Annotated in this window: 42 protein-coding genes (1 of these 42 running past the window's edge); 27 read left to right on the forward strand and 15 right to left on the reverse strand. The window is 65.6% G+C overall.

The window, feature by feature from the left end; all coding sequences use genetic code 11:
* Positions 1 to 51 precede the first annotated feature (51 nt).
* From rpmE to ACSX1D_RS01580, 4 genes are all read left to right on the forward strand, one after another.
* A complete protein-coding gene (gene rpmE / locus ACSX1D_RS01565; RefSeq protein WP_208708062.1) occupies positions 52 to 267 on the forward strand; it encodes a 50S ribosomal protein L31 in 216 nt (71 codons plus the stop codon).
* Positions 268 to 293: 26 nt separating this feature from the next.
* Positions 294 to 1,094, forward strand: a complete 801-nt coding sequence (locus ACSX1D_RS01570; RefSeq protein WP_439860682.1) for a thermonuclease family protein — start codon at positions 294 to 296, stop codon at positions 1,092 to 1,094.
* Positions 1,091 to 2,530, forward strand: coding sequence for a M48 family metalloprotease (locus tag ACSX1D_RS01575; protein ID WP_439860683.1), 1,440 nt, complete (start codon positions 1,091 to 1,093; stop codon positions 2,528 to 2,530). The genes ACSX1D_RS01570 and ACSX1D_RS01575 overlap by 4 nt, the downstream gene beginning before the upstream one ends.
* 102 nt (positions 2,531 to 2,632) lie before the next feature.
* The gene (locus ACSX1D_RS01580) at positions 2,633 to 3,901 is read left to right on the forward strand and encodes a malic enzyme-like NAD(P)-binding protein (RefSeq protein ID WP_439860684.1); all 1,269 of its coding nucleotides are present in this window, start codon (positions 2,633 to 2,635) and stop codon (positions 3,899 to 3,901) included.
* Between the two features lie 94 nt (positions 3,902 to 3,995).
* Here ACSX1D_RS01580 and ACSX1D_RS01585 read toward each other — a convergent pair whose 3' ends face one another.
* A complete protein-coding gene (locus tag ACSX1D_RS01585) occupies positions 3,996 to 6,422 on the reverse strand; it encodes a penicillin-binding protein 1A (protein WP_439860685.1) in 2,427 nt (808 codons plus the stop codon).
* A 184-nt stretch (positions 6,423 to 6,606) separates the two neighbouring features.
* Between ACSX1D_RS01585 and ACSX1D_RS01590 the strand changes: the two genes are divergently transcribed.
* The 11 genes from ACSX1D_RS01590 to hemE all read left to right on the forward strand — a co-directional run bounded on the left by ACSX1D_RS01590 (position 6,607) and on the right by hemE (position 22,133).
* Positions 6,607 to 7,671, forward strand: coding sequence for a pilus assembly protein PilM (locus tag ACSX1D_RS01590; RefSeq protein WP_439860686.1), 1,065 nt, complete (start codon positions 6,607 to 6,609; stop codon positions 7,669 to 7,671).
* Complete coding sequence (gene pilN, locus ACSX1D_RS01595) at positions 7,671 to 8,240, forward strand: type 4a pilus biogenesis protein PilN (protein ID WP_439860687.1); 570 nt, start codon at positions 7,671 to 7,673, stop codon at positions 8,238 to 8,240. The genes ACSX1D_RS01590 and pilN overlap by 1 nt, the downstream gene beginning before the upstream one ends.
* Positions 8,237 to 8,860 (forward strand): type 4a pilus biogenesis protein PilO, encoded by a 624-nt coding sequence (pilO, locus tag ACSX1D_RS01600; RefSeq protein WP_439860688.1) that lies wholly within the window; start codon positions 8,237 to 8,239, stop codon positions 8,858 to 8,860. The genes pilN and pilO overlap by 4 nt, the downstream gene beginning before the upstream one ends.
* Positions 8,857 to 9,381, forward strand: coding sequence for a type 4a pilus biogenesis lipoprotein PilP (gene pilP / locus ACSX1D_RS01605; RefSeq protein WP_439860689.1), 525 nt, complete (start codon positions 8,857 to 8,859; stop codon positions 9,379 to 9,381). Before pilO ends, pilP begins: the two co-directional genes overlap by 4 nt.
* A gap of 54 nt (positions 9,382 to 9,435) precedes the next feature.
* Positions 9,436 to 11,529: a type IV pilus secretin PilQ gene (gene pilQ, locus ACSX1D_RS01610; protein ID WP_439860690.1), complete on the forward strand. Its 2,094-nt coding sequence runs from the start codon at positions 9,436 to 9,438 to the stop codon at positions 11,527 to 11,529.
* Between the two features lie 4 nt (positions 11,530 to 11,533).
* Positions 11,534 to 12,052: a shikimate kinase AroK gene (aroK, locus tag ACSX1D_RS01615; RefSeq protein WP_439860691.1), complete on the forward strand. Its 519-nt coding sequence runs from the start codon at positions 11,534 to 11,536 to the stop codon at positions 12,050 to 12,052.
* 51 nt (positions 12,053 to 12,103) lie between these two features.
* Positions 12,104 to 13,210, forward strand: coding sequence for a 3-dehydroquinate synthase (gene aroB, locus ACSX1D_RS01620; protein ID WP_439860692.1), 1,107 nt, complete (start codon positions 12,104 to 12,106; stop codon positions 13,208 to 13,210).
* Between the two features lie 7 nt (positions 13,211 to 13,217).
* Positions 13,218 to 14,807, forward strand: coding sequence for an SPOR domain-containing protein (locus tag ACSX1D_RS01625; protein WP_439860693.1), 1,590 nt, complete (start codon positions 13,218 to 13,220; stop codon positions 14,805 to 14,807).
* Positions 14,808 to 15,042: 235 nt separating this feature from the next.
* On the forward strand, positions 15,043 to 19,491 hold the full coding sequence (gltB, locus tag ACSX1D_RS01630) for a glutamate synthase large subunit (protein ID WP_439860694.1): 4,449 nt from the start codon (positions 15,043 to 15,045) through the stop codon (positions 19,489 to 19,491).
* Between the two features lie 33 nt (positions 19,492 to 19,524).
* Complete coding sequence (locus ACSX1D_RS01635; protein WP_439860695.1) at positions 19,525 to 20,943, forward strand: FAD-dependent oxidoreductase; 1,419 nt, start codon at positions 19,525 to 19,527, stop codon at positions 20,941 to 20,943.
* Positions 20,944 to 21,065: 122 nt separating this feature from the next.
* Positions 21,066 to 22,133: a uroporphyrinogen decarboxylase gene (hemE, locus tag ACSX1D_RS01640; RefSeq protein WP_439860696.1), complete on the forward strand. Its 1,068-nt coding sequence runs from the start codon at positions 21,066 to 21,068 to the stop codon at positions 22,131 to 22,133.
* Between the two features lie 261 nt (positions 22,134 to 22,394).
* Here the strand turns inward: hemE and ACSX1D_RS01645 are convergent, their stop codons facing one another.
* Positions 22,395 to 22,823: a hypothetical protein gene (locus ACSX1D_RS01645; protein WP_208708076.1), complete on the reverse strand. Its 429-nt coding sequence runs from the start codon at positions 22,821 to 22,823 to the stop codon at positions 22,395 to 22,397.
* 265 nt (positions 22,824 to 23,088) lie between these two features.
* Here ACSX1D_RS01645 and ACSX1D_RS01650 point away from each other — a divergent pair, with 265 nt between their 5' ends.
* A complete protein-coding gene (locus ACSX1D_RS01650) occupies positions 23,089 to 23,865 on the forward strand; it encodes a ParA family protein (protein ID WP_439860697.1) in 777 nt (258 codons plus the stop codon).
* A gap of 64 nt (positions 23,866 to 23,929) precedes the next feature.
* On the opposite strand, the gene ACSX1D_RS01655 is transcribed toward ACSX1D_RS01650, so the two are convergent.
* From ACSX1D_RS01655 to ACSX1D_RS01695, 9 genes are all read right to left on the reverse strand, one after another.
* The gene (locus ACSX1D_RS01655) at positions 23,930 to 24,727 is read right to left on the reverse strand and encodes a universal stress protein (protein ID WP_439860698.1); all 798 of its coding nucleotides are present in this window, start codon (positions 24,725 to 24,727) and stop codon (positions 23,930 to 23,932) included.
* Between the two features lie 182 nt (positions 24,728 to 24,909).
* Positions 24,910 to 25,344 carry a thioredoxin TrxC gene (gene trxC, locus ACSX1D_RS01660; protein WP_439860699.1) on the reverse strand — a complete coding sequence of 145 codons (435 nt, stop codon included), beginning with the start codon at positions 25,342 to 25,344 and terminating at the stop codon, positions 24,910 to 24,912.
* A gap of 55 nt (positions 25,345 to 25,399) precedes the next feature.
* Positions 25,400 to 26,674, reverse strand: coding sequence for a bifunctional O-acetylhomoserine aminocarboxypropyltransferase/cysteine synthase (locus ACSX1D_RS01665; protein ID WP_439860700.1), 1,275 nt, complete (start codon positions 26,672 to 26,674; stop codon positions 25,400 to 25,402).
* 92 nt (positions 26,675 to 26,766) lie between these two features.
* Positions 26,767 to 28,557, reverse strand: a complete 1,791-nt coding sequence (locus ACSX1D_RS01670) for an SLC13 family permease (protein WP_439860701.1) — start codon at positions 28,555 to 28,557, stop codon at positions 26,767 to 26,769.
* Positions 28,558 to 28,785: 228 nt separating this feature from the next.
* A complete protein-coding gene (gene selO, locus ACSX1D_RS01675) occupies positions 28,786 to 30,246 on the reverse strand; it encodes a protein adenylyltransferase SelO (protein ID WP_439860702.1) in 1,461 nt (486 codons plus the stop codon).
* Positions 30,247 to 30,302: 56 nt separating this feature from the next.
* A complete protein-coding gene (gene mscK, locus ACSX1D_RS01680) occupies positions 30,303 to 33,653 on the reverse strand; it encodes a mechanosensitive channel MscK (RefSeq protein WP_439860703.1) in 3,351 nt (1,116 codons plus the stop codon).
* Positions 33,654 to 33,689: 36 nt separating this feature from the next.
* Positions 33,690 to 35,435 (reverse strand): potassium/proton antiporter, encoded by a 1,746-nt coding sequence (locus ACSX1D_RS01685; RefSeq protein WP_439860704.1) that lies wholly within the window; start codon positions 35,433 to 35,435, stop codon positions 33,690 to 33,692.
* Positions 35,436 to 35,569: 134 nt separating this feature from the next.
* Positions 35,570 to 37,387 carry an acyl-CoA dehydrogenase gene (locus tag ACSX1D_RS01690; RefSeq protein WP_439860705.1) on the reverse strand — a complete coding sequence of 606 codons (1,818 nt, stop codon included), beginning with the start codon at positions 37,385 to 37,387 and terminating at the stop codon, positions 35,570 to 35,572.
* Between the two features lie 82 nt (positions 37,388 to 37,469).
* Positions 37,470 to 38,513: an NAD(P)H-dependent flavin oxidoreductase gene (locus tag ACSX1D_RS01695; RefSeq protein WP_439860706.1), complete on the reverse strand. Its 1,044-nt coding sequence runs from the start codon at positions 38,511 to 38,513 to the stop codon at positions 37,470 to 37,472.
* 114 nt (positions 38,514 to 38,627) lie between these two features.
* Here ACSX1D_RS01695 and ACSX1D_RS01700 point away from each other — a divergent pair, with 114 nt between their 5' ends.
* Positions 38,628 to 39,476, forward strand: coding sequence for a 23S rRNA (adenine(2030)-N(6))-methyltransferase RlmJ (locus ACSX1D_RS01700; protein ID WP_439860707.1), 849 nt, complete (start codon positions 38,628 to 38,630; stop codon positions 39,474 to 39,476).
* A gap of 18 nt (positions 39,477 to 39,494) precedes the next feature.
* Here ACSX1D_RS01700 and msrA read toward each other — a convergent pair whose 3' ends face one another.
* Positions 39,495 to 40,142 carry a peptide-methionine (S)-S-oxide reductase MsrA gene (gene msrA, locus ACSX1D_RS01705; RefSeq protein WP_439860708.1) on the reverse strand — a complete coding sequence of 216 codons (648 nt, stop codon included), beginning with the start codon at positions 40,140 to 40,142 and terminating at the stop codon, positions 39,495 to 39,497.
* 68 nt (positions 40,143 to 40,210) lie between these two features.
* Complete coding sequence (locus ACSX1D_RS01710) at positions 40,211 to 42,901, reverse strand: putative bifunctional diguanylate cyclase/phosphodiesterase (RefSeq protein WP_439860709.1); 2,691 nt, start codon at positions 42,899 to 42,901, stop codon at positions 40,211 to 40,213.
* A 77-nt stretch (positions 42,902 to 42,978) separates the two neighbouring features.
* On the opposite strand from ACSX1D_RS01710, the gene ACSX1D_RS01715 reads away from it, so the two are divergent.
* Positions 42,979 to 43,509: a hypothetical protein gene (locus ACSX1D_RS01715; RefSeq protein WP_439860710.1), complete on the forward strand. Its 531-nt coding sequence runs from the start codon at positions 42,979 to 42,981 to the stop codon at positions 43,507 to 43,509.
* A gap of 84 nt (positions 43,510 to 43,593) precedes the next feature.
* Here the strand turns inward: ACSX1D_RS01715 and aceF are convergent, their stop codons facing one another.
* Both aceF and aceE read right to left on the reverse strand, forming a co-directional pair.
* On the reverse strand, positions 43,594 to 45,246 hold the full coding sequence (gene aceF, locus ACSX1D_RS01720; protein WP_439860711.1) for a dihydrolipoyllysine-residue acetyltransferase: 1,653 nt from the start codon (positions 45,244 to 45,246) through the stop codon (positions 43,594 to 43,596).
* 11 nt (positions 45,247 to 45,257) lie between these two features.
* Complete coding sequence (gene aceE, locus ACSX1D_RS01725) at positions 45,258 to 47,903, reverse strand: pyruvate dehydrogenase (acetyl-transferring), homodimeric type (RefSeq protein ID WP_439860712.1); 2,646 nt, start codon at positions 47,901 to 47,903, stop codon at positions 45,258 to 45,260.
* Between the two features lie 270 nt (positions 47,904 to 48,173).
* On the opposite strand from aceE, the gene glnE reads away from it, so the two are divergent.
* The 9 genes from glnE to ACSX1D_RS01770 form a co-directional block, all read left to right on the forward strand.
* Positions 48,174 to 51,119: a bifunctional [glutamate--ammonia ligase]-adenylyl-L-tyrosine phosphorylase/[glutamate--ammonia-ligase] adenylyltransferase gene (gene glnE, locus ACSX1D_RS01730; protein WP_439860713.1), complete on the forward strand. Its 2,946-nt coding sequence runs from the start codon at positions 48,174 to 48,176 to the stop codon at positions 51,117 to 51,119.
* A gap of 71 nt (positions 51,120 to 51,190) precedes the next feature.
* Positions 51,191 to 52,114, forward strand: coding sequence for a branched-chain amino acid transaminase (locus tag ACSX1D_RS01735; RefSeq protein WP_208708095.1), 924 nt, complete (start codon positions 51,191 to 51,193; stop codon positions 52,112 to 52,114).
* Positions 52,115 to 52,223: 109 nt separating this feature from the next.
* A complete protein-coding gene (gene waaF / locus ACSX1D_RS01740; RefSeq protein WP_439860714.1) occupies positions 52,224 to 53,267 on the forward strand; it encodes a lipopolysaccharide heptosyltransferase II in 1,044 nt (347 codons plus the stop codon).
* Entirely contained in the window at positions 53,267 to 54,268 is a 1,002-nt protein-coding gene (waaC, locus tag ACSX1D_RS01745) for a lipopolysaccharide heptosyltransferase I (protein WP_208708097.1), read from the forward strand. The genes waaF and waaC overlap by 1 nt, the downstream gene beginning before the upstream one ends.
* Positions 54,268 to 55,389: a glycosyltransferase family 4 protein gene (locus ACSX1D_RS01750; RefSeq protein WP_439860715.1), complete on the forward strand. Its 1,122-nt coding sequence runs from the start codon at positions 54,268 to 54,270 to the stop codon at positions 55,387 to 55,389. Before waaC ends, ACSX1D_RS01750 begins: the two co-directional genes overlap by 1 nt.
* Positions 55,386 to 56,192: a lipopolysaccharide core heptose(I) kinase RfaP gene (gene rfaP / locus ACSX1D_RS01755; protein WP_439860716.1), complete on the forward strand. Its 807-nt coding sequence runs from the start codon at positions 55,386 to 55,388 to the stop codon at positions 56,190 to 56,192. The genes ACSX1D_RS01750 and rfaP overlap by 4 nt, the downstream gene beginning before the upstream one ends.
* The gene (locus tag ACSX1D_RS01760) at positions 56,192 to 56,926 is read left to right on the forward strand and encodes a lipopolysaccharide kinase InaA family protein (protein WP_439860717.1); all 735 of its coding nucleotides are present in this window, start codon (positions 56,192 to 56,194) and stop codon (positions 56,924 to 56,926) included. The genes rfaP and ACSX1D_RS01760 overlap by 1 nt, the downstream gene beginning before the upstream one ends.
* The gene (locus ACSX1D_RS01765) at positions 56,923 to 57,669 is read left to right on the forward strand and encodes a lipopolysaccharide kinase InaA family protein (RefSeq protein WP_439860718.1); all 747 of its coding nucleotides are present in this window, start codon (positions 56,923 to 56,925) and stop codon (positions 57,667 to 57,669) included. The genes ACSX1D_RS01760 and ACSX1D_RS01765 overlap by 4 nt, the downstream gene beginning before the upstream one ends.
* Positions 57,666 to 57,671: the start of a lipopolysaccharide kinase InaA family protein gene (locus ACSX1D_RS01770; protein ID WP_439860719.1), read on the forward strand. It continues 1,470 nt past the right edge of the window; the window shows 6 of its 1,476 coding nt (coding positions 1-6); the start codon lies at positions 57,666 to 57,668; its stop codon lies beyond the right edge, outside the window. The genes ACSX1D_RS01765 and ACSX1D_RS01770 overlap by 4 nt, the downstream gene beginning before the upstream one ends.

Consider the following 57,671-nt stretch of genomic DNA (forward strand, 5'->3'; position numbering starts at 1 on the left):
GTATCCAACAATAGTGTTGGGTGGCGGCACGTCAGCCCCGAGGAATGCACCATGAAAGCCGATATCCACCCGAACTACGAAGCAATCACCGCTACCTGCAGCTGTGGCAACGTAATCGAAACTCGCTCCACCCTGGCCAAGCCGCTGAGCCTGGACGTGTGCAACGAGTGCCACCCGTTCTACACCGGCAAGCAGAAGATGCTGGATACCGGCGGCCGTGTTGACCGCTTCAAGCAGCGCTTCGGCATGTTCGGCGCCAGCAAGTAAGCAGGCGACCCGCGAGGAAGAGCCGCTTGGCTGGTTCCGTGCTACTGAGAAAGGCGTCCCTTGTGGGCGCCTTTTTCGTTTGTGCAGTGTTCCAGGCCCCAGCGCAGGCGTTGTGTCCGCCGGCGGGGCCGTTGCAGGTCGCCGAGGTGCAGCGGGTGGTGGATGGCGACACCCTGCGCCTGCTGGACGGCCGCAGCGTGCGCCTGATCGGCCTGAACAGCCCCGAGCTGGGGCGCCAGGGGCGTTCCGCCGAGGCTTTCGCCGAGGCGGCCCGGCGTCGCCTCGCCGAACTGGTGGCGGCCAGCGGCGGGCGCGTCGGCCTGCATCTTGGGCGCGAAGCCCGGGACCGCTATGGACGCGTGCTCGCCCATGCCTACGACGGTCGGGGGCATAATCTTGAGGCGCAGTTGTTGGCCGAGGGGCTCGGTTACCTGGTGGCGATTCCGCCCAACCTGGCGCTGCTGGAGTGCCAGCGTGCCGCCGAGCGTGCCGCGCGCGGCGCCCGTGCCGGATTGTGGCGGCGCGAGCCGCTGCTGTCGCCGCAGCAGCTCGCGCGCAGCGGCTTTGCCTTGGTGCGCGGGCGAGTCGAGCGCGTCGAACGCAACGGCGGTGGCGTCTGGCTGGAGCTGGACGGTCCCCTGGTGCTGCGCGTGGCGCCCTCGGCCCTGCGCCATTTCGACTCGCAGCGCCTGCAAGGCCTTGTCGGGCAGCGGGTCGAGGCCCGCGGCTGGGTGGTTGACCGCCAACGGCGCGGCGGCGTAAAACCAGGACAGGCCCGTTGGCTGTTGCCGCTGAGCCATGAGGCGATGCTGGAGGTGGTGCGATGAAGCTGCGTTGCGTGCTTGTGCTGCTGGGGCTGCTGCAGCTCGTGGGGTGTGCGGTCAATCCCGCGACCGGGCGCAGTGACTTCGTGATGATGAGCGAGGCTCAGGAGCTGGAACTGGGTCGGCGCTACAATCAGCAGATTCTCAAGCAGTATCCGCGCTACGCCGACGAGCGGCTGCAAGCTTACGTCCAGCAGGTCGGCGAGCGTGTCGCCCGGCACAGCCATCGCAGCCAGCTCAACTACCAGTTCACCGTGGTGGACAGCCCCGACATCAATGCCTTCGCCGTGCCGGGCGGCTACATCTATATACACCGTGGGCTGCTGGCCTATCTCAACTCGGAAGCCGAGCTGGCAGCCGTGCTGGGGCATGAGGTGGGGCACGTCACCGCGCGCCACAGCGTGCAGCAGCAGAGTCAGTCGAGCGCCTGGAACATCCTCGGCCAGGCGGTGGCGATCGGCACCGGCATCGGCGCCGCCGGCGACCTGGCCAATGTCCTCGGCGGGGCCTTCGTCCGCGGTTACGGCCGCGACATGGAGCTCGAGGCCGATGGCCTCGGGGCGCAGTATCTGGCGCGCAGCGGCTACGATCCGCAGGCGATGATCGAGGTGGTCAAGGTGCTCAAGGCGCAGGAGGACTTCGCCCGCGATCAGGCCGCCCAACGTGGCCAGTCCAGTCCGCCGAGCGGCTACCACGGGGTGTTCGACACCCACCCGGACAATGACCGGCGCCTGCGGCAGGTGCTGGGCCCGGCCCGGGCGCTGGCGACGGGGCAGCAGGAGGTCAATCGCGAGACTTTTCTCAAGCGCCTCGACGGTCTGCCGTTCGGTGATTCGGCGGCCACTGGGGTGCGCCGGGGGCAGCGTTTCTACCATGGCGAACTGGGCATCACCCTGGGCTTTCCCGATGGCTGGAGCCTCATCAATCGCGCGGATGCGCTGATCGGCCACTCCGCCGACCAGCAGGCATTCATCGCCATGACGCTGGAAGGCAATCCCAGGGGCCTGAGTGCCAGGCAGCTGCTGCGTCAGCGCGTCGGCGGCCAGCCCCTCGCGGCGGAGCGCGAGCTGCGGCAGACCGGCTTGTCGGGATACAGCGCGATCATTCCCGGCAGTGCCCCGCGGCGCGTCGCGGCACTGCTGCACGGCGAGCGAGCCTACCTGTTCGTCGCCGCCGTGCGCGGGAGTGCCTCGCTGGAAAGCCAGGATGCCCGCTTTCTCGAGGTGATCGGCAGCTTTCGGCCGATCACGGTCGCCGAACGCAAGCTGGCCGAGCCGCTGCGCCTGGATATCGTCACGGTGAAACAAGGACAGACCATGGCCGAGCTGGCCAGGCGCAGCAAGCTGCCGGGGGATGCCGAGGCCAGCCTTCGTTTGCTCAACAACCTCTACCCGGTGGGCGAGCCGCGCCCCGGTGATCGCGTCAAGGTCGTGCATTAGCGGACTGTCGTCAGGCTGACCTGACGGTCTTGTGCCCTTGTATACAAGTTGCGTATCCTCGCACGCCAGCCTGTTCAACAGCCAAAAAGCGGAAATGCCACTATGTCTGATCTGAAAACTGCCGCTCTCGAGTATCACGCCCAGCCCCGCCCCGGGAAACTGAGTGTCGAGCTGACCAAGCCCACCGCTACCGCCCGCGACCTGTCGCTGGCCTACAGCCCGGGCGTCGCCGAGCCGGTGCGCGAGATCGCCCGAGATCCCGAGCTTGCCTACCGCTACACCGGCAAGGGCAACCTGGTGGCGGTCATTTCCGACGGTACCGCGATCCTCGGCCTGGGCGATCTCGGCCCGCTGGCGTCCAAGCCGGTCATGGAAGGCAAGGGTGTGCTGTTCAAGCGTTTTGCCGGCATTGACGTGTTCGACATCGAGGTCGACTCGGAAAGCCCGCAGGCCTTCATCGATACCGTCAAGCGCATTTCCATCACTTTCGGCGGCATCAACCTGGAGGACATCAAGGCGCCCGAGTGCTTCGAGATCGAGCGCGCCTTGATCGAGCAGTGCGACATTCCGGTGTTCCACGATGACCAGCACGGCACCGCGATCGTTACCGCGGCCGGCATGCTCAACGCCCTGGAGATTGCCGGCAAGAGCCTGGAGCAGGCGAAGATCGTCTGCCTCGGTGCCGGTGCCGCGGCGGTCTCCTGCATGAAGCTGCTGGTGAGCATGGGGGCCAAGGTCGAGAACATCTACATGATCGACCGCAAGGGCGTGATCCACGCCGGTCGCGACGACCTGAACCAGTACAAGGCCGTGTTCGCCACCGAAACCGCCAAGCGCACCCTGGCCGACGCCCTGGAGGGTGCCGATGTGTTCGTCGGCCTGTCCGGCGCCAACCTGCTGAGCCAGGAAGATCTCAAGCGCATGGCGGCCAACCCCATCGTGTTCGCCTGCTCCAACCCCGATCCGGAGATCAAGCCTGAGCTGGCCCACGAGGTGCGCAACGACGTGATCATGGCCACCGGTCGCTCGGACTATCCGAACCAGGTCAACAACGTGCTGGGCTTCCCCTTCATCTTCCGTGGTGCTCTGGACGTTCGCGCCACCCGCATCAACGAGGAAATGAAGATCGCCGCCGCCCTCGCCCTGCGTGACCTGGCCAAGCTGCCGGTGCCGCAGGAAGTCTGTGACGCCTACGGCGGTATCAGTCTGGAGTTCGGCCGCGAGTACATCATTCCGAAACCGATGGACCCGCGCCTGATCACCCTGGTGTGCGACGCGGTGGCCAAGGCCGCCATTGAGAGCGGCGTGGCGACCCTGCCCTATCCGAAGCACTACCCGCTGAAGTCGGTGGATGACGTGTTCAACGGCTAAGGCCGGCGCAATAAAAAACCCGCTTCGGCGGGTTTTTTGTTTTCTGCTTCAGCGCGGCGGGCGCCTCGAGCCGAAGCGCGCCACCTCCGTGGCTCTAGAACAGGTCCAGCGGCGCCACTTCGTCTGCTGGCAGCGGGCTGCCGGGAATGCCCAGGCCCGGATCGAGCTCGCTCATCGGCGGCGGCGAGTCCTCGCTCTTGAAGACCTCGAAATAGGCATCCGGCGTGCCGGGCAGGGCTGTGCGACCGCTGTGTGGATCGATGCGCAGGGTCAGCAGTCCGCTGGGCTCTGCCGGTGGGTGGTTGGGCTTGTCCTTGAGGGCTTCGCCCATGTAGCTCATCCAGATCGGCAGGGCGACGGTGCCGCCGTATTCGTGGCGCCCGAGGCTTTCCGGCTGGTCGAAACCAGTCCAGACCGTGGTCACATAGTCGGCGTTGTAACCGGAGAACCAGCTGTCCTTGGATTCGTTGGTGGTGCCGGTCTTGCCGGCCAGGTCGTCGCGCCCCAGGGCCATGGCCCGCCGCCCGGTGCCGCGCCGGATCACGTCCTGCAGCATGCTGGTCATGATGTAGGCGGTGCGTTCGTCGATGATCCGCTCGGCGGCCACGGGCCCGGTGGGGCTGGACGGCGCGCTGTCCGCGTGGGCGGTGGTGATCAGGCCGTCCTCGCTCGGCTTCACCTCGCCTAACTGCCCGCTTGGCACTCTCGGCGGGTTGGCGATGAACAGCGTCTGGCCCTGGCGGTCCTCGATCCGCTCGATCAGGTAGGGCTGGATCTTGTAGCCGCCGTTGGCGAAGGCCGTCCAGCCTGTGGCCACCTCGAGGGGCGTCAGGTTCGCCGTGCCCAGGGCCAGCGACAGGTTGCGCGGCAGATCCTGCTTGTTGAAACCGAAGCGACTGACGTAGTCCAGGGCGTGCTCGATGCCGATGGCCTGCAGCAGGCGGATCGACACTAGGTTGCGCGACTTGTACAGGGCCTCGCGCAGGCGGATCGGGCCGAGGAAGGTGTTGTTGTCGTTCTTCGGCCGCCACACCTGATCCAGGTAGTCGTCGACGAACACGATCGGGGCATCGTTGACCAGGCTGGCGGCGGTGTAGCCACTGTCCAGTGCGGCGCTGTAGATGAACGGCTTGAAGCTCGACCCCGGCTGGCGCTTGGCCTGTGCCGCGCGGTTGTAGTTGCTTTGTTCGAAGGAGAAGCCGCCGACCAGGGCGCGAATGGCGCCATTGCGCGGGTCGAGCGAGACCAGCGCGCCCTGCGCCGCGGGGAGCTGGACGAAGCGCAGGCTGCCGTCCTCCTGGCGCTGTACGCGCACCAGGTCGCCGACCTGGACCACGTCTGCCGGCTGCTTCGGTCGAGGGCCGAGGCTGTTGGTGTTGAGGAACGGGCGGGCCCATTTCATGCTGTCCCAGGCTACCGCTTCCTCCGCTCCGCTGCGGCTGAGGACGAGGATGCCGCTGGCTTCGACCTGGGTGACGATCACCGGTTCGAGGCCGCCGAGGGAGCTCTGTTTGGCCAGTTCGCTCAGCCAGGTCTGCCGGGTCATCCCGGGCAGGCGGCTCTCCGGTCCGCGATAGCCATGGCGCTGGTCGTAGTCGATCAGGCCCTCGCGCACCGCCCGATTGGCCGTGGCCTGCAGGTCGCTCGGCACCGTGGTGGTGACATTGAAGCCCTCGGTATAGGCGTCACTGCCGAAGCGCCCGACCATCTCCGCGCGGGCCATTTCCGCCACATAGGGGGCGGCGACTTCCGGGGTGGGGACGTGGTGACTGGCGTCGATCGGCTCGGCCAGCGCCTGTTCATAGCGCTGCTGATCGATCCGGCCGAGCCGGCGCATGCGGCCGAGAATCCAGTCGCGACGCTCTTGGGCGCGGGTCGGGTTGACCAGCGGGTTGAAGCGCGAAGGGGCCTTCGGCAGGCCGGCGATCATCGCCATCTGCGCCAGGCTCAGGTCGCGAATCGATTTGCCGTAGTAGACCTGGGCCGCGGCCTCGATGCCATATGCCCGGTTGCCGAGGTAGATCTTGTTGACGTAGAGCTCGAGGATCTCGTCCTTGCTCAGCTCGCGCTCGATCTGCAGGGCCAGGAGGATCTCGTTGATCTTGCGCGAGAAGCTCCGCTCGCTGGTGAGGAAGAAGTTCTTCGCCACCTGCATGGTGATGGTGCTGCCACCGGACTGGATCTGCCCGCTCTTCAATATTTGCGTGGCAGCGCGCAACAGGCTGGTCACGTCGACGCCATAATGATTTGCAAAGTTGTCGTCTTCGGCGGCGAGCAAGGCGTTGGTGAAATCCGCCGGGATGTCCGCGAAGGCTATGGGTGAGCGGCGCATCTCGCCGAACTCTGCGATCAGCTTGGCGTCGCTGCTGTAGACGCGCAGAGGGATCTGCAGCTGAATGCTGCGCAGCGATTCGACGGACGGAAGGCTGGGGCTAAGATAGAGGAACGCGCCGCTCAAACTGAGTAACAGCCCGCAAAAGACGGCGACACAAGACCAGCAGAAAAACTTCAGCAGACGCATCAAGATTCTTGGATTTCCAGATAAAAGAACGAGTTAAGCGGAAGGCGGAGTCAAAAGGGGAAAACTGTTCACATTATAAGCGTTTTTTTTCCTGGGGAGCCATTTGCGCTTCTGTCAAGACTGTTATTTAATGTGAAAAAACATAAATAGTCCGTAAGTCGCGGATGCCAATAGGAAATCGGTCGTGCTAGGGCTCTTCAATAAGAATGCGAATACGCTGCTGGGGATCGATATCAGTTCGACCTCGGTAAAGCTCCTCGAATTGAGTCGCTCCGGAAGCCGCTACAAGGTAGAGGCTTACGCAGTCGAGCCGCTCCCGCCAAATGCTGTGGTCGAGAAGAATATCGCCGAGTTGGAAGGTGTCGGCCAGGCGCTTTCCCGCGTGCTGAGCAAGGCTAAGACCGGAGTGAAGTCGGTTGCCGTCGCGGTGGCCGGCTCGGCGGTGATCACCAAGACCATCGAAATGGAGGCGGGGCTCTCCGACGATGAGCTGGAGAATCAGCTGAAGATCGAGGCTGATCAGTACATCCCTTATCCGCTTGAGGAAGTGGCCATCGACTTCGAGGTGCAGGGCGTTTCGTCAAGAAATCCAGAGCGTGTCGAAGTGCTGCTGGCGGCTTGCCGCAAGGAGAACGTCGAAGTTCGCGAGGCAGCATTGGCCCTGTCTGGCCTGACGGCCAAGGTCGTCGACGTCGAAGCCTATGCGCTGGAGCGGGCTTACGGCTTGCTAGCCGAGCAGCTGGGCAGCGGCCAGGAGGAGCTGACCGTGGCCGTGGTCGATATCGGTGCGACGATGACGACCCTGAGCGTGCTGCACAACGGTCGTACCATCTACACCCGCGAGCAGTTGTTCGGGGGCAAGCAGCTGACCGAGGAGATCCAACGGCGCTACGGGCTTTCCGTGGAAGAGGCGGGGCTCGCGAAGAAGCAGGGCGGCCTGCCTGACGATTATGACAGCGAGGTGTTGCAGCCGTTCAAAGAAGCGGTCGTGCAGCAGGTGTCGCGCTCCCTGCAGTTCTTCTTCGCGGCGGGTCAGTTCAACGATGTCGATTACATCCTGCTTGCGGGTGGTACGGCTTCCATTCCGGATCTGGATCGCCTGATTCAGCAGAAGATCGGCACGCAAACGCTTGTGGCCAACCCGTTCGCCGACATGGCACTGGGCAGCAGGGTCAATGCCGGGGCGCTGGCCAGTGATGCCCCATCGTTGATGATTGCCTGTGGTTTGGCCATGAGGAGTTTTGACTAATGGCACGGATTAACCTGCTTCCATGGCGCGAGCAACTGCGCGAGGAACGCAAGCAGCGCTTCCTGGTCACGCTCGGCGGAGTCCTGGCGGTTGCGGCCGGTATTGTGTTTCTCGGCGATCAGTATTTGAACGGGGCAATCGAGCAGCAGAACGCGCGTAATGAATTCGTGCGCAAGGAAATCGCCGTACTGGATGCCCGCATCAAGGAGATCAGCGAACTGAAAACCCGGCGCCAGCAACTGTTGGAGCGGATGAAGATCATTCAGGACCTGCAGGGTAACCGGCCGATCATTGGTCGCGTGTTCGATCAGCTGGTTCGGACCTTGCCGGATGGCGTGTATTTTACGGGCCTTAAGCTGACTGGAAAAAATATCGCCATTGTCGGGGCCGCGGAGTCGAACAACCGGGTGTCCAACTTGATGCGTAACTTGGACTCTTCCGAATGGCTAGAGTCTCCAAATTTGACGGAGGTCAAGGCGGTCACGGCTGGAGCTGTCGATCAAGCTAACGTGTTTCAGTTGACCGTGCAGCAAACGCAGCCGGGCCTGGCAGAGGAGGCCAAGCAATGAGCCTGAGTGAGACGCTAGACAGCTTGCGTAAGGTCGATATTAGCGATCTCGATTTTAATAATGTTGGCTCATGGCCGGCAGCGGTAAAATTCATCGCTGGGAGCTTGTTGTTAGTGGTTGTCCTGGCTCTTGGCTATAACTTCCATCTTAAGGATTTGCAGGCGCAGCTGGAAGTGCAGCAAAGTGAAGAGGTCGCGCTCAAGGAGCAGTTCGCGACCAAGGCCTTTCAAGCTGCCAATCTTGAGGCATATAAAGAGCAGATGAAGGAAATGGAAGTGTCTTTTGGCGCCCTCTTGAGGCAGCTGCCAAGTGATACGGAAGTGCCTGGGCTGCTTGAGGATATTACGCGTACCGGGCTTGGCAGTGGTTTGGAGTTTGAAGAAATTAGGCTGCTGCCAGAGGTTACTCAGCAGTTCTACATTGAGCTACCAATCCAGATAAAGGTGGTCGGCGCCTATCATGATCTCGCGACCTTTGTCAGCGGTGTTGCCAGCTTGCCGCGGATTGTGACGCTGCATGACTTTGAGCTCGTGCCGGCGACCAAGGACAGTACCTCGAAACTTAGAATGGATATTCTGGCAAAGACCTATCGCTATAACGATAAGGGGGTGCAGCAATGATTCGCTCCCACGTGCTGGTGCTGGCTATTGCTGTTGGCCTGACTGGATGCAATTCTGGCGGTGACTTCGGCGATTTGCAGGCATATATGGACGAAGTTCGCGCTCGTCCGAAAGGGGCCGTCGAGCCTCTGCCGAAATTCCAGCCCTACGAGAGCTTCACCTACAGTGCGGCAGCATTGCGCAGTCCGTTCCAGCCTCCGATCAAGATTGATATGGCTCAACGCCAGAAGGGCTCCCAGGAAGTCCGGCCTGATGAAGCTCGCGTCAGGCAATTTCTAGAGGGTTTCAATATCGAAATTTTCGAGATGGTCGGTACGCTTGCTAAGGAGGAAGACGTCTTTGCCTTGGTGAGTGGCGCTGGTGGCGTTCATCGGGTCAAGGTGGGCGATTATCTCGGGCGTAATCATGGGCGCATTCTCGCAATTGATGAATCCAAAATCGATGTAATCGAAATCGTTCCAGATGGTGAGGGTGGTTGGCTCGAGCGGCCGCGCAGTCTTGCCCTTAAGGAGCGCTCTTGAGGGAGCTAAATTAATATGAAGAAAAATAATCGGTCTGCTCAACGGAACCTGAGAATGAATAGCTCCCTTTCTTATCTGGGCGTATCTCTGTTGGCGGTGCTGTTCTCGCCGACTTTGCTTGCTGCGAACCTTCAGACTCTAGATGTCGCGGCGCTGCCGGGGGATCGGGTGGAGTTGAAGCTTTCGTTCGATGAGCCGGTTTCCGCACCTCGTGGCTATACGATTGAACAACCAGCGCGAATCGCATTGGACCTGCCCGGAGTTTCTAATAAGTTGGGCGCTAAAAATCGCGAGCTAGGAGTTGGCAACGCCCGTAGTGTGACCGTGGTTGAAGCCAAGGACCGGACTCGCTTGATCATCAATCTGACAAGCCTGTCGCCATATAGCACCCGAGTTGAGGGTAATGACCTGTATGTGCTGGTGGGTGAGGGCGGCAGCCGAAGCGCGTTGTCCCTCCAGTCCACTGTCGCCGCCCCGGCGCCCGCAACGGTGCCTGCGCCCAAGGTCTATGCAGCGCAGAGTAAGGCTATCAGCAATATCGACTTTCAACGTGGTGAGCAGGGAGAGGGTAATGTGGTAATTACCCTGTCGGATGCATCTGTGAGTCCGGATATTCAGGAACAGGGCGGTAAGATACGACTCGATTTCGCGAAAACCCAGTTGCCCGATGCATTGCGAGTTCGCTTGGATGTCAAGGACTTCGCCACCCCGGTACAGTTCGTTAGCGCGACGGGGTCAGCTGAGAAAGCGAGCATCGTCATAGAGCCGACAGGCGTCTATGACTACTTGGCGTATCAGACAGACAATAAGCTCACGCTCAGTATCAAACCGCTGACTCAGGATGAGGTCGATAAGCGCAAGAGCGAGCGCTTTGCGTATAGCGGTGAAAAGCTTTCTTTGAATTTCCAGGATATTGACGTCCGCTCGGTGCTTCAGTTGATTGCTGACTTCACGGATTTGAATCTGGTTGCCAGTGATACCGTCGAGGGTAACATCACGTTACGCCTGCAGAATGTGCCGTGGGATCAGGCGCTGGATCTGGTTCTTAAAACCAAGGGTTTAGACAAGCGCCAGGTTGGTAATGTGCTCTTGGTTGCACCTGCCGATGAGATCGCAGCGCGCGAGCGTCAGGAGCTTGAGGCGCAGAAACAAATCGCAGAGCTGGCGCCTTTGCGTCGCGAGCTGATTCAGGTTAACTACGCTAAAGCGGCTGATATGGCTAAGCTGTTCCAGTCGGTCACAAGTGCAGATGGTGCTAGTGATGAGCGTGGCTCCATCACCGTTGATGATAGGACTAATAGTATTATTGCCTATCAGACGCAGGATAGGCTTGATGAGTTGCGCCGCATTGTGGCTCAGCTCGATGTGGCTGTTCGGCAGGTCATGATTGAGGCCCGCATTGTTGAGGCAAATGTCGATTATGACAAGAGTCTTGGGGTCCGATGGGGTGGGGCTTCGCTGGGTGACAATAATTGGAATGTCTTTGGGCGTGGTCAGCGTCTTTCGCTGGAGGAGGCGGAGGACGGTCCCAGTACGATTAAAGTGCCGTTCAACGCGCCTTTCGTTGATATAGGTGCATCCAACGCTACCTCTGGTATTGGTATCGGCTTCATTACCAACAATACAGTCCTCGATCTCGAACTGTCCGCCATGGAGAAGACTGGCAATGGCGAGATAGTATCGCAGCCTAAGGTGGTCACCTCGGATAAGGAAACTGCGAAGATTCTCAAGGGCTCTGAGGTTCCATATCAGGAAGCTAGTTCAAGTGGCGCTACTAGTACTTCCTTTAAGGAGGCGGCCCTGGCGCTGGAGGTTACGCCCCAAATTACGCCGGATAATCGTATTATCATTGAGGTCAAAGTCACCAAGGATGAGCCCGATTTCGCCAATGCGTTGAATGGTGTACCCCCGATTAAGAAAAACGAGGTTAATGCGAAGGTATTGGTGTCTGATGGCGAGACGATTGTCATTGGTGGTGTGTTCAGCAATACGCAAACAAAGTCGGTAGACAAGGTTCCGCTTCTGGGAGACCTGCCATTCCTTGGGCGTCTGTTCAGGCGTGATACTGTCACTGATCAAAAGTCAGAGTTGCTGATCTTCCTTACGCCTCGCATTCTCAATAATCAGGCCATTGCTGTGAGTCGTTGATATAGTGCGAAATCTGATCCTCATTGGCCCGATGGGTGCTGGCAAAAGCACCATCGGGCGTCTGCTTGCCAAGGAACTGCGCTTGCCGTTCAAGGACTCGGATAAGGAAGTCGAGCAGCGAACGGGTGCCGATATTCCGTGGATTTTCGATGTTGAGGGCGAGCAAGGGTTTCGCGAGCGCGAGCAGGCGGTGATTGCCGAGTTGTGCGAGGTCGATGGCATGGTGCTGGCGACCGGGGGCGGGGCGGTGTTGCGTCCGGAGAATCGCGCGGCGCTGAGGCGGGGTGGGCGAGTCGTCTACCTGCATGCCTCGGTTGTGCAGCAGCTCGACCGCACCTCGCGTGATCGCAATCGGCCTTTGTTGCGTACCGCAGATCCGGCCAAGGTGCTCAGTGATTTGCTGGCGATACGCGACCCGCTGTATCGGGAAATTGCCGATGTAGTCGTGGAAACCGACGAGCGCCCGCCGCGTATGGTCGTGCAGGAAATACTGGAGCGTCTGGAGGCGTTGCCGCCCCGTTAAAGCGCGGCCTGAACTGCGCTATCCTAGGGCCCTTTTCAACTCGGGGGCTCCATGCAAACTCTTCAGGTCGATCTCGGTGAGCGCAGCTATCCCATCTATATCGGTGCCGACTTGCTGGGTCGCCCCGATTTGTTGGCGCCACACATAGTCGGGCGGCAGGTCGCCATTGTCACTAATGAGACGGTGGCGCCGCTCTATCTCAAAGCTCTCGAATCTGCCTTGAGTGGCTATGCGGTGACCTCCATCATCCTGCCTGATGGCGAGGTCTACAAGACTTGGGAGACCTTGCAGAAGATCTTCGACGGCCTGCTGGCTGCCCGGCATGACCGGCGTACCACGGTGATCGCCCTGGGGGGCGGGGTGATCGGCGATATGGCCGGCTTTGCCGCGGCCTGTTATCAGCGAGGGGTCAATTTCATTCAGGTGCCGACCACGCTGTTGTCGCAGGTGGATTCCTCGGTTGGCGGGAAGACGGGCATCAATCATCCGCTTGGCAAGAACATGGTGGGAGCCTTCTATCAGCCTCAGGCCGTAGTGATCGATACGGCCAGCCTAGCCACCCTGCCGGCCCGTGAGCTCTCCGCGGGGCTGGCGGAAGTGATCAAGTACGGGCTCATTTGCGACGAGCCGTTTCTTTCCTGGCTCGAGGACAATATGGCGGCGCTGAGGGCGTTGAACCAGGCGGCGCTGACCACGGCCATCGAGCGCTCCTGTGCCGCCAAGGCGCGGGTGGTGGGGGCCGACGAGCGCGAATCGGGCGTGCGCGCCACGCTCAATCTGGGGCATACCTTCGGCCATGCCATCGAGACCCATCAAGGCTATGGCGTCTGGCTGCATGGTGAGGCTGTTGCGGCGGGCACTGTCATGGCCCTGGAGATGTCCAGGCGCCTGGGCTGGATTAGCGTCGCGGATCGGGATAGGGCGGTTCGGCTGTTTCAGGCCGCCGGGTTGCCGGTGGTTCCGCCGAGTAATATGCAGCCCGACGACTTTATCGAGCACATGGCGGTGGACAAGAAGGTCCTCGACGGCCGCCTGCGGTTGGTCCTGCTGCGTAGCCTGGGCGAGGCGGTGGTGACCGCCGATTTTTCGCGCGAGATTTTGCATGCCACCCTCTGCGCGGATTACGCGGCGCTGGTGGATCAGTTAAAAAACCAATGAGTGCCCAATGACCAGTCTGCACGCTGACGAGGCCTTCCTCGATCATTACCATTTCAGCCATGACCCATTCGCGGCCAGGGTGCCGGGCTTCAAGTTCTTCCCGGCCCAGCGCAAGCCCGTGCTCGGTCAGCTGCATCACCTCGCGCGCTACAGCCAGCTATTGCTGGTGGTGACGGGGCCGCTGGGCAGTGGCAAGACCCTGCTGCGCCAGGCGCTGGTGGCCAGCACCAACAAACAGGCGGTGCACAGCGTCGTGCTTTCTGCCCGTGGGGCGGCGGAGCCGGGGGCGGTGCTGCGTCAGGTTGCCCAGGGTTTGCACATTCAGCAGGCCGATCACTCGGCAATCCTGGCGCAGGTCGGGCAGTTGGCGCTGACCGGTCAGGAAGTCTATGTGCTGGTCGATGATGCGGAGCAACTCAGTGACGCAGCCCTGGCCAGTCTGTTGGCGCTGGCCGAGGGCAATGCCGAAGGGCGTGCGCATGTCTTTCTGTTCGCCGAGCCGCAATTGGTCGCCAGGCTGGAGGCGCTGGTCGAAGGTGAGGAGTGTTTCCATGCGCTGGCGCTGCAACCCTACAGCGAAGATGAGACGCGCGACTATCTGGCGCAGCGCCTAGAGGGTGCGGGTCAGGGAATCGAGTTGCTGTCGGATCAGCAGGTGGCGCAGATCCATGAGCATTCCGTGGGTTGGCCGGGCGGTATCAACGAGTCCGCGCGGGAGGCGCTGATCGAGGCGATGCTGGCTCAGAAGGGGGCGGCGCGACGTGCGGGGATGGGCTTGAGTTTGCCGCGCAAGCACCTGCTCGCGCTGGTGGTGGTGGCGCTTGGCGTGCTGGCTGCCTGGCTGATGCAGGGCCAGTCTGGTGGCGACCTGTTGGCGCCGGCGACGGCGCAGTTGCCGCTGGGGCAGGGGGCGCAGCCCGCGGTGTCAGCCGATCCGGCACCCGCCGTTGCGCCGGTAGAAGCGCCGGCCATCGAATTCGCCGGTGCCAGTCAACCGTTACCGCTGCCACTGGTTGGGGAGGCGCAGCCGGTGATTCGTCAGCCGTTGGCGCAGGCCGCGGGGTTGAGCTCGGCGGAGGAAGTGGAGGGGGCGGTGGATGAGATCCCCGTCAGTGTCGAGGTCGATCCGGTTCCGGTTCCGGTTCCGGTTCCGGTGGCGCCTGCTGCGCCAGTTACGCCGAAGCCCGTAGCTGCAGCGCCTGTGGTTGCCGCGGCGCCTGCTGCGCCGGTGGTAAAGCCCGTAGCGCCGCCTGCGCCGGCTCCGGTAGAGCGTAAAGTCTCCGCCGCGGCGCCGGTTCAGGCGCCGGCAGTTGTCGGATGGTATGCCGCGCAGGCGCCGTCTCGTTACACCTTGCAAGTGCTTGGGGCGCGCGCGGAGAGCAGTGCCCAGGCCTTTGTGCGCGAGCATGGCGGTGAGTACCACTACTTCAAGAAGCTGCATCAGGGGCAGCCGCTGTACGTGGTGACCTATGGCAGCTTCGCCACCCGCGAGGCGGCGCAGGCGGCGCTCAGGGGATTGCCGGCCAAGGTGCGGGCGGGCAAGCCCTGGCCGCGTACGTTCGCCAGTATCAAGCAGGAGATCGCTTCCGCGCGCTAGGGCGGGGCGTTGCCTGGCAGACCGCTCAGTCGTTAGCACGACCGGGCGGTCTATTCCTTCGATTTCGCGACATAAGTTTTCATCGGTCCGTCACGAGGATTTGTGACGAGCCGGGTGGATATGTACAATGACCTCCCTTTTGCCTGCGCAAAGCCGGGGCTCTGTCCTGCGCGCATGGTAAGTGGTTGAATTAGAAAGCAATTGCCTTGCAAAAGGCAGTCTGGTGAGAGTCCCTATGAAAGCAGGTTTGTACCGTCCTGATGAGTTCAAGGATAACTGCGGCTTCGGCCTGATCGCCCATATGCAGGGCGAGGCGAGCCATCACCTGCTGCAGACCGCGATCGAAGCGCTGACATGCATGACCCACCGCGGCGGAATCAACGCCGACGGCAAGACTGGCGATGGTTGCGGCCTGCTGATCCAGAAGCCGGATGCCTTCCTGCGCGCCATGGCCCGGGAGCATTTCGCCGCCGATCTGCCGCAGCAGTATGCCGTCGGCATGGTCTTCTTCAATCAGGACCCGGAGAAGGCCGAGCGAGCGCGGGAGAACATGAACCGCGAAATCCTCGCCGCCGGCCTGAGCCTGGTCGGCTGGCGCAAGGTGCCAGTGGATACCAGCGTGCTCGGCCGCCTGGCCCTGGAGCGCCTGCCACAAATCGAGCAGGTGTTCATCGGTGGCGAGGGCCTGAGCGACCAGGAGTTCGCCATCAAGCTGTTCAGTGCGCGGCGCCGCTCCTCGGTGAGCAATGCCGAGGACAGCGATCACTACATCTGCAGCTTCTCGCACAAGACCATCATCTACAAAGGCCTGATGATGCCGGCCGACCTGCAGCAGTTCTACCCGGACCTGGGTGACGAGCGCCTGCAGACCGCCATCTGCGTGTTCCACCAGCGCTTCTCCACCAACACCCTGCCGAAGTGGCCGCTGGCGCAACCGTTCCGCTTCCTCGCCCACAACGGCGAGATCAACACCATCACCGGCAACCGCAACTGGGCCCAGGCCCGTCGCACCAAGTTCGCCAACGAGTTGATCGGCGACCTGGATGAGCTGGGCCCGCTGGTCAACCGCGTCGGTTCGGACTCCTCGAGCATGGACAACATGCTCGAGCTGATGGTCACCGGTGGCATCGACCTGTTCCGCGGCGTGCGCATGATCATTCCGCCGGCCTGGCAGAACGTCGAGACCATGGACGCCGACCTGCGCGCGTTCTACGAGTACAACTCGATGCATATGGAGCCATGGGACGGCCCCGCCGGCGTGGTGCTGACCGACGGTCGCCATGCGGTCTGTCTGCTCGACCGCAACGGCCTGCGCCCGGCGCGCTGGGTCACCACGACCAACGGCTATATCACCCTGGCCTCGGAAATCGGCGTTTGGAACTACGCGCCGGAAGACGTGATCGCCAAGGGCCGCGTCGGCCCGGGGCAGATCCTCGCGGTGGATACCGAGACCGGCCAGGTGCTCGGCACCGACGACATCGACAACCGCCTGAAGTCGCGCCATCCCTACAAGCAGTGGCTGCGCAAGCATGCCCAGCGCATCCAGGCGACCCTGGAAGACCGTGACCACGGTTCGGCCTTCTACGACGTCGACCAGCTCAAGCAGTACATGAAGATGTACCAGGTCACCTTCGAGGAGCGTGACCAGGTGCTGCGCCCGCTCGGCGAGCAGGGTCAGGAGGCGGTCGGCTCCATGGGTGACGACACGCCGATGGCCGTACTGAGCCAGCGCGTGCGTTCACCCTACGACTATTTCCGCCAGCAGTTCGCCCAGGTCACCAACCCGCCGATCGATCCGCTGCGCGAAGCCATCGTCATGTCCCTGGAAGTCTGCCTGGGCGCCGAGTGCAACATCTTCGCCGAGTCGCCGGAGCACGCGGCGCGGGTGATTCTCAGCAGCCCGGTGATCTCGCCGGCCAAGTGGCGTGCCTTGATGACCCTGGAGCGCCAGGGCTTCGAGCGCCAGCTGATCGACATGAACTACGACGAGTCCGTCGGGCTCGAGGCGGCCGTGCGCAACATGGCCGACCAGGCCGAGGAAGCGGTGCGCGGCGGCAAGGTGCTGCTGGTGCTGACCGACCGGCATATCGCCCCGGGCAAGCTGCCGGCGCACGCGGCGCTGGTCACCGGCGCGGTGCACCACCGCCTGGTCGAGAAGGGCCTGCGTTGCGACTGCAACATCCTGGTGGAAACCGCCACCGCCCGCGACCCGCACCACTATGCGGTGCTGCTCGGCTTCGGCGCCTCGGCGGTCTACCCGTTCCTGGCCTACGAAGTGCTCGGCGACCTGATCCGCACCGGCGAGGTGCTGGGCGACCTCTACGAGGTGTTCAAGCACTACCGCAAGGGCATCTCCAAGGGCCTGCTGAAGATCCTGTCGAAGATGGGCATCTCGACCATGGCCTCCTACCGCGGTGCCCAGCTGTTCGAGGCCGTCGGCCTGGCCGACGAGGTCACCGAGCTGTGCTTCCGTGGCGTCGCCAGCCGCATCAAGGGTGCGCGCTTCGTCGACCTCGAGGCCGAGCAGAAGCTGCTGGCGGGCGAGGCCTGGAACAACCGCAAGGCGATCCAGCAGGGCGGCTTGCTCAAGTTCGTCTACGGCGGCGAGTACCACGCCTACAACCCGGATGTGGTCAGCACCCTGCAGGCCGCTGTGCAGCAGGGCAACTACGAGAAGTACAAGGAATACAGCGCCCTGGTCGACACCCGGCCGGTGTCGATGATCCGCGACCTGCTCAAGCCCAAGCTGGCCGAGCAACCGTTGTCGCTCGATCAGGTCGAGCCGCTGGAGGCCATCCTCAAGCGCTTCGACTCCGCCGGTATTTCCCTCGGCGCCCTTTCGCCGGAGGCCCACGAGGCCATCGCCGAGGCGATGAACCGTCTCGGCGCGCGCTCCAACTCCGGTGAGGGTGGCGAAGACCCGGCCCGCTACGGCACCGCCCGCAGCTCGAAGATCAAGCAGGTGGCCACCGGCCGTTTCGGCGTGACCCCGGAGTACCTGGTCAACGCCGAGGTGCTGCAGATCAAGGTGGCCCAGGGCGCCAAGCCCGGCGAGGGCGGCCAGCTGCCGGGTGGCAAGGTCAACGGCCTGATCGCCCGCCTGCGTTACGCGGTGCCCGGTGTGACGCTGATTTCGCCGCCGCCGCACCACGACATCTATTCGATCGAAGACCTGGCGCAGCTGATCTATGACCTCAAGCAGGTCAACCCGGCTGCGCTGGTGTCGGTCAAGCTGGTGGCCGAGGCCGGCGTCGGCACCATCGCCGCCGGCGTGGCCAAGGCCTATGCCGACCTGATCACCATCTCCGGCTACGACGGCGGTACCGGCGCCTCGCCGCTGACCTCCATCCGCTATGCCGGCGCGCCCTGGGAACTGGGCCTGGCCGAAACCCATCAGACTCTGCGCGGCAACGACCTGCGCGGCAAGGTGCGGGTGCAGACCGACGGCGGCCTGAAGACCGGCCTGGACGTGATCAAGGCGGCCATCCTCGGCGCCGAGAGCTTCGGCTTCGGCACCGCGCCGATGATCGCCCTGGGCTGCAAGTACCTGCGCATCTGCCACCTGAACAACTGCGCCACCGGCGTGGCCACGCAGAACGACAAGCTGCGCAAGGATCACTTCATCGGCACGGTCGAGATGGTGATGAACTTCTTCACCTATGTCGCCGAGGAAACCCGCGAGTGGTTGGCCAAGCTCGGCGTGAGCAGCCTCGAAGAGCTGATCGGCCGTACCGACCTGCTCGAGGTGCTGCCGGGCGAGACCGCCAAGCAGGGCAACCTGGACCTGAGCCCGCTGCTCGGCAGCGAGCACATCCCGGCCGACAAGCCACAGTTCTGCGGGGTCGAGCGCAACCCACCGTTCGACCAGGGCCTGCTGGCCGAGAAGATGGTCGAGCTGGCCAAGCCGGCGATCGATGCGGCCAGTGGTGGCGAGTTCGAGCTGGATATCTGCAACTGCGACCGCTCCATCGGTGCCCGCGTCTCCGGCGAGATTGCGCGCAAGCATGGCAACCAGGGCATGGCCAAGGCGTCGATCACCTTCCGCTTCAAGGGCACCGCGGGGCAGAGCTTCGGCGTGTGGAACGCCGGCGGCTTGAACCTGTACCTGCAGGGTGACGCCAACGACTACGTGGGCAAGGGTATGACCGGCGGCAAGCTGGTGATCACTCCGCCTGCCGGCAGTCCGTTCAAGACCCAGGACAGCGCCATCATCGGCAACACCTGCCTGTACGGCGCCACCGGCGGCAAGCTGTTCGCCGCCGGCACCGCGGGCGAGCGCTTCGCCGTGCGCAACTCCGGCGCCCACACCGTGGTGGAAGGCACCGGTGACCACTGCTGCGAATACATGACCGGCGGTTTCGTCTGCGTGCTGGGCAAGACCGGCTACAACTTCGGCTCCGGCATGACCGGTGGCTTCGCCTACGTGCTCGACCTGGACAACAGCTTCTACGACCGGGTCAATCACGAGCTGGTGGAGATCCAGCGGATCAACAACGAGGCGATGGAGGCTTACCGTAGCCACCTGCAGCGCGTGCTGGCCGAATACGTCGAGGAGACTGCCAGCGAGTGGGGGCGTACCCTGCTGGAGAACCTGGATGACTATCTGCGCAAGTTCTGGTTGGTCAAGCCGAAGGCGGCAAGCCTTAAGTCGCTGCTCACCAGCACCCGTGCCAACCCGCAATGATTTGCGCCTGCAGTAGTTTGATGAGGTTTTGAAATGACTGAACGTCTGAATAACGACTTCCAGTTCATCGAAGTCGGGCGCAAAGACCCGAAGAAGAAGCTGTTGCGTCAGCGCAAGAAGGAGTTCGTCGAGATCTACGACAACTTCAAGCCGGCCCAGGCCGCCGACCAGGCACATCGTTGCCTGGGCTGCGGCAACCCGTACTGCGAATGGAAGTGCCCGGTGCACAACTTCATTCCCAACTGGCTGAAGCTGGTGTCCGAGGGCAACATCCTGGCGGCGGCGGAACTGTCGCACCAGACCAACACCCTGCCGGAAGTCTGTGGCCGGGTGTGTCCGCAGGATCGTCTGTGCGAGGGCGCCTGCACCCTCAACGACGGCTTCGGCGCGGTGACCATCGGCTCGGTGGAGAAGTACATCACCGACACCGCCTTCGCCATGGGCTGGCGCCCGGACATGTCCAAGGTCAAGCCGACCGGCAAGCGCGTCGCCGTGATCGGCGCCGGCCCGGCCGGCCTCGGCTGCGCCGACGTGCTGGTGCGCAACGGCGTGACCCCGGTGGTGTTCGACAAGAACCCGGAAATCGGCGGCCTGCTGACCTTCGGCATCCCCGAGTTCAAGCTCGAGAAGACCGTGATGAGCAACCGTCGCGAGGTCTTCAGCGGCATGGGCATCGAGTTCCGCCTCAACACCGAGGTGGGCACCGACGTGACCATGGAGCAGCTGCTCGAAGAGTACGATGCCGTGTTCATGGGCATGGGCACCTACACCTACATGAAGGGCGGCTTCCCGGGGGAGGACCTACCGGGCGTCTATGACGCGCTGGACTTCCTGATAGCCAACGTCAATCGCAACCTCGGTTTCGAGAAGGCGCCGGAAGACTTCATCGACATGAAGGGCAAGCGCATCGTCGTGCTCGGTGGTGGCGACACCGCCATGGACTGCAACCGCACCTCGATCCGCCAGGGCGCCAAGAGCGTGACCTGCGCCTACCGCCGCGACGAAGAGAACATGCCGGGCTCGCGCAAGGAAGTGAAGAACGCCAAGGAAGAGGGCGTGAAGTTCCTGTTCAATCGCCAGCCCATCGCCATCGTCGGCGAGGACAAGGTGGAGGGCGTCAAGGTGGTCGAGACCCGTCTCGGCGAACCGGATGCCCGCGGCCGTCGCAGCCCCGAGCCGATCCCCGGCTCCGAGGAAGTCATCCCTGCCGAAGCCGTACTGATCGCCTTCGGCTTCCGCCCCAGCCCGGCGCCCTGGTTCGAGCAGTTCGAGATCCAGACCGACAGCCAGGGCCGAGTGGTGGCGCCGGAGAAGAGCCAGTTCAAGCATCAGACCAGCAACCCGAAGATCTTCGCCGGTGGCGACATGGTCCGGGGTTCCGACCTGGTGGTGACGGCGATCTTCGAGGGTAGGAACGCCGCCGAAGGCATCCTCGACTACCTCGGCGTCTAAGCGGCCTGGCTCGGCCCTTGGGGTCGAGTCAAATCGTCGCAATGGATAAAAGGCACGGCACTCGCCGTGCCTTTTGTTTTCCGGTCTGAGAAAATGCCCGCACTTTTCTACCGGACGCTGCCATGACTGCCCTGAAGAACGACCGCTTCCTTCGCGCCCTGCTCAAGCAACCCGTCGACGTCACCCCGGTGTGGATGATGCGCCAGGCCGGTCGCTACCTGCCGGAATACCGCGCCAGCCGGGCCAAGGCCGGCGACTTCATGAGCCTTATGATGAACCCGGCGTTCGCCTGCGAGGTCACCCTGCAGCCGCTGGACCGCTACCCGCAGCTGGACGCGGCGATTCTGTTCTCCGACATCCTCACCATCCCCCATGCCATGGGCCAGGGCCTGTACTTCGAGACCGGCGAGGGGCCGCGCTTCAAGAAGGTCATCTCCACTGCCGCCGACATCGAGGCCCTGCCGATTCCCGACCCGGAGCAGGACCTGGGCTATGTGATGGATGCGGTGCGCACCATCCGCCGCGAGCTGAACGGCCGGGTGCCCCTGATCGGCTTCTCCGGCAGCCCCTGGACCCTGGCCACCTATATGGTCGAGGGCGGCTCCAGCAAGGACTTCCGCAAGTCCAAGGCAATGCTCTACGACAACCCGCAAGCCATGCACGCCCTGCTCGACAAACTGGCGCAGTCGGTCACCAGCTACCTCAACGGCCAGATCAAGGCCGGCGCCCAGGCGGTGCAGATCTTCGACACCTGGGGCGGCAATCTGTCGTCGGCGGCCTACCAGGAGTTTTCCCTGGCCTATATGCAGAAGATCGTCGATGGCCTGATCCGCGAGCAGGACGGGCGCAAGGTGCCGGTGATCCTGTTTACCAAGAACGGCGGCCTGTGGCTGGAGTCCATCGCCGCCACCGGCGCCGATGCCCTGGGCCTGGACTGGAGCTGCGACATCGGCGAGGCACGCCGCCGGGTCGGCGCTCAGGTGGCGTTGCAGGGCAACATGGACCCCACGGTGCTGTATGCCAAGCCGGCGGCCATCCGCGCCGAGGTGGCGCGCATCCTGGCCAGCTACGGTCAGGGCTCCGGCCATGTCTTCAATCTCGGCCACGGCATCACCCCGGAAGTCGACCCGGCCCACGCCGGCGCGTTCCTCGAGGCGGTGCACGAGTTGTCGGCGCAGTATCACGTATAGGCACTGGCCTAATAACGAGGCCTTGGGAAGAGGCGGCCTCTCTATGGCGCTGCATGTTCAGGGCTGGCGGGGTCTGGGCACTACTCGGACCCGCGCCTGCTGCTGCTCAAGGGGCAGTTAACTGCCTTTGGTAGGTATTGCGTATTGCGGCGCGTATCTGTTGGCCCGTTGTGCGAGCTTGCAGCTAGCTAGCTCAGCGCGCCGTGAACGCAAGCGCCCCTTCTGGCGAGGGGGGCTTGCCTTCGGCTCTGCCAGTCGCCCTTAGTTGTAGCGGTACTTTTGGTCGACCTTGCGCTTTTCCAGCGTGTACTGGGTGATGTCGATCTGCCCGGTCTGGAGCTTGCTGTCCAGTTCGCCCATCTCGCGCTCTTGCTGCCGATACAGGTGTGCCTTGGTGGCCTCGTAATTGATTGACTGAGCGGCATCGTAGCCGCTGACCGGGTCCCATAGGATGGAAAGGGGCCAGAACAGCAGGTTCACTACGCCGAAGCCGTACTCGCGCCCATAGAAGGAGCCGCCACCTGGAAGAAGGCCGAGGGCGGCGCCCAGGCCGGGTTCCTTCTCCTTCACCGCTTGGCCGCGAGCCTCGAAGTGTTTGAGTTCTGCTTTCTGGTGCGAATTAAGGCCGGTTGCACAACCCGAGCAAAGCACGATGAAGCCGGTGGCGAGCGCCAAGCGTTTGATGTTCATGAAAACTCCTTGCGTTTATCTTTTATCCAGCCGCCGCGATAGGCGGCGGCGAAGATTAGCATGGCTTGATGGCGTTTAGCCTTGATCTCACAGGCAGTCCCCCGTCTGTGACGCCTAAGCGTTCTGGAGGGCTGGACAAGAGTTGTCGTCGAAGCACGCCTGTAGGCTTTAGCCTCGCTCTCAGTCAGCAGCTGACCAAATGGCTCGCCCTTGTCACGGTCTTTGCATAGAATCCAGCCCCACTTAGGGCTCAGGGAGGTGTGCGATGCGGCGAGTGGTGTTCAATCAGAAGGGCGGGGTGGGCAAGTCCAGCATTGCCTGCAATCTGGCGGCGGTGAGTGCGGCGCAGGGCTATCGGACCCTGCTGGTGGACCTGGATGCCCAGGCCAACTCCACCCACTACCTGACCGGCCTGACCGGCGCCGAGATCCCCATGGGGATCGCCGAGTTCTTCAAGCAGACCCTGGCCAGCGGGCCGTTCGCCAAGAAGGGCCGGGTCGATATCTACGAGACGCCGTTCGACAACCTGCACGTGGTCACCGCCACCGCCGAGCTGGCCGATCTGCAGCCTAAGCTTGAGGCCAAGCACAAGATCAACAAGCTGCGCAAACTGCTCGACGAGTTGGACGAGGACTACGACCGGATCTACCTGGATACCCCGCCGGCCCTGAACTTCTACACGGTTTCCGCGCTGATCGCAGCCGATCGCTGTCTGATTCCCTTCGACTGCGACAGCTTCTCGCGCAACGCCCTGTATGGCCTGCTGCAGGAGATCGAGGAGCTGCGCGAGGACCATAACGAGGGCCTGGAGGTCGAGGGCATCGTGGTCAACCAGTTTCAGCCCCGGGCCAGCCTGCCTCAGCAACTGCTCGACGAGCTGATCAGCGAGGGCTTGCCGGTGCTGCCGGTGAACCTGATGAGTTCGGTGAAGATGCGCGAGTCGCACCAGGCCTGCACGCCGCTGATCCATCTGGATGCGCGGCACAAGCTGACCCAGCAGTTTGTCGAGCTGCATGACCTGCTCAACGCCGCCGGCCAGTAGTCGTCAGGCAAGCAAAAGGCGCCGTGAGGCGCCTTTTTTCTTTGCGCGTTAACTGGATGGCGCCCTAGCGGACGACGAAGATGTCGCAGGGGGCGCGGTGCAGGAAATGCTGCGCCAGGCTGCCGAGCAGCGCCTGGGACAGGGCGCTGCGGCCATGGCTGCCAAGCACCAGTAGTTCGCTGCGGCGCGCCTTCAGTTGCTCCTGCAGGCTGCGCAGGATGCTGCCCTGGAGCACCTCATGGCTGAGGCGCGGGCCCTGGCTGGGCAGGTTCAGCGCTTCGTCCTGCATCAGCTGGTCGATCAGTGCCTGCTGAATCTGCAACTGCGCCTCGACCTGCTGGGTGGTGCCCTTGTCCGGCTCGAACACGTGCACGGCATGCAGTTCGGCGCTGGCCGGCAGCAGGCGATAGGCCTGGCCCAGGGCGCTGCAGGCGCAGAGGGAAAAGTCGATGGCGGCGATGGCGCGCTGGTACAGCTGGAAGTCGTTGCGCGCCACCAGCAGCAGCGGGACCGGGCAACTGCGGGCGATGCGGTCCAGGCTGGTGCCTGAGAAGAAGTCGTGGCGCTGGTGGTGGGCGCCGAGAACCAGCAGGTCGCAGCCGAGCACCTGCAGCTGCTGCAGCACCACCTCGGCGGGCTTGCCGCTGCACAGGAGCAGCTCGCTGCCAAGCGGCGCGTAGCGGGTCAGGCTGCGATCCAGCGCCTCTCGGGCCTGTTCCTGTTGCTGGCTGCCGTGGCTGGGATCGAGGACGTGCAGCAGCGTCAGGCGGGCATCGTGCTGGCGGGCCAGTTGGCTGGCCCGGCACAGCGCCAGGTCGGCAGTGTCGCGCAGGTCGTGGGCGACGAGGATGTGGCTGAACATGGCAGAGCAATCTCCGGCCGAAGGGGGCTGCTATTTATTATCCATTCAGGCTTAGCCGGTGAATTGATCTATCGCAAGGTCAGGCGTCAGGGCGGCCGCAATTGACCGCGCGCTTGGCCGGAGCGGCTCGCGGTCGCCATCAGGCTGGCGCAGAGGGTGCGCGGTCCGTGCCGGCCTGTTGCTCAGATACCCTGGCCCTTGAGCCAGGCGAGCAGCTGGGCGAGGGGCAGGGCGCCGCTCTGCCGGGCCACTTCCTGGCCGCCCTTGAACAGGATCAGGCTGGGAATCGAGCGGATGCCGAGCTGGCCGGCCAGTTGTCGGTTGGCCTCGCTGTCCAGCTTGCCCAGGCGTGCCTTGCCCCGGAGCTGGCTGGCGGCTTGGGCGAAGGTCGGGGCGAAGGCCTGGCAGGGGCCGCACCAGTCGGCCCAGACATCGACCAGCAGTGGCAGGTCACCCTTTAGCTGGCTGGCGAAGTTGGCCTGGGTCAGCTCCAGCGGCGTGCCCGGCAGCACGGCGCTCTTGCAGCGCCCGCAGACAGGGTGGTCGCCCAGGCGCTGGGCGGGAATGCGGTTGAGGCCATTGCAGGCGGGGCAAGGGATCTGCAGGCTGTCGGTCATGTGCGGCTCCGGATCGGGATAGACCTAATCTGGAGCCGCCGCGACGAATATCAAGTCAACCGGCGGCCGCCAGGGCCTGATCGAGGTCGGTGAGGATGTCGTCGATATGCTCGATGCCGATCGACAGGCGCACCATGTCCCGCGGCACACCGGCCTTGGCCAGCTCCTCGTCGTTGAGCTGGCGGTGGGTAGTGGAGGCGGGGTGGCAGGCCAGCGACTTGGCGTCGCCGATGTTCACCAGGCGCACCACCAGCTGCAGCGCGTCGATGAAGCGCGCCCCGGCATCAAAGCCGCCCTTGATTCCGAAGGACAGGATCGAGGCCGGCTTGCCCTGCATGTAGCGCTGGGCCAATGCATGCTCAGGATGATCGGCCAGGCCGGCATACTGCACCCAGGCCACCTGTGGATGGGCCTTGAGGTGTGCGGCCACCCTAAGGGCGTTGTCGCAGTGCCGCTCCATGCGCAGGGCCAGGGTCTCCAGGCCCTGCAGGATGAGGAAGGCGTTGAACGGCGACAGTGCCGCGCCGGTATTGCGCAGTGGCACCACGCGGCAGCGGCCGATGAACGCGGCCGGGCCGAAGGCCTCGGTGTAGGTGACGCCGTGGTAGGACGGGTCCGGGGTGTTGAGCAGCGGGAAGCGGTCCTTGTTGTCGGCCCAGGGAAACTTGCCGGAATCGACGACGATGCCGCCGATGCTGGTGCCGTGGCCGCCGATGTACTTGGTCAGCGAATGCACGACGATATCCGCGCCATGGTCGAAGGGGCGGCAGAGGATCGGCGTGGCTACGGTATTGTCGACGATCAGCGGCACGCCGTGACGGTGGGCGGCATCGGCCAGGGCCTGCAGGTCGACGACATTGCCCGCCGGGTTGCCGATGGATTCGCAGAACACCGCCTTGGTCCTGTCGTCGATCAGTGCCTCCAGGGCGGCGATGTCGTCGTGGGCGGCGAAGCGGGTCTGGATGCCGAAGCGCGGCAGGGTGTGGGCCAGCAGGTTGTAGGTGCCGCCGTACAGCTTGGCCACCGAGACGATGTTGTCGCCGGCCTCGGCGACGGTCTGGATGGCGTAGGTGATGGCCGCCATGCCCGAGGCCACGGCCAGGGCGCCGACGCCGCCCTCCAGGGCCGCGATGCGCTGCTCCAGCACGTCGTTGGTCGGGTTCATGATGCGGGTGTAGATGTTACCGGCGACCTTCAGGTCGAACAGGTCGGCGCCGTGCTGGGTGTCGTCGAAGGCGTAGGAGCTGGTCTGGTAGATCGGTACCGCCACCGCCTTGGTGGTCGGATCGGGGCTGTAGCCGGCGTGAATGGCCAGGGTTTCCAGTTTCATCGGGCGCTCCTTCAGGTGGATGGCAAGGAGCGCAGCATGGAGACAGTGTCCGGGCCCGGTCAACCTCTGCGCACGGGCCCGGGTATCGCCCGTCAGACCGGGGTCAGCGGCCAGAACAGCGGAATCACCACGGACGCCACGGCCCACAGCAGCAGGTTGAGGGGAATGCCGACCTTCATGAAGTCGGTGAAACGATAGCCGCCGGCGTTGTAGACGAAGGTGTTGGTCTGGTAGCCGATCGGCGTGGCGAAGCTGGCGCTGGCGGCGAACATCACCGCCACCACGAAGGCCCGCGGGTCGACGCCCAGGTGCTGGGCCAGGCCGATGGCGATCGGGGTGACCAGCACGGCCACCGCGTTGTTCGACAGCATCTCGGTGAGGATCGAGGTGAACAGGTAGATGAACGACAGCATCAGCAGGGGCCCGGCCCAGGGCAGCCAGCCCATGACGTTCTCCACCAGCAGCTTGACCAGGCCGACCTTGTCCATGGCGATGCTGATGGCCAGCATGCCGAAGATCAGGCTGAGGATCTTCCAGTCCACCGCCTTGTAGGCGTCCTCGACATCCAGGCAGCGGGTAGCCAGCACGGTCACCGCGCCTATGATCGCCAGGCCCTCGATGGGCATCAGGCCGAAGGCGGCCAAGACCATCACCGCCAGGGTGGCGATGATCGCGATCGGCGCCTTGTCGCGGCGGAAGGCGCGCTCCTGCACGGCGTTGAGGCTGATCAGCTCGCCGTTGTCGGCGAAGCGCTTGATCTGCGCCGGGGTGCCCTCGACCAGCATGACGTCGCCGAACTGCAGCTCGAAGTCGTCGAGGTTGCCCTGGATGTTCTCGTCCTGGCGGTGCACGGCGAGCACGGCGATGCCGTAGCGCGCGGTGAGGTCGAGATCGCGCATCGGCCGGTGGCTGTAGCGCGAGTTACGCCCGACTATGGCCTCGGCGAGGATCACGTCGTGGCTGCTGATGGTTTCGAAGGCATCGCCGCGGTTGAACGACAGGTGGCCGCTCTCGCGCAGCTCGACCACGTTCTTCACCTGGCCGTGCAGCAGCAGGCGGTCGCCGCCGGCCAGCAGGGTGCCGTGGTCCGGCTCGGTGAGCTCCTGCTCCTCGCGAAACAGCTTGAGCACCTGCAGGCCACTGCCGCCGTTGAGGTTGGCTTCGGCCAGGGTCTTGCCCACCACCGGCGAGTCGTGCGGCACCAGCAGCTCGGTCATGAAGGTGCGCTCCAGGTCCGGGCGCAGCTGCTTGGACAGGGTCTCGCGCTCCGGCAGCAGGTGGCGGCCGATGGTCAGCAGGTAGAGCATGCCGACCGCCGCCAGGATCAGCCCGGCGCCGGTGATCTCGAAGATGCCGAAGGGCGCCAGGCCGGCCTTGCGCGCCACGCCGTCGACCAGGATGTTGGTCGAGGTGCCGATCATCGTCAGGGTGCCGCCGAGGATGGTGGCGTAGGACAGCGGAATCAGCAGCTTGGACGGCAGGGTGCCGGCGCGGCGGGCCAGGGAGATGGCCACCGGGGTGAGGATCGCCACCACCGGGGTGTTGTTCAGGCAGGCGGAGATCACCAGGGCGGTGAGGGTCAGGCCGGTGAGCACGCGGATCGGGCTGGTGCCGACCAGGTTGCCCAGCCAGTTGCCCAGGGCGTCGATGCAGCCGGTGCGCTCCAGCGCCGCGGACAGCACGAACATGCAGGCGATGGTCACCGGCGCCGAGTTGGACAGCACGCTGAGCACTTCCTTGGGCTCCAGCAGCTGGGTCACCAGCAGCGCGGCGACGGCGATCGCCGCGACCACGTCCGGGCTCCACTTCTCGCGGACGAAGGCCACCAGCAACCAGATCAGCAGCGCGCCGACGAAGAGCAATGGCAGGGAATCCCAGAACATGAGGCGTCCTTAGCGTGCGGGTCTCGAGGGGGACGGGGCCGAGGGCGCCCCGCAAGGTCGCCAAGATAGTGACCTTTGTTTAGATAGTCTAAGAATGTTTGAGAAGGTTTATATGCCTTTTCGTCTTTATCGATCAGGCTCCGCCGGCACCTGCGCGGTGCTCTGCGGCTGGGCCCCGGCCCCCGCAGGCCGGGCGTTGGGGCATGCAGGGCGGGGCATGGGCTGCGGTTAGGACGAGCAGCTGATTTCCAGGTGCTTGCCCCACTCCGGCGGGCGCTCGGCGTAGCGTTCCATGCCGGGCTGTTCGTCGAAGGGCCGGCCGAGCACCGCGTGCAGTTCCCGCACCGGCCCGTAGTCGCCCTGCTCGGCGGCCTCGATGGCCTGCTGGGCCAGGTAGTTGCGCAGGATGTACTTGGGGTTGACCGCGTGCATGCGCGCGCGACGCTGTTGCTGGTCGTCGCCGTCCCGTGCCGCGCGCGCCTGATAGTCGGCGGCCCAGGCGTCGAAGCCGGCCAGGTCGACGAAGTGCTCGCGCAGGCGCGCCAGGGCCTGTGCCGGCGCGCTGTCGCCCAGTTCGCGGAAGAAGTTGGTGTAGTCCACGGCGCTGCCCTGCATCAGCTGCAGCAGGCGCTGCACCAGGGCCTCGTCGCCTTCCTCGGCGCTGCACAGGCCGAGGCGGCGGCGCATCAGGTCGAGGTAGTGGGCCTGGTACAACGGCATGAACAAGGCCAGGGCCTCGCGCAGGGCGTCGATTTCGACGAACGACGTCAGGGCCTGGCCGAGGGCGGCGAGGTTCCACTGGGCGATCGGTACCTGGTTGCTGAAGCTGTAGCGGCCGCTGTCGTCGGAGTGGTTGCAGATGTGCTTGGCGTCGAAGTCGTCGAGGAAGGCGTAGGGGCCGTAGTCGAAGGTGATGCCGAGGATCGACATGTTGTCGCTGTTCATCACCCCGTGGCAGAAACCGTAGGCCTGCCAGTAGGCGATCAGCGTGGCGTTGCGCTCGACCACCTCGCGGAACATGGCCAGGTAGGGCTCGTCCTCGTCCAGGCAGGCGGGGAAATGGCAGTTCAGTACGTGCTCGCCAAGCTGTTTCAGCTGCTCCGGCTGGCGGCTGTAGTAGAAATACTCGAAATGGCCGAAGCGCACGTGGCTGCGCGCCAGGCGCAGCAGCATGGCGGCGCTTTCCTGCCTTTCGCGCCATACCGGGGTGTTGGAGGCGGTGACGCACAGCGCCCGCGAGGTGGGAATGCCGAGGGCGTGCAGGTGTTCGCTGGCGAGAAATTCGCGGATCGAGCTGCGCAGTACCGCGCGGCCGTCGCCCATGCGCGAATAGGGCGTCTGCCCGGCGCCCTTGAGGTGCAGGTCCCAGTGCTCGCCGGCGTCGTTGACCACCTCGCCGAGCAGCAGGCCACGGCCATCGCCCAGGCGTGGGTTGTACGCGCCGAATTGGTGCCCGGAATAGACCATGGCCCGTGGCTCGGCGTCGTTCCACAGCTTGTGCCCGGCGAACAGCTGGGCGAACTCCTCGCGCTCGGCCTCCGCCGGGTCGAGGTCGAGCAGGGCCATGGCCGCCGTGCTGGCCACCACCAGGCGCGGCTCGGCGATGGGCTCGGGCAGCACCTCGGTGGAAAACGCGTCGCCGAGGCGGGCGAAGCGATTATCGAAGGTCAGTTCGGTGAGCGACTTCAAAACAACTCTCCAGCGCGGTGGGGCCAGGGGCTTAATTCCTGACCATACACCGCCGATTATTGCGGGTCGACTGCCGGCGCCGCCGGCTGTGGCTGGCCCTGGGGCTGCTGCACCAGGCTGGCCTGGCCGCTGCCGAGGTCGAGCTCCTGGCCGTACTGGTTCTTCAGTGTCACCTCGACCTGGTTGAAGGCCATTTCCACCTTGTGCTCGCGGAAGCTCAGGGCGATGCGGGTGAGGATCTCGTCGGTGGAGGCGTTGCGGTCGCCCAGCTCGCGCACGTGGAAGCGCAGCTCATAGTCGAAGGTGCTGGCGCTGATGGTCAGGAAGAACAGCTGCGGCTCGGGGTCGCGCAGCACTCGCGGGTTCTCCAGCACGGCCTGCATCATCAGCTTGCGCGCCAGCGGCAGGTCGGTCTCGTAGGCCACGCCGATCTTGATGATCACCCGTGTCACGGTGTCGTTCAGCGACCAGTTGATCAGCTGGTCGGTGACGAAGGTCTTGTTCGGCACGATGATTTCTTTGCGGTCGAAATCGGTGATGGTGGTGGCGCGGATGCGGATGCGGCTGACCGTGCCGGACAGATTGCCGATGGTCACTACGTCGCCGATGCGCACCGGGCGTTCGAACAGGATGATCAGGCCGGAGATGAAGTTGGCGAAGATCTCTTGCAGGCCGAAGCCCAGGCCCACCGACAGTGCCGCCACCAGCCACTGCAGCTTGTCCCAGCTGACCCCCAGGGTCGACAGGGTGACCACGAAGCCGATCCCCACTATCACGTATGACAGCAGGGTGGTGGTGGCGTAGGCGCTGCCCTGGGCCAGACGCATGCGCGACAGCACCAGCACCTCGAGCAGGCCCGGCAGGTTGCGCGCCAGGGCCACGGTGATGGCCACTATGACCAGGGCACCGAGCAGGTCGCCGAGGCTGATGGGCACCATGCTGGCGTTGTCGCCGCTGCCGCTGGTGTATTCGTAGAGGGTGATGTTGTCCAGGTAGGCGAACACCGACAGCAGGTCGGCCCAGACCCAGTAGAGGCCGGCGATGAACAGGCCGAGCAGGCTCAGGCGGATCAGCCGCAGCGACTGCTGGTTGACCTGCTCGATGTCCAGGGTCGGTTCCTCGACCACCACTGCCTCGCTGCCATCGGCACCTTCCTTTGGCGGCGCCATGCGCTTGGCCATGGCGCGCTGATAGGCCAGGCGCCGGGCGGCCACCGCCAGGCCGCGGACGAAGGCGGCCTCGACTATGGTCCAGATGAGCAGCAGGTACAGGGTGCTGATCAGCCGATCGCTGAGCTTCAGCGCGGTGTAGTAGTAGCCGAAGCCGACCGCGACGATCAGCGCCAGGGGCAGCAGGCTGAACAGCAGGCCGACCAGGGTGCGGAAGTTCGAGGCATGTTCGCGGGCCGGGCCGCTGAGCAGCAGCTTGTTCAGCAGCCAGGCCATCAGGCCGAAGCAGGCCAGCACCACGGTGATGCCGATGACGTCTTCGGCCAGGCTCGCCGGCTGGTGCTCGGCCACGGCGACCACCGCCACCAGGGCCATCACCACCAGGCCGAGGTAGCGCAGCTGCCGGTGCAGGAAGCTCACGTGGCGGCGTGGCCAGTGGAAGTGCAGTTCCGCCACGCCGCCCGGGGTGACGATGCGGTAGACCGTGTAGAACACCAGCCAGGCCAGGGCCATGCCGAACAGCGCCGAGCCCAGGTTGGCGTTCTGGCCGCGGGCGTCGAGTTGCAGGGCCAGGCCGCAGAGGGCCAGGAACAGGGTGCCGGGCAGGGCCAGGAGGACGTTGAGGAGGATCGCCATCGGCGTGTGCAGCTGGCTGTCGTGCTTGAAGTGGCCGATGTCCTGGTGCAGGTCGCCGAGCTTGCGGTAGAGGAAGCCGCGCTTCCACAGTAGCAGGCCGATCATCAGCAGCAGCGGCAGGAACAGCACCGGGCGCTCGATCAGGCCGGCGCCGAGGGCGCGCAGGTTGGCGCCCCAGGGCAGCTCGGCGATCTGCCGCTTGAGCAGGCCCGGGGCGCTGCTGAACCACTCGAGGTTGAGCGGCTTGTTGCTGGGGATCCAGAACATCTGCTCGTCGAGGGTGGCGCGCAGGGCCTGGGCGGTGCTCTGCAGCTGCTTCTGGTTGAGCTGCAGGGTGATCGACTCGTTGAGCAGCGCGTTGAGTTCGCGGTTGAGGCGGTCGAGCAACTCGCGGCGGGTGGTGATCAGCTCGAGCAGGGCGTTGCGCAGCTCGGGGGTGACTTCATCTGGCGGCTGCTTGGCGAGCTGCTGCTCGACATAGGCGGTCGGGTTGCTGAGGCGCTCGCGCTGCTGGTTCAGCTCGAACTGGTAGAGGCGCAGGTCGGCGATCTCATTGGCCAGGTTGTTGTCCAGCTCGAGGGCGGGCAGCGCCTGTTTCTGCTGGTAGAGGATCTTCGCCAGCAGCAGGCTGCCTTGCAGCACGCTGATCTGCTCTTCCAAGGCCTGGTCGCTCTGGTTGAGGCTGTCGAGCTTCTGCTTGGTCTGCAGGTTCAGCTGAGTCAGCTCGTTGAGCCGGTCGGTGGCGCTCAGCAGGTAGTCGGAGAGTTTCAGGTTGCGCGCGCTCTGGCTCGCCAGCAGCTTGTCGGAACCGGCCTTCTCGGCTTCGCGGGACTGCTCGGCGACGGTCTTCTCCGATTGTGCGCGGCGCTTCTCGTTGACCAGGGTCTGCAGGTCGAGCAGCTCCTGCTCGGCGCGCTTGATGCGCTCCTCGAGCAGGTCGCGCTGGGCGTTGCCGAGGTCCTGCAGCAGGCTGTTGCCGGCCAGTTCCTGGCGGCGCAGCTGAGTCTTGGCGTTGAGCTGGCCCAGCTCGACGCTGAGCAGGTCGCGGCGCTCGGTGGTCAGCGGCTTGCCGCTTTCCTTGCCGCTCTTCAGTGCGTTGTTGATGTCCTGGGCGCGGGTCTGGTTGCTGCTGATCTCGGCCTGGGCCCGCTCGGGTCGGGTCTGGGCGGTGATGATCAGGCTGTTGGCGTCGCTCAGCTGCTTCTGCCATTCGCCAAGTTGGCTGCTGCGCTCGGCCAGCAGCTGCTCCAGCTGCGGCACCGAGGCGCCGGCATGGCGCTGCGCCACTGGCTGTGGTTGGCTGGCCTTGAGCTGGGACAGCTCGCGTTGTGCCTCGGCGATCAGGCGCGGCGCCTGCTCGAGCTGCTTCTTCAGCTCTTGCAGGCGCTTTTCGCTTTCAGCCTGCTCGGTCAGCAGGCTCAGGGTCTTCTCGAACGTCTGCTTGAGCACCAGTTGCTCGGCTTCCGGCAGCTTGCGTTCGGCGAGGTTGTCCAGGTTGCGCTTGACCTCGGCGATCTTCGACGAGTCGGCGGCCTGGACCAGGGGGGCGCCCAGGCAGAGCCCGAGCAGTGCGGCGGCAAACAGGGTACGGAAAAAGGGCATGGTCGCGATCGTGCGGCTCGAATAAAAGTGCTGAGTTTAGAGGAACAGGCCCGGCCCCGGGCGCGTGCCTTCCGGGAATCTGACGCCGACCTTGCGGATCTTGTTCCCTTCCATGGCGGCGACTGTCCAGGTCAGGCCCTGCCATTCGACCTGGTCGCCGATCACCGGTTCACCGCCGATCTCGTGGGCGATGAAGCGGCCCAGGGGTTGCGCGCCGTTGAGGCCGTCCAGCTTCAGGCCGTAGAGCGCCGCCACCGCGCTGAGCTCGGCGTCGCCTTCCAGCACGAAGTCGCCGAAGAAGCGCAGGTCCTGGCCCCGCGTCGGCGCCTGGCTGAACAGTTTGCCGAGGGCCGGCAGGTCGTGCTCGTGGCCGATCACGCAGAGCAGGTCGCCGGCCTCCAGGGTGGTGCTGCCGGACGGGTGGAGCAGTTCCTGGCCGCGGAACAGGGCGGCGATGCGCGTGCCGGCGGGCATCTTCAGTTCGCGCAGGGCTGCGCCGATGCACCATTTCTCGGCGCCGAGACGATAGATGAACAGCTCCCACTGGCTGGTCGGATGCACTTCCAGGCCGGCGCGCGACACCGGCGCCGGCTCCGGCGGCACGGTGACCCGTAGCCACTTGGCGACCCAGGGCAGGCTGGTGCCCTGCAGCAGCAGCGAGACCAGGACGATGAAGAAGGCCAGGTTGAAGAATAGCTGGGCGTTCTCCAGGCCGGCCATCAGCGGGAACACCGCGAGGATGATCGGCACCGCGCCGCGCAGGCCGACCCAAGCGATGAACAGCTTCTCGCGGTCATGGAAGCCGCGGAACGGCAGCAGGCCGAGGAAGATCGACAGCGGCCGGGCGATCAGGATCATCCACAGCGCCAGGCCCAGGGCCGGCACGGCGATGGGCAGCAGTTCGCGGGGGGTGACCAGCAGGCCGAGGACCAGGAACATGCCGATCTGGCTGAGCCAGGCCAGGCCGTCGAGCATGTGCAGGATGCCGTGGCGCGAGCGGATCGGCCGGTTGCCCAGCAGCAGGCCGCACAGGTAGATGGCGAGGAAGCCGCTGCCGCCCGCGGCGTTGGTGATGGCGAAGATGAGCAGTCCGCCGCTGACCACCAGCAAGGGGTAGAGGCCGTTGGCCAGGCTCATGCGGTTGACCAGGTTGAGCAGCAGCCAGCCGCCGCCCAGGCCCAGCACGCCGCCGAGGCCGAACTGCAGCAGCAGTTGCACGGGCAGGTCCCAGCCGAAGCCGGTCTGGCCGCGCACCAGCATGGCGATCAGGGTCACGGTGAGGAACACCGCCATCGGGTCGTTGCTGCCGGACTCGATCTCCAGGGTGGCGCTAACCCGTTCGTTGAGCCCGCGGCCGCCGAGCAGGCCGAACACCGCCGCGGCATCGGTGGAACCGACGATGGCGCCGATCAGCAGGCCTTCCATCAGGCTCAGGCCGAACAGCCAGGCGGCGGCGACGCCGGTCAGTCCGGCGGTGATCAGCACCCCGGCGGTGGCCAGTGACAGGGACGGCCACAGTGCCACGCGGAAGCTCTTGACCCGGGTGCGCATGCCGCCGTCGAGGAGGATCACCGCCAGCGCCAGGTTGCCCACCAGATAGGCCAGGGAATAGTCGGCGAAGTTGATGCCGCCGGGCCCGTCGACCCCGGCGAGCATGCCGACGGCGAGGAAGATCACCAGGATGGGAATGCCGAAACGCGAGCCGAAGGCGCTGACCAGGATGCTCATGGCCACCAGCAATGCACCGATCAGGAACAGGTTGTTGATGGCGCTGGCGTCCACGGGGCTGCTCCGGGTTATAAGGAGAGGGCGCCTTATGCATGGCGCGTGCCAGTGATTCTAACCCGCACCTTCGCCGCGCTGTCAAAAAAACACCCCGCATCCGGCGGGGTGTCGGTAGCTGGCTGGCCTGCGGGCTAGAACCAGGCGTCCTGCATGGCCAGTGCGCAGTCGTCGCGGGCCTCGAGTAGCGCCAGTTCGTGCTGGCAGGCCGGCACTTCCCAGGTCAGGAAGTAGCGTGCGGCCTGCAGCTTGCCGCGATAGAAGTCGGCATCGGCGGCATTGCCCCCGCCTTGCTGGAGCAGTGTCAGGCCCTGTTCGGCGCGAATCGCCTGTTCCAGCCAGCGCCAGCCGATCACCGTGTGGCCGAACACCTTGAGGTACAGGGCCGAATTGGCCAGGCCCTGGTTGACCCGGCCGGCCAGCAGGTCGCCGAGCAGGGCCAGGGTCACCCTGGACAGGCCCGCCAGCAACTGCTCCAGCGGCTGGCGCAGGGCGTTCAGGGAGGCGTACTCGGCGGCGCGCTGGCAGCCGTCCTGGATCTGCCTGAACAACTGTTTGAGCGCCGCGCCGTCGTTCATCGCCACCTTGCGCCCGAGCAGGTCGAGGGACTGGATGCCGTGGGTGCCCTCGTGGATCGGATTGAGGCGGTTGTCGCGGTAGTACTGTTCCACCGGATACTCGCGGGTGTAGCCGTGGCCGCCGAGGATCTGGATCGCCAGCTCGTTGGCCTTGAGGCAGAACTCCGAGGGCCAGGACTTGACGATCGGGGTGAGCAGGTCGAGCAGTTCCAGGGCACGCTGGCGTTCGTCGGCAGCGGCCAGGGTCTGGGTGTCGTCGAACAGCCGCGCGGCATACAGGCCGAGGTCGAAGGCGCCCTCGACATAGGCCTTTTGGGTCAGCAGCATGCGCCGGACGTCGGCGTGCTCGATGATCGCTACCTGCGGGCTGCTCGGGTCCTTGCCGTCGGGCTGGCGGCCCTGGGGCCGCTGGCGGGCATAGTCCAGGGAATAGAGGTAGCCGGCGTAGCCGAGCATGGTGGCGCCCATGCCGACGCCGATGCGGGCCTCGTTCATCATCTGGAACATGTAGGACAGGCCGTGGTGCGGCTGGCCCAGCAGGTAGCCGACGCACTCGCCGTGGTCGCCGAAGTTCAGCGCGGTGGAGGTGGTGCCGCGCCAGCCCATCTTGTGGAACAGCCCGGCCAGCAGCACGTCGTTGCGCGGGCCCAGGCTGCCGTCATCGCCGACCAGGAACTTCGGCACGATAAACAGGCTGATGCCCTTCACCCCGGGCGGTGCGTCCGGCAGCCGGGCCAGGACCATGTGCACGATGTTCTCGGACATCGGCTGGTCGCCGCCGGAAATGAAGATCTTGTTGCCGCGGATGCGGTAGCTGCCGTCTGCCGCGGGTTCGGCCCTGGTGCGGATGTCCGACAGCGACGAGCCGGCATGGGGTTCGGTCAGGGCCATGGTGCCGTAGAAGCGGCCCTCGATCATCGGCGTGAGGAAACGCGCTTTCTGCTCCGCGCTGCCGAAGCTCTCGATCAGATTGGCCGCGCCCATGGTCAGCATCGAATAGGCGCTGGTGGCGATATTGGCCGCCTGGAAGTGGGCGAAGCAGGCCTGGGACAGCAGGTTGGGCAACTGCATGCCACCGACGTCGAAGTCGCGGGTGGCGTTGAGGAAGCCGGCGTCGATAAAGGCTTGCAGCGCCGGCTGGATTTCCGGGATCAGCTGCGCCGCGCCGTCGACGTATTGCGGCTCCTGTTCATCGCCCTTGCGGTTGTGCGGAGCGAACAGGCGCTCGGCGATGCTGCGCGCGGTGTCGGTGGCCGCATCGAAGGTTTCGCGGCTGTGTTCGGCGAAACGCTCGCGCTGGGTCAGGGCTTGGGCATCGAGCACTTCGTAGAGCTCGAAGGCCAGGTTACGGGCGCTAAGCAGGGTCTCGGACATGGATCGGGCCTCCAATGGATGGGGCCGAGTCTAGGCAGCCGCCAAGCGGCTGCCCAGCACTATCGATGGGCGTGATACAGCCTCACATGGCCAGGCCCGCGGCCAGTTCGCGGGTCAGTTCGGCGGCGCCAATGGGTCGGCAGCCGGAGAGGTTCTGCCCCGCCCACAGCGGCGAGAAGTCGCTGCTGCCCTGGGCCTCGGCCGCCGCGCGCAGCGGGGCGATGGCCGCGGTGGCCAGGGGGAAGGCCGGTGCCATGGGGCTGAGCGGTCCCTGCTCGCGCATCAGGCGGTTGACGATGCCGCGTGCCGGGCGCCCGCTGAACAGGTTGGTCAGCGCCGTGTGGCGCGCCGCCGGGCTCTGCAGGGCGGCGCGGTGCACCGCGCTGGTGCTGGCCTCGGGGCACAGCAGGTAGGCGCTGCCGACCTGCACCCCGGCCGCGCCGAGCGCCAGGGCTGCGGCCACGCCGCGGGCATCGCCGATACCGCCGGCGGCGATCACCGGCAGGCGCACGGCCTCCACCACCTGGGGCAGCAGGGCGAAGGTGCCGAGCTGGCTGGACAGGTCCATGTCGAGGAACAGGCCGCGATGGCCGCCGGCCTCCAGGCCCTGGGCGATGATCGCATCGACGCCCCGGGCCTCCAGCCACACGGCTTCCTGCATCGTGGTGGCGCAGCCGAGGATCTTCGCGCCGCTGGCCCGTACCCGGCCCAGCAGGCTGGCCTCCGGCAGGCCGAAGTGGAAGCTGACCACCGCCGGGCGCAGCTCCTCCACCAGTTCGGCCATGGTCGCGTCGAACGGCTGGCGTCCGGGGCCGGCCGGGATGGTGGCGGGGTCGAGGTCGAACTCGGCGTAGAGAGGGGCGAGCCGTTGGCGCCAGGCCGTCTCGCGCACTGCATCCGGCTGCGGCTGGGGGTGGCAGAAGAAGTTGAGGTTGCACGGCCGGTCGGTGGCGGCGCGCAGGGCCAGCACCTGTTTGCGCAAAGCGGCGGCGTCGAGCATGGCCGCCGGCAGCGAGCCGAGGCCACCGGCCTGGCATACGGCGATGGCCAGGCGCTGGTCCTGGGCGCCGGCCATGGGGGCCTGGATGATCGGGAGTTCGCTGCCGAGCAGTTCTTGCAGGTTCATGGAGGCCTCCTTGGCCAGGGCTGTGTGACCGGGCAAGCTTGCCACAATTGTGTGTCGGTTCGTCGCCGGTGGCCGCTGGCGGTTACACTGCGGCCCAGTCCCGAGGGAGCCCCGATGAACTACCGTCACGCCTTTCACGCCGGCAATCACGCCGACGTGCTGAAACACCTGATCCTCTGTCGCCTGGTCGCCTTGCTGTCGCGCAAGGAGGCGCCCTTCGCCTATCTCGACAGCCACGCCGGCGTCGGCCTCTACGATCTGGCCGGCGACCAGGCCAGCCGTACCGGCGAGTGGCAGCAGGGCATCGCCCGGCTGTGGCAGGCCGATGACCTGCCCGACCCGCTGCTCGACTACCTCGAGGTGGTCCGAGCCATGAATCCCGACGGCGCACTGCGCCACTATCCCGGCTCGCCGGAGCTGGTGCGCCTGCTCAGCCGCGAACAGGACCGCCTGCAGCTCAACGAGAAGCACCCCGAAGACGGCCGCCTGCTCAAGGAGAACATGGCCGGCGACCGCCGCGTGGCGGTGCACCTGGGCGAGGGCTGGCACGTGCCGCGCGCCCTGCTGCCGACCCGGGAAAAGCGCGCGCTGCTGCTGATCGACCCGCCCTTCGAGAAGGCCGATGAGCTGGAGCGCTGCGTGCAGTCGCTGAACGAGGCCATCGGCCGCATGCGCCAGACGGTGGTGGCGATCTGGTATCCGATCAAGGCTCTGGAGCAGCTCAGGCGCTTCTACCGTGACCTGGAGAAGAGCGCGGCGCCCAAGCTGCTGCGGGTCGAACTCTACGTGCAGTCGACCGACGACGCCCAGCGCCTGAACGGTTCCGGCCTGGTGATCAGCAACCCGCCCTGGGGCCTGGAGGAGGAACTCAAGCAGCTGCTGCCCTGGCTGGCCGAGCGCCTGGCCCAGGGCCAGGGCGGCTGGCGCCTGGACTGGCTGATCGAGGAGAAGGCGCCGGGCTGAGCCGCGAGCGCCGTCACATCAGGCCGGCAGGCACACCCCGGTGCCGCCGAGGCCGCAGTAGCCGCCGGGGTTCTTCGCCAGGTACTGCTGGTGATAGGCCTCGGCGTAGTAGAAGGGCGGCGCCTCGGCGATCTCGGTGGTGATGGCGCCGAGCCCGGCCTTGTCCAGTTCGGCCTGGAAGGCGGCCTGGCTGGCCAGGGCCGCGGCCAGCTGCTCGGGGCCGTGGCAGTAGATCGCCGAGCGGTACTGGCTGCCGACGTCGTTGCCCTGACGCATTCCCTGGGTCGGGTTGTGCGCCTCCCAGAACACCTTGAGCAGGGCATCAAAGCTGGTCAGTTGCGGGTCGAAGACCACCAGCACCACTTCCGCGTGGCCGGTCAGGCCCGAGCAGGTTTCCTCGTAGGTCGGGTTCGGCGTGTGGCCGCCGGCATAGCCGACCGCAGTGCTCCACACCCCCGGCTGCTGCCAGAAGCGCCGCTCCGCACCCCAGAAGCAGCCGAGGCCGAAGACCGCCTGCTGCAGGCCGGCGGGAAAGGGCGGCTGCAGCGGGTTGCCGTTGACGTAGTGGGCCGGGGGCACCGGCAGCGGCGTGGCGCGGCCGGGCAGGGCCTGCTCGGCGCTGGGCAGCTCGAGTTTGTGGGCGAGTATTTGCGAACGCAGAACCATGGGCCGTGTCCTCGGCGAAGAGTGTGTGTGCAGATAGACCGCGCAGCGGGCGCGGCGTTACAGGTCATTCAGCCCGGCGGGCGGCAGGGGTAGCGCTTAAGCCTGTCGATCAGCTCGCGTCCGGGGATCGGCCGGTCGAACAGGTAGCCCTGGCCGATGTCGCACTGCTGGCGGCGCAGGAAACCGAGCTGGGCGGCGCTCTCGATGCCTTCGGCGACCACCTTGAGCTTGAGGTTGTGGGCCATGGCGATCACCGCCGAGGTGATCTCCATGTCGTCCTGGTTGTCCGGGATGTCGTTGATGAAGCTGCGATCGATCTTGATCACGTCGATGGGGAATTTCTTCAGGTAGCTCAGCGACGAATAGCCGGTACCGAAATCGTCCATCGCCAGGGTCAGGCCCAGGCTCTTCAGGTGGCGGAGCTGCTCGCGGGTGTTGTCGGTGGCCTCCAGCAGCAGGCTTTCGGTCAGCTCCAGTTCCAGCAGCGCGGCGGGCAGCTGCTCCTCGTGCAGGATCGCTTCGATAGAGCCGACCAGATCGGGGTCGGAGAACTGCTTGGGCGACAGGTTGATCGCCACCTGCAGGCTGCCGAGGCCGACTGCGGTCATTTCCTTGCTCATGCGGCAGGCCTGGCGCAGCACCCACTTGCCGATGGGAATGATCAGGCCGTTTTCCTCGGCCACGCTGATGAACTGGTCCGGACGGATCATGCCCTTTTCCGGATGGTGCCAGCGCAGCAGGGCCTCCAGGCCGAGCAACTGGCCGGTCTTCAGGCACAGCTTGGGCTGGTAGAAGACTTCCAGTTCGTTCTGGGTCAGGGCGCGGCGCAGGTTGCTCTCGACGAACAGTTTGTAGTCGGCCTCGGCGTTCAGCGCCTCGGTGAATACCTGGAGCTGGTGCTTGCCGTTGGCCTTGGCCTTGTGCAGGGCCAGGCCGGCGTGCTTCATCAGGGTCTGCGGGTCCTGGCCATGCTGCGGCGCGCAGGCCAGGCCCACCGAGCCGGTGACACTGATCAGCTGGTTGTCGACGAACAGCGGTTTGTCCAGAGTCTGCAGCAGCTGTTGGGCGATGCGCTGGCCGTCTTCGAGGTCGTGGTCCTCCAGCAGGATGGCGAACTCGTTGCTGGCGAAGCGCGCTAGCACGCCGCTGGGGTTGAGGCTGTTGCGCAGGCGCCGGGCCAGGCTGCTGAGCAGCTTGTCGCCGGTCTGGTGGCCGAGGCTGTCGTTGATCCGCTTGAAATTGTCGATGTCCACTAGCAGCAGGTTGATCGGCCTGCCGTCGGCCTTGGCGAAACGATCCTCCAGGGCGCGGATGAAGGCGTAGCGGTTGCCCAGGCCGGTGAGGTTGTCGCTGAAGGCCAGGCGCTCGATGCGCTGCTGCGCGTGCTTGGTTTCGGTGATGTCTTCGTAGATGCCGATGTAGTGGGTCAGGCTGCCGTCGTCGGCGTGCACCTTGGAGATCGACAGCTGGCTCCAGTAGGGCTCGAAGTTCTTGCGTCGGCTCTTGAACTCGCCCTGCCAGCTGTTGTGCTCGGACAGCCCGGTGCCGGCGTCGAACAGCAGGTCGTTGAGGGCTTCCAGGGCCGGCAGCTCGGACAGGCGGCGGCCCTGGACTTCGTCGGCGCTGTACTGGGTGATCGCTGTGAAGCTCGGGTTGACGTATTCCACCAGGCCATCCCGGTCGAGCAGGATGAAGGCGCTGGCGCTTTGCTCCACCGCGCGCTGGAACAGGTGCAGGGCGCTGGCGGTGCGCCGCCGTTGGTGGCTGCCGATGACCTGGGCGTAGTGCTCGGCCAGTTCGCCGGCGAAGGCGACCTCGTCGGCCTGCCAGGCTCGCGGCCCGCCGACATGCTCGAGGCAGAGCACGCCGACCACCTCGCCATCGATGCGGATGCTGGCATCGAGCATGGCGCCGATGCCCATGGGGCGCAGGTAGTGCTCGGCCATTTCACGGGTGCGCGGATCCGTCAGGGCATCCTGGGCGTCGATCGCCCGGCCGCTGTGCAGGGCATGCAGGTAGACCGGGTAGTGGCCGGCGTCCATGCTGGCGCCCCGCTCATGCAGGTCGATGTCGCGGCGGTACAGGGTCACCGGCTCGAGGGTCGCGCCCTGCAGGTTCCAGATGCCGGCCCGCGCCACCCCGTAGGCCTCGCAGGCCGCCCGGGTAATCAGCTCGGCGGCCTCGCGGCGTGGATCGCCGGAGGTGTAGTGCTGGCGCGTCAGGTGCCGGAGCAGCGCCTGCTGGGTGCGCGCGCGAACCTGCTCCAGAGCCTCGGCGATCGGCTCCGGCGGCAGTAGATGTGGCTCGCGATGCGCCGCCTCCGGCAGACCGTCGAGATACGGCCCCGGCGCCTCGGCCAGGGTCGCTGGCTCGGCAACCAGAAGATAGCCGCGCAACAGGTGGCGATTGTGCTGCTTGAACGGCTCGCCCAGTTCGGTGAGGCGGAGGGCGCCGCGGGGCGTGTGCAGGGTGTAGTGCACCAGGTAGCGCGCGTCCCGCGTCAGCTGCTGCTGGATCGCCTCGTGCTGGCGATGGCGTGCCACGGGCTCCATCAGGCTGGCGTAGGGGGCGTCGATTAGCGAGCACAGCTCGCTGGCGGGCAGGCCGAGCCGCTGCTCACACTCCGGATCGAGGAAAAGCAGCGTCCAGCTGGCTTCGTTCAGCCGCTCGAAGCGCAGCATGCCGAGCCGCGAAGGCACTGGCAACTGCGTCACAACCTCGGCCGCCAGCAGGCTCGCGGCATCGGGATGGCTTTTCATTGGGAGGCGGGCTTCCAGTATGCTGACCGAGTCGGGGTCTCGGCCCACTTCACTATCGCGTCGGCTAAGGGTGCATGATGCTATTACGACTGACAAGCAAACTAATTTCCGCCGTGCTGCTCGGCGGCTGCCTGCTGGCCGGCCCGCTGCTCGCCGCCGAGTCCGCGGCGACCCTCGGTGGCGCCGAGCAGGAGCGCTACCTGAGCGAGCTCAAGCGCCTGTACCTGACCCAGGATGAGCGCCAGGCGCTGCTCGCGCACAGCAATGATCTGCTCAAGACCTACGCCCTCAGCGCCGCCTATCAGGTCGGTCAGGCGCAGCGTCAGGACCGGCTCTACCAGCTGCGCCTGGGAGCTCCCGGCGAGTTGCTGTTGCGCGAAGAGACCCGCAACGCCCAGGGCACCGATATCGCCGTGCGCAACCAGCGCATCGCGCTGTTCGGCGTGGACCCCTTTATCCGTTACGACTGCCCGCCCGGCGGCATCAGCTGTGTGCTGTTCAGCCCGCTGGACGGCAGTGTGCTGCTGAGCATCGTGCGCGACCACCAGGGCGCCGCGGAGCTGGCCAAGGCCCTGAGTTTCCTGATCCGCAACCTGCAGAAAGGCTAGGCCGGCGGCCAGGCAAAAAAAACCCCGCCGATGAGGCGGGGTTGAGGGTACGAGCGTGGCATGCTCGAAAGTTGAGGCTGTGCCTTACAGCAGCATGGTGCGGATGTCCGCCAGCACATCGCCGAGACGCTTGGTGAAGCGTGCGGCGGCGGCGCCATTGATCACTCGGTGATCGTAGGACAGCGACAGCGGCAGCATCAGCTTGGGCTGGAACGCCTTGCCGTCCCAGACCGGCTGCATGGTCGCCTTGCTCACGCCGAGGATCGCCACTTCCGGCGCATTGACGATCGGCGTGAAGCCGGTGCCGCCAATGTGGCCGAGGCTGGAGATGGTGAAGCAGGCACCCTGCATGTCGTCCGCCGCGAGCTTCTTGGTGCGCGCCTTCTCCGCCAGTGCGGCGGCCTCGGCGGCCAGTTGCAGCAGGCTCTTCTGGTCGACGTTCTTGATCACCGGCACCAGCAGGCCGTCCGGGGTGTCCACGGCGAAGCCGATGTGCACGTATTTCTTGCGGATCACCGCCTTGCCGCTCGGCGCCAGCGAACTGTTGAAGTCCGGCAGCTCCTTGAGCAGGTAGGCGCAGGCCTTGAGCAGCAGCGGCAGCACGGTCAGCTTGACCCCGGCTTTCTCGGCGACCGCCTTCTGTGCGACGCGGAAGGCTTCCAGCTCGGTGATGTCGGCCGAGTCGAACTGGGTCACGTGCGGCACGTTGAGCCAGCTGCGGTGCAGGTTGGCGGCGCCGACCTGCATCAGGCGGGTCATCGCCACTTCTTCCACTTCGCCGAACTTGCTGAAGTCCACGACCGGAATCGGCGGGATGCCGGCGCCGCCGGTGGCGCCGGCCGGCGCCTCCTTGGCCTTCTGCATCATCGCCTTGACGTAAGCCTGCACGTCCTCCTTGAGGATCCGGCCCTTCGGGCCACTGCCGTTGATGGCGCCGAGTTCGACGCCGAACTCGCGGGCCAGCTGGCGTACGGCCGGGCCGGCATGCACCTTGGCGCCGTCACGCTTGGGCACGGGGCTGACGTTGGCTGCGGCCGCCGCCAGCTTGGCGATGGCGCTGACCTCGGCGGCCACTTCCGGCGAGGCGCCGGGCGGCGTGCTGTGCAGCGCCGGGGCGGCGGCCGGCGCCGGAGCCTGGGCGGCTGCAGGGGCGGCGGCTGCGCCGGTGACCTTGAGCTTGAGGATCAGGTCGCCGGTGCCGACTTCGGCGTCCAGCTGGACTTCCACGCTTTCCACGGTGCCGGCGGCCGGCGAGGGAATCTCCATGCTCGCCTTGTCCGACTCCAGGGTGATCAGCGACTGGTCGGCTTCGACCTTGTCGCCGGCCTTGACCAGGACTTCGATGACCTTGACCTTGCCGTCTGTGCCGATATCCGGCACATGCACATCCTGCACCGACTCGCTGGTCGCCGCTGCAGCGGGCTGCTCGGCCTTTGCGGCAGGCTTCTCCTGTTGGGGCTCGGCCTTGGCTGGTTGTTCGGCCTTCGGCGCGGCCTCGGCCGCACCCTCGACTTCCAGCTCGAGCAATTCGTCGCCTTCCTTCAGGCGGTCGCCCAGCTTGACCTTCAGGCTCTTGATCACCCCGGCCTTGGGGGCCGGAATTTCCATGCTGGCCTTGTCCGACTCGAGGGTCAGCAGGCTCTGGTCGGCTTCGATACGGTCGCCGACCTTGACCATCAGCTCGATGACTTCGCCTTCGCCACTGCCGATATCGGGTACGCGGATTAGTTCGCTCACAGTGCGTCTCCTTAGCAGTCCAGCGGGTTGCGTTTTTCCGGGTCGATGCCGAACTTGGCGATGGCCTCGGCCACCACCTTGGGTTCGATATCGCCGCGGTCGGCGAGGGCTTCCAGGGCGGCCAGAACCACCCAGTTGCGGTCCACTTCGAAGAAGTGGCGCAGCTTCTGGCGGCTGTCGCTGCGGCCGAAGCCGTCGGTGCCCAGCACCTTGTATTCCTTGCTCGGCACCCACTGGCGGATCTGGTCGGCGAACAGCTTCATGTAGTCGGTGCTGGCGATGACCGGGCCCTGACGGCCTTTCAGGCACTGTTCGACGTAGGTCTGCTGCGGCTTCTGCTCCGGATGCAGGCGGTTGTGACGCTCCACGGCCAGGCCTTCGCGGCGCAGTTCGTTGAAGCTGGTGACGCTCCACACATCGGACGCGACGTTGTACTCGTCGCGCAGGATCTTCGCCGCGGCGCGCACTTCGCGCAGGATGGTGCCGCTGCCCAGCAGCTGCACGTGGTGGGCGGCTTCCTTCTTGTCCTCTTCGAGCAGGTACATGCCCTTGATGATGCCTTCCTCGACACCTTCAGGCATGGCCGGCTGCTGGTAGGCCTCGTTCATCACGGTGATGTAGTAGAAGACGTTTTCCTGCTCTTCCATCATCCGCCGCGTGCCTTCGCGAATGATCACCGCCAGCTCGTAGCCGTAGGTCGGATCATAGGTGCGGCAGTTGGGAATGGTCGCCGCCATCAGGTGGCTGTGGCCGTCCTCGTGCTGCAGGCCTTCGCCGTTCAGCGTGGTGCGCCCGGCGGTACCGCCGATCAGGAAGCCGCGGGTGCGGCTGTCGCCGGCAGCCCAGGCCAGGTCGCCGATGCGCTGGAAGCCGAACATCGAGTAGAAAATGTAGAACGGCAGCATCGGCTGGTTGTGGCAGCTGTAGCTGGTACCCGCGGCGATGAACGAACTCATGGCGCCGGCTTCGTTGATGCCTTCCTCGAGGATCTGACCCTTCTTGTCCTCGCGGTAGAACATCACCTGATCCTTGTCCACCGGCTCATACAGCTGGCCGACCGAGGAGTAGATGCCGAGCTGGCGGAACATGCCTTCCATGCCGAAGGTGCGCGCCTCGTCGGGGATGATCGGCACGATGCGCTGGCCGAGGTCCTTGTCCTTGACCAGTTGCGCGAGGATGCGCACGAAGGCCATGGTGGTGGAGATTTCACGGTCGCCGGAGCCGTCGAGGATGGCCTTGAGGGTCTCCAGCGGCGGGGTCGGCACGGCGAAGCTGTTGACGCGGCGCTGCGGCACGAAGCCACCCAGGGCTTCACGCTTCTTGCGCAGGTACTTGCCTTCGGCGCTGTCGGGCGCCGGCTTGAAGAACGGCAGGTTCTCCAGCTCGTCGTCCTGGACCGGGATATCGAAGCGGTCGCGGAATTTCTTCAGGCTGTCGACGTCGACCTTCTTGGTGTTGTGGGCGATGTTCTTCGCCTCGCCGGCGCCGGTGCCATAACCCTTGATGGTCTTGGCCAGGACGACGGTCGGCTGACCCTGGTGGTGGACCGCCTGGTGGTAGGCCGCATAGACCTTGTAGGGGTCGTGGCCGCCACGGTTGAGCTTCCAGATTTCGTCGTCGGAGAGATCCTTGACCATCTCCTTGAGTTCCGGGCTGTTGAAGAAGTGCTCGCGGACGAAGGCGCCGTCTTTGGCCTTGTAGTTCTGGTAGTCGCCGTCGACCACCTCGTCCATGCGCCGTTGCAGGATGCCGTCGACGTCTTTGGCCAGCAGCGGGTCCCAGAAACGGCCCCAGACCACCTTGTTGACGTTCCACTGGGCGCCGCGGAACACGCCTTCCAGTTCCTGGATGATCTTGCCGTTGCCGCGTACCGGGCCGTCGAGGCGCTGCAGGTTGCAGTTGATGACGAAGATCAGGTTGTCCAGCTTCTCGCGGCCGGCCAGGGAGATGGCGCCGAGGGATTCCGGCTCGTCGCACTCGCCGTCGCCGAGGAAGCACCAGACCTTCTGCTTGCCCGCCGGGATGAAGCCGCGGTGCTCCAGGTACTTCATGAAGCGTGCCTGGTAGATCGCCTGGATCGGGCCCAGGCCCATGGATACGGTGGGGAACTGCCAGAAGTCCGGCATCAGCCAGGGGTGCGGGTAGGACGACAGGCCCTGACCGTCCACTTCCTGGCGGAAGTTGTTCAGCTGGTCTTCGCTGATCCGGCCTTCCATGAAGGCGCGGGCATAGATGCCGGGCGAGGCATGGCCCTGATAGAACACCAGGTCGCCGCCGTGTTCTTCGGTCGGGGCCTGGAAGAAGTAGTTGAAGCCGATGTCGTACAGGGTCGCAGAGGAGGCGAAGCTGGAGATGTGACCGCCCAGGTCCGGGTCCTGCAGGTTGGTGCGCATCACCATGGCCAGCGCGTTCCAGCGCACCAGCGAGCGGATGCGGCGTTCCATGAACAGGTCGCCGGGCATGCGGGCTTCGTGGGTGACCGGAATGGTGTTGCGATAGGGCGTGGTGATGGCATACGGCAACTGGGAACCACTGCGGGTAGCCAGCTCGCCCATGCGGGTCATCAGGTAATGCGCGCGGTCTTCACCCTCATGGTCGAGGACGGACTCCAGCGCGTCCAGCCATTCCTGGGTTTCGACGGGATCGAGGTCTTGCATGGCTTGCTCCAGGGCGGAAAGGCTTCCAGAATCGGAGGCCAGGGGTTCGTGGCCGGCTTCGTGAGCGGGTCACGTAAATTCTTGTTTACCGGGGGTAGGACCGGCTCCGTGTAGTTTTACTACATATCGACGGCGATTTCAGCCCTTGGGATACAATCTTTAGTAGCAAAACTACACTTTATTTTGGCTGTTCGTCGCGCGTGCCGCGGCGAGGTCCGTGGAATGCAGCTGTTCCCGGCACCACCCGCAGCCCGCCGAAAAGGATAGACCATGAGCTTGCCGGTGCTGGTCTCTTTACCCGCTTCCCTCGACTCCCTTGCCTTGCGCGCCGAGCAGTCCTTGCGCGCGGTTCTTGCCGATCTGGACACTGCTGCCGAGGCACGCTTCGACGCCTGGCCGCAGGCCCGTCGTGACGCCTGGCACCGGGTCTGCGCGGCCAGCGATTTCGTCCTGCAGCAGGCCTTGCGTGATCCACTGATGCTGCTGGAGCTGGCCGATTCCGGGGAGCTGGAGCGCAGCCTGTCGGCCGGGGAGCTGCGTGCTCAGCTGGTCGACGCGCTAGACGGCTGTGCCGACGAGGAGGAGTTGGGGCGGCGTCTGCGGCGCTTCCGCAATCGTCAGCAGCTGCGCATCATCTGGCGCGACATCGGCCGCCAGGCGGATCTGCGGGAAGCCTGCCGCGATCTTTCCGATCTCGCCGACGCCTGCATCGACCTGGCCTACCACTGGCTCTATCCCCACCACTGCGCGCAGTTTGGCACGCCGATCGGGCGGCGCAGTGGCCAGGCCCAGCACATGGTGATCCTCGGCATGGGCAAGCTCGGCGCCCATGAACTCAACCTGTCTTCGGACATCGACCTAATCTTCGGCTACCCGGAGGGTGGCGAGACCGAAGGGGTGAAGCGTCCCCTGGACAATCAGGAGTTCTTCATCCGCCTGGGCCAGCGGTTGATCAAGGCGTTGGATGCGATCACCGTCGAGGGCTTCGTGTTCCGTACCGACATGCGCCTGCGCCCCTATGGCTCCTCCGGCGCCCTGGTGTTCAGCTTCAATGCCCTGGAGCAGTACTACCAGGACCAGGGCCGCGACTGGGAGCGCTACGCCATGATCAAGGCGCGGGTGGTCGGCGGCGACCCGCTCGCCGGCGAGCAGTTGCTGGAGATGCTGCGCCCCTTCGTCTACCGGCGCTACCTGGACTTCTCCGCCATCGAGGCGCTGCGCAGCATGAAGCTGCTGATCCAGCAGGAAGTGCGGCGCAAGGGCATGGCCGACAACATCAAGCTGGGCGCCGGCGGCATTCGCGAGGTGGAGTTCATCGCTCAGGCCTTCCAGCTGATCCATGGCGGGCGCGACCTCAGCCTGCAGCAGCGACCGCTGTTGAAGGTGCTGGCCACGCTGGCAGGGCAGGGCTACCTGCCGGACGCGGTGGTCGAGGAATTGCGCGAGGGCTACGAGTTCCTGCGCTACACCGAACATGCCCTGCAGGCGATCGACGACCGGCAGACGCAGATGCTGCCGGACAACCAGCAGGACCGGGCGCGGGTGGCCTTCATGCTCGGCTTCGCCAGCTGGGACGCCTTCCATCAGCAGTTGATGCACTGGCGCGGACGGGTCGACTGGCATTTCCGCCAGGTCATCGCCGATCCGGACGAGGATCAGGATGGTGCAGTCGACGAGGTGATCGGCGGCGAGTGGCTGCCGCTGTGGGAAGATGCCCAGGACGAGGCCGCCGCCTGTCGTCAGCTCAGCGACGCGGGCTTTGTCGATGCTCCGGCGGCCCGGCAGCGCCTGGCCGGCCTGCGCAACGGTAATCAGGTGCGGGCCATGCAGCGGCTCGGCCGCGAGCGCCTGGATGCCTTTATTCCCCGATTGTTGGCGCAGGCGGTGGAGCACGGTGAGCCGGACCTGGTGCTGGAGCGGGTGCTGCCGCTGGTCGAGGCGGTGGCGCGGCGCTCGGCCTATCTGGTCCTGCTGACGGAGAATCCCGGGGCCCTGCAGCGCCTGCTGACCCTGTGCGCGGCCAGTCCATGGATCGCCGAACAGATCGCCCGCTTCCCGCTGCTGCTCGACGAGTTGCTCAACGAAGGCCGGCTGTTCAAACCGCCCCAGGCGCCCGAGCTGGCCGCCGAGTTGCGCGAGCGGCTGATGCGCATCCCCGAGGACGATCTGGAGCAGCAGATGGAGGCGCTGCGCCACTTCAAGCTGGCCCACCGCTTGCGCGTCGCGGCCTCGGAGATCGCCGGCACCCTGCCGCTGATGAAGGTCAGCGACTACCTGACCTGGCTGGCCGAGGCCATCCTCGACCAGGTGCTGGCCCTGGCCTGGCGCCAGACCGTGGCCAAACACGGCGCGCCGCGCCGCGCCGATGGCACCCCGTGCGACCCCGATTTCATTATCGTCGGCTATGGCAAGGTCGGTGGCATCGAGCTGGGGCATGGCTCGGACCTGGACCTGGTGTTCATCCATGATGGCGACCCCCAGGCCGAGACCGACGGCGCCAAGCCCATCGATGGCGCGCAGTTCTTCACCCGCCTGGGCCAACGCATCATTCACCTGTTGACCACCCAGACCAACTCCGGCCAGCTCTACGAGGTGGATATGCGCCTGCGCCCCTCCGGTGCCGCGGGCTTGCTGGTCAGCTCCCTTGGGGCCTTCCAGCGCTACCAGGAAAACGAGGCCTGGACCTGGGAGCATCAGGCACTGGTGCGCGCCCGGGTGCTGGTCGGCTGTCCGCGTGTGGCCAAGGCCTTCGAGGCGGTGCGCGCCGCGGTGCTCGGGGGGGAGCGCGATCTCGACAAGCTGCGCGCGGAAGTCAGCGAGATGCGCGCCAAGATGCGCGACAACCTCGGCAGCAAGGCCACCGCCGCCGGCACCTCGGCCAATGCCTTCGAGGCCTCGGCGCCCTTCGATCTCAAGCAGGATGCCGGAGGTATCGTCGATATCGAATTTATGGTGCAATACGCGGCCCTGGCCTGGTCGCGACAGTACCCGGAGTTGCTCGAGTTCACCGACAACATCCGCATCCTGGAAGGGCTGGAGCGCGTCGGCCTGCTGCCCGGAGAAGATGCCCTGCTGTTGCAGGAGGTCTACAAGGCCTATCGCTCGGCGGCCCACCGGCAGGCGCTGCAGAAGCAGCCCGGGGTGGTGAGTGGCGACCAGTTCCACGCCGAACGACGCAGCGTGCTGCGCATCTGGCAGGCGCTTGGCTTGAACTGAATGAGTGCCGATCGGCAGGCGCAGCGTCCGCCGGTGGCAGTGTACGAAGCGAATTTGAGGAGCAGGCAACTATGTCGATGGCCGATCGTGATGGTGTGATTTGGTATGACGGCAAGCTGGTGCCGTGGCGCGACGCCACCACCCATGTGCTGACCCACACCCTGCACTATGGCATGGGCGTGTTCGAGGGCGTGCGGGCCTACAACACCCCCGATGGCACGGCGATCTTCCGCCTGCAGGCGCACACCGATCGGCTGTTCGATTCGGCCCACATCATGGGCATGAAGATCCCCTTCAGCAAAGACGAGATCAACGAGGCGACCCGCGCCGCGGTGCGCGAGAACAATCTGGAAAGCGCCTATATCCGCCCGATGGTGTTCTACGGATCCGAAGCCATGGGCCTGCGCGCCAGCGGCCTGAAGGTCCAGGTGATCGTGGCGGCGTGGAACTGGGGCGCCTACATGGGCGATGAGGCCCTGCAGGTCGGCATCAAGGTGCGCACGAGCTCCTTCACCCGGCATCACGTCAACATCTCCATGACCCGGGCCAAGGCCAACGGCAACTACATCAACTCGATGCTGGCCCTGCAGGAAGCCATCTCCGGTGGCGCCGACGAGGCCATGCTGCTCGACCCGGAAGGCTACGTGGCCGAGGGTTCGGGGGAGAACATCTTCCTGGTCAAGGATGGCGTGGTGTACACCCCGGAGGTCACCTCCTGCCTCAACGGCATCACCCGCAACACCGTGCTGACCCTGGCCGAGGAGCTGGGCATCAAGGTGATCGAGAAGCGCATCACCCGCGACGAGGTGTACATCGCCGACGAGGCCTTCTTCACCGGCACCGCCGCCGAGGTCACGCCGATCCGCGAAGTGGACGGCCGGCAGATCGGCGCCGGGCGCCGCGGTCCGGTGACCGAAAAACTGCAGACCGCCTACTTCGACCTGGTGACCGGCAAGACCCGCAACCACGCCGAGTGGCGCACCCTGGTCAAATAAGCTCGCGGGACGGGCAGTCGCCCGTCGCTGCGGTGGGTGGTCGCGCACTGAGCGACAAGGCAACTACAACCGGGAGGCGCAAGCCTCCTCGGTCGTTTCTGGGATAGGCATGAGAATACTGATCGTAGGCCCCAGCTGGGTGGGCGACATGGTGATGGCGCAGACGCTGTTCCAGTGCCTGAAGCAGCGCCACGGCGACTGCCAGATCGACGTGCTGGCGCCGGAATGGAGCCGGCCGATCCTCGAGCGCATGCCCGAGGTGCGGCGTGCCCTGAGTTTTCCCCTCGGCCACGGCGTGCTGCAGCTGGCGACCCGCCGGCGCATCGGCAAGTCCCTGGCCGGTCAGTACGATCAGGCGATCCTGCTGCCCAACTCGCTCAAGTCGGCCCTGGTGCCGTTCTTCGCCGGCATTGCCAAGCGCACCGGCTGGAAGGGCGAGATGCGCTACGGCCTGCTCAACGATGTGCGCAAGCTGGACAAGCAGCGCTACCCGCTGATGATCGAGCGCTTCATGGCGCTGGCCTTCGAGCCCGGCGCGCAGCTGCCGCGTCCCTATCCGCGGCCCAGCCTGCAGATCGAGGCGGCCAGTCGCGACGCGGCCCTCGGCCGCTTCGCCCTGAGCCTGGATCGACCGGTGCTGGCGCTCTGTCCCGGCGCCGAGTTCGGCGAGGCCAAGCGCTGGCCCAGCGAACACTACGCCAGGGTCGCCGAGGCCAAGATCCGCGCCGGCTGGCAGGTCTGGCTGTTCGGCTCGAAGAACGATCATCCGGTCGGCGAGGACATTCGCGCGCGGCTGATTCCCGGCTTGCGCGAGGAGGCGGTCAACCTCGCCGGCGAGACCAGCCTGGCCGAGGCCATCGACCTGCTGTCCTGCGCCACGGCGGTGGTGTCCAACGATTCCGGCCTGATGCACGTGGCCGCGGCGCTCAATCGGCCGCTGGTGGCGGTCTACGGCTCGACCTCGCCGCAGTTCACCCCGCCGCTGGCCGAGCAGGTGGAGATCGTCCGGCTGGGCCTGGAGTGCAGCCCCTGCTTCGACCGCACCTGTCGCTTCGGTCACTACAACTGCCTGCGCGAGCTGGCGCCGCAGCCGGTGCTGGAGGCCCTGGATCGTCTGGTCGGCGATCCGATCGAGCCGGTCGAGGTCGATTGATGCGGGTGTTGCTGATCAAGACGTCCTCCCTGGGCGATGTGGTGCACAGCCTGCCGGCGCTCACCGACGCGGCTCGGGCCATCCCCGGGATCCAGTTCGACTGGGTGGTGGAGGAGGGTTTCGCCGAGATTCCGGCCTGGCACCCGGCGGTGGCCCGGGTGATTCCGGTGGCCATCCGCCGCTGGCGCAAGAACCTCTGGCAGACCCTGAGCAATGGCGAGTGGCGCCGCTTCAAGCAGCGCCTGGGCGAGACCCGTTACGACCTGGTGATCGATGCCCAGGGCCTGCTGAAGAGCGCCTGGCTGACCCGCTACGTCAAGGCGCCGGTGGCCGGCCTGGACCGCGACTCGGCACGCGAGCCCATCGCCAGCCGTTTCTATGACCGGACCTACAACGTGCCCCGCGAGCAGCATGCCCTGGAGCGCGTGCGCCAGCTGTTCGCCCAGGCGCTGGACTATCCGCTGCCGGCCGGCCTCGGCGATTACGGCTTGAACCGGGCCCAGCTCGCCGGCGCTGCGACGCAGCCCTATGTGCTGTTCCTGCATGGCACCACCTGGCCGAGCAAGCATTGGCCGGAGGCCTACTGGCGCGAGCTGGCCGAGCAGCTCAGCGAGCAGGGCTGGGCGCTTCGCCTGCCCTGGGGCAATGAGCAGGAGCGGGCGCGGGCCGAGCGCATCGCCGCCGGCCTGGACAACGCCGCGGTGCTGCCCAGGTTGAACCTGGCCGGAGTGGCCAAGGTGATCGCCGGGGCCCAGGCCTGCGTGGCGGTGGACACCGGCCTGGGCCACCTCGCCGCCGCGCTGGATGTGCCGAGCATCTCCCTCTACGGGCCGACCCTGCCGGGGCGCGTCGGCGCCTATGGCCGGGCGCAGATCCACCTGTGCGCCAGCGGGCCCAATGCCGGACTCGGCGACCGCCACAAACCCTGCCTCGACGAGCTGCGCCCCGAACGGGTGGCCACCGAGTTGCAGGCGTTGTTGCTGGCCGAGGAAATCGTCTGATGCAGCTGGCTTTTATCCTCTACAAGTATTTCCCCTACGGCGGCCTGCAGCGCGACTTCATGCGCATCGCCCTGGAGTGCCAGAAGCGCGGCCACGCCATTCGCGTCTATACGCCGATCTGGGAGGGCGAAGTGCCGGCGGGCTTCGAGGTGGTGGTGGTGCCGGTCAAGGCGCTGTTCAACCACCGGCGCAACGAGAAGCTCACCGCCTGGGTCGAGGCCGACCTGGCCCGGCGCCCGGTCGAGCGGGTGATTGGCTTCAACAAGATGCCCGGGCTGGATGTCTACTACGCCGCCGACGGCTGTTTCGAGGACAAGGCGCAGACCCTGCGCAACCCCTTGTACCGCCGCTGGGGGCGCTACAAGCACTTCGCCGACTACGAGCGGGCGGTGTTCGCCCCCGAGTCGAAGACCGAGATCCTGATGATTTCCGAGGTGCAGCAGCCGCTGTTCGTCAAGCACTACGCCACCCCGGCCGAGCGCTTCCACCTGCTGCCGCCGGGCATCGCCCAGGACCGCCGGGCGCCGGCTAATGCCGCACAGATCCGCGCCGAGTTCCGCGCCGAGTTCGGCCTGGCGGACGACGAGTTGCTGCTGGTGCAGATCGGCTCGGGCTTCAAGACCAAGGGCCTGGATCGCAGCCTCAAGGCGGTTGCCGCGCTGCCGCGCGAGCTGCGTCAGCGCACCCGACTGATCGTCATCGGCCAGGACGACCCCAAGCCGTTCCTGCTGCAGATCAAGGCCCTGGGCATCTCCGAGCAGGTGCAGATCCTCAAGGGCCGCAGCGACATTCCGCGCTTCCTCCTCGGCGCCGACCTGCTGATCCATCCGGCCTACAACGAGAACACCGGCACCGTGTTGCTGGAGGCCCTGGTCGCCGGCTTGCCGGTGCTGGTCACCGAGGTCTGCGGCTATGCCCACTACATCGCCGAGGCCGACGCCGGCCGGGTGCTGAGCAGCCCCTTCGAGCAGCAGCAGCTCAACCGCAGCCTGCGCGAGATGCTCGAGGACGATGCCCAGCGCGGCCAGTGGCAGCGCAACGGCCTGGCCTACGCCGACTCGGCCGACCTGTATTCCATGCCGCAGCGGGCGGCCGATGTGATTCTGGCGGAGCGTCCATGAAGTTGTTGTTGAGCGAGCCGTTCAAGAGCCTGTGGGCCGGCAAGGACCCCTTCGTCGAGGTCGAGGCCCTGCAGGGGCAGGTCTACCGCGAGCTGGAGGGCCGGCGCACCTTGCGCACCGAGGTGGCCGGGCGCGGCTATTTCGTCAAGATCCACCGCGGCATCGGCTGGGGCGAGATCGCCAAGAACCTGCTCAGCGCCAAGCTCCCGGTGCTCGGCGCCGGCCAGGAGTGGCGGGCCCTCGAGCGTCTGCACCAAGCCGGCGTGCCGACCATGACGGCGGTGGCCTACGGCGAGCGCGGCGGCAATCCGGCCCGCCAGCATTCCTTTATCGTCACCGAAGAACTGGCGCCGACCGTCAGCCTGGAGGACTTCAGCCTCGACTGGCAGCGCCAGCCGCCGCCAGTGGCGCTCAAGCGCGCGCTGATCGCCGAAGTGGCGAACATGACCGGCACCATGCACCGCGCCGGGGTCAACCACCGCGACTGCTATATCTGCCACTTCCTGTTGCACACCGACCGGGCGGTGACGGCCGGCGATTTCCGCCTGTCGCTGATCGACCTGCACCGCGCCCAGACCCGCGCCGCGGTGCCGCGCCGCTGGCGCGACAAGGACCTGGCCGGGCTGTACTTCTCCGCCCTGAACATCGGCCTCAGCCGGCGCGACAAGCTGCGCTTCCTCAAGGCCTATTTCCGCCTGCCGCTGCGCCAGGTCCTGCGTGACGAGGCGCGCCTGCTCGCCTGGCTGGAGCGCCGTGCCGACAAGCTCTACGCACGCAAGCAGCGTTATGGGGATGCGCTCTGATGGCTGGCTGGACACTGCAACCCGAATACGCCGGGCGGGCCGCCGAGTTCGGCAGCCTGGAGGCGGTCTTCGCCCTCGAGGGCGAGCGCATCACCAAGGACCCGTTGTCCGAGGTAATCCGCATCGAGCGCTACGGGGTGCGCTACTACGTCAAGCGCTACTGGGGCGCCGGCAAGGGCTTGCGCCGCTATATCGGTCGGCCGCGGGTCAAGGCCGAGTGGCAGAACCTCAAGTATTTCGCCAAGTGGGGCATTCCCACCGCGCCGATCGTCGCCTACGGCCTGGAGCGCAGGCTCGGCGCCTTCGTCCGCGGTGCCCTGGTCACCCGCGAGCTGCCGGACACCCTGGACATGAGCCAGCTGGCCGACAGCGACCACCCCTGGCTGCGCGACCGCCACTGGGTCGACCGCATCAGCCGCCAGCTGGCCGCGGCGACGCGGGCCCTGCACGGCAAGCACTTCACCCATAACGACCTGAAGTGGCGCAACCTGCTGGTCAACGAGCAGGCCGAGCTGTTCTTCATCGACTGCCCGACCGGTGCCTTCTGGTGGGGCCCCCTGCTGCGCTACCGGGTCATCAAGGACCTGGCCTGCCTGGACAAGGTGGCCAAGCGCACGCTGTCGCGCAGCCAGCGCCTGCGCTTCTACCTGCAGTACCGCGGGCATCGGCGCCTGAGCGCCCGGGACAAGCGGCGCATCCGCCAGATCGTCGAGTTTTTCGAGGGCCGCGAATGAGCGACTTTATCGCCGCCGAGGACCGCGCACTGCTCGAACACCATGGCCTGGCCAGCTTCGCCGCGCTCTGGGCGCTCGAGTTGGAGGCGGTGGACGAGCCGAATACCGAACGCGGCGGCTGGAGCAGCGTCTATCGCCTGGAGCTGGGCGACGCCGCCTTCTACCTCAAGCGCCAGAGCAACCACCTGACCCGCAGCGTGCTGCATCCCCTGGGCGAGCCGACTTTCGCCCGCGAGTTCCGCAATATCCAGCGTTATCGCCGGCTGGGCATCCCGGCCCTGCAGGCCGCCTTCTTCGCCGAGCGCCGAGTGCCGGGCGAACGCCGCGCGGTACTGCTGACCCGCGCCCTGGACGGCTGGCAGGACCTGGACCACTGGCTGCAGGGCTGGTCCGCCCTCGACGAGCCTAGGCGCCAGGGCATTCTGCGGGCCTGTGGGGCGCTGGCCAGGCGCCTGCATGGGGCGGGGCAGGTGCATGGCTGTTTCTACCCCAAACATATCTTCCTGCGCGAGGCGGACGGCGGCTTCGACGCCCAGTTGATCGACCTGGAGAAGACCCGGCCGCTGCTGTTCGGCGAGCGCGACCGGATCAAGGACCTCGAGCCGCTGCTGCGCCGCGCCGGCGCCTGGGGCGAGGGCGAGGTGCGCCAGTTGCTGGCGGCCTACCTGTCATCCGGCGCCGAACTGGAGCGCTGGAGCAGCCGCCTGGGCCGGCGTCGCCAGGACAAGGAGGGGCGCCGATGACC

Source organism: Pseudomonas sp. MBLB4136, assembly GCF_051904765.1.
Classification (GTDB): domain Bacteria; phylum Pseudomonadota; class Gammaproteobacteria; order Pseudomonadales; family Pseudomonadaceae; genus Aquipseudomonas.

What these genes read in the sequence shown, in the direction of transcription:
- rpmE (WP_208708062.1), top strand. Translation starts at nt 52, where the DNA reads ATGAAAGCCGATATCCACCCGAACTACGAAGCAATCACCGCTACCTGC.
- ACSX1D_RS01575 (WP_439860683.1), top strand. Translation starts at nt 1,091, where the DNA reads ATGAAGCTGCGTTGCGTGCTTGTGCTGCTGGGGCTGCTGCAGCTCGTG.
- ACSX1D_RS01580 (WP_439860684.1), top strand. Translation starts at nt 2,633, where the DNA reads ATGTCTGATCTGAAAACTGCCGCTCTCGAGTATCACGCCCAGCCCCGC.
- ACSX1D_RS01585 (WP_439860685.1), bottom strand. Translation starts at nt 6,422, where the DNA reads ATGCGTCTGCTGAAGTTTTTCTGCTGGTCTTGTGTCGCCGTCTTTTGC.
- pilN (WP_439860687.1), top strand. Translation starts at nt 7,671, where the DNA reads ATGGCACGGATTAACCTGCTTCCATGGCGCGAGCAACTGCGCGAGGAA.
- pilO (WP_439860688.1), top strand. Translation starts at nt 8,237, where the DNA reads ATGAGCCTGAGTGAGACGCTAGACAGCTTGCGTAAGGTCGATATTAGC.
- pilP (WP_439860689.1), top strand. Translation starts at nt 8,857, where the DNA reads ATGATTCGCTCCCACGTGCTGGTGCTGGCTATTGCTGTTGGCCTGACT.
- pilQ (WP_439860690.1), top strand. Translation starts at nt 9,436, where the DNA reads ATGAATAGCTCCCTTTCTTATCTGGGCGTATCTCTGTTGGCGGTGCTG.
- aroB (WP_439860692.1), top strand. Translation starts at nt 12,104, where the DNA reads ATGCAAACTCTTCAGGTCGATCTCGGTGAGCGCAGCTATCCCATCTAT.
- ACSX1D_RS01625 (WP_439860693.1), top strand. Translation starts at nt 13,218, where the DNA reads ATGACCAGTCTGCACGCTGACGAGGCCTTCCTCGATCATTACCATTTC.
- gltB (WP_439860694.1), top strand. Translation starts at nt 15,043, where the DNA reads ATGAAAGCAGGTTTGTACCGTCCTGATGAGTTCAAGGATAACTGCGGC.
- ACSX1D_RS01635 (WP_439860695.1), top strand. Translation starts at nt 19,525, where the DNA reads ATGACTGAACGTCTGAATAACGACTTCCAGTTCATCGAAGTCGGGCGC.
- hemE (WP_439860696.1), top strand. Translation starts at nt 21,066, where the DNA reads ATGACTGCCCTGAAGAACGACCGCTTCCTTCGCGCCCTGCTCAAGCAA.
- ACSX1D_RS01645 (WP_208708076.1), bottom strand. Translation starts at nt 22,823, where the DNA reads ATGAACATCAAACGCTTGGCGCTCGCCACCGGCTTCATCGTGCTTTGC.
- ACSX1D_RS01650 (WP_439860697.1), top strand. Translation starts at nt 23,089, where the DNA reads ATGCGGCGAGTGGTGTTCAATCAGAAGGGCGGGGTGGGCAAGTCCAGC.
- ACSX1D_RS01655 (WP_439860698.1), bottom strand. Translation starts at nt 24,727, where the DNA reads ATGTTCAGCCACATCCTCGTCGCCCACGACCTGCGCGACACTGCCGAC.
- trxC (WP_439860699.1), bottom strand. Translation starts at nt 25,344, where the DNA reads ATGACCGACAGCCTGCAGATCCCTTGCCCCGCCTGCAATGGCCTCAAC.
- ACSX1D_RS01665 (WP_439860700.1), bottom strand. Translation starts at nt 26,674, where the DNA reads ATGAAACTGGAAACCCTGGCCATTCACGCCGGCTACAGCCCCGATCCG.
- ACSX1D_RS01670 (WP_439860701.1), bottom strand. Translation starts at nt 28,557, where the DNA reads ATGTTCTGGGATTCCCTGCCATTGCTCTTCGTCGGCGCGCTGCTGATC.
- mscK (WP_439860703.1), bottom strand. Translation starts at nt 33,653, where the DNA reads ATGCCCTTTTTCCGTACCCTGTTTGCCGCCGCACTGCTCGGGCTCTGC.
- ACSX1D_RS01690 (WP_439860705.1), bottom strand. Translation starts at nt 37,387, where the DNA reads ATGTCCGAGACCCTGCTTAGCGCCCGTAACCTGGCCTTCGAGCTCTAC.
- ACSX1D_RS01695 (WP_439860706.1), bottom strand. Translation starts at nt 38,513, where the DNA reads ATGAACCTGCAAGAACTGCTCGGCAGCGAACTCCCGATCATCCAGGCC.
- ACSX1D_RS01700 (WP_439860707.1), top strand. Translation starts at nt 38,628, where the DNA reads ATGAACTACCGTCACGCCTTTCACGCCGGCAATCACGCCGACGTGCTG.
- msrA (WP_439860708.1), bottom strand. Translation starts at nt 40,142, where the DNA reads ATGGTTCTGCGTTCGCAAATACTCGCCCACAAACTCGAGCTGCCCAGC.
- ACSX1D_RS01710 (WP_439860709.1), bottom strand. Translation starts at nt 42,901, where the DNA reads ATGAAAAGCCATCCCGATGCCGCGAGCCTGCTGGCGGCCGAGGTTGTG.
- ACSX1D_RS01715 (WP_439860710.1), top strand. Translation starts at nt 42,979, where the DNA reads ATGCTATTACGACTGACAAGCAAACTAATTTCCGCCGTGCTGCTCGGC.
- aceE (WP_439860712.1), bottom strand. Translation starts at nt 47,903, where the DNA reads ATGCAAGACCTCGATCCCGTCGAAACCCAGGAATGGCTGGACGCGCTG.
- glnE (WP_439860713.1), top strand. Translation starts at nt 48,174, where the DNA reads ATGAGCTTGCCGGTGCTGGTCTCTTTACCCGCTTCCCTCGACTCCCTT.
- ACSX1D_RS01735 (WP_208708095.1), top strand. Translation starts at nt 51,191, where the DNA reads ATGTCGATGGCCGATCGTGATGGTGTGATTTGGTATGACGGCAAGCTG.
- waaF (WP_439860714.1), top strand. Translation starts at nt 52,224, where the DNA reads ATGAGAATACTGATCGTAGGCCCCAGCTGGGTGGGCGACATGGTGATG.
- waaC (WP_208708097.1), top strand. Translation starts at nt 53,267, where the DNA reads ATGCGGGTGTTGCTGATCAAGACGTCCTCCCTGGGCGATGTGGTGCAC.
- ACSX1D_RS01750 (WP_439860715.1), top strand. Translation starts at nt 54,268, where the DNA reads ATGCAGCTGGCTTTTATCCTCTACAAGTATTTCCCCTACGGCGGCCTG.
- rfaP (WP_439860716.1), top strand. Translation starts at nt 55,386, where the DNA reads ATGAAGTTGTTGTTGAGCGAGCCGTTCAAGAGCCTGTGGGCCGGCAAG.
- ACSX1D_RS01760 (WP_439860717.1), top strand. Translation starts at nt 56,192, where the DNA reads ATGGCTGGCTGGACACTGCAACCCGAATACGCCGGGCGGGCCGCCGAG.
- ACSX1D_RS01765 (WP_439860718.1), top strand. Translation starts at nt 56,923, where the DNA reads ATGAGCGACTTTATCGCCGCCGAGGACCGCGCACTGCTCGAACACCAT.